Origin of the sequence: Psychrobacter sp. W2-37-MNA-CIBAN-0211 (genome assembly GCF_040309405.1) — a bacterium.
GTDB lineage: Bacteria > Pseudomonadota > Gammaproteobacteria > Pseudomonadales > Moraxellaceae > Psychrobacter > Psychrobacter glaciei.
The window spans coordinates 1-56,657 of the sequence record NZ_JBEOOU010000014.1; the positions used below are offsets into that span (position 1 = coordinate 1).

Below are 56,657 nucleotides of genomic sequence, written 5' to 3' on the forward strand. Positions count from 1 at the left end.
AAGCTTACGTCCATTCTTCTTGGTGTGTTTATCACTACAAAAAGGGCAGTTTTTTGATTCATGGCGTTGATTCCTTGCAAATATAGACAGTATATAGCGTTAGACTCTACGCCAGCATGAATAATGTCCATTACACCTTTTTTTATAAGTAAAAAAAGCGCCTATCTCATTAATTGAGATAGGCGCTTTTTATGGCACAGTCTGTGCTAATCAGACTATTTGCCGCTTACTTTTGCTATGACTTCTTCACGGCTAAGCATTTGCTTTTCTGCTTCACGGCGATTGACGTACTCGTATTTGTCTTCAGCAAGGTTGCGGTCAGAGACCACAATACGATGCGGAATACCAATCAATTCAAGATCAGCAAATTTGACGCCTGGACGCTCGTTACGATCGTCGAGCAACACATTGATACCTTGAGACTTTAGCTCTTCATACAGCGCAGTAGCGGTTTGCATGACGGTCTCTTCTTTCGACTTCATCGGTATAATAGCCACTTCGAACGGTGCAATCGAGTCAGAAACGGTCGGCGTTTTTGGCCACATGATACCGTTTTCATCGTTGTTCTGCTCGATAGCAGCGGCGATGATGCGACTAACACCAATACCATAGCAACCCATCATTAGGGTAACTGGCTTGCCATCTTCACCTGAAACTTTACAGTTCATCGCTTGTGAATACTTATCACCCAGTTGGAAGATATGACCCACTTCGATACCGCGTTTGATTTTCAGGCTACCTTTACCGTCAGGAGAAGGGTCGCCCTCTTGCACATTTCGAACATCGACGATACGGGTGAGACGGGTATCTCTTGCCCAATTCATACCAATAGTATGCTTATTGATTTCATTCGCACCAGTGACAAAGTCTGACAAGGCTGCTGCCGAGCGATCGACAAACACAGGCATATCTAAGTCAACACCGATATAACCTTTATGCAGACCAGCTGCTTTCAGTTCTTCATCAGAAGCTAACGTCAACGGCACGTTTGCTTCTTCGATTTTTTCTGCTTTGATGGTGTTTAATTGATGATCACCGCGCAGCACAATCGCAATCAGCTGTGGCTCATCGTCTTCGGTATGACCATGGACGATTAAGGTTTTGACCGTGGTGGATAATGGGATGTCTAAGTGTTCTGCAACCATTTTACAGCTGGTCATATCTTCGGTTAAGACGTCTTCACGTGCCATCTTAGGCGGCTGACGCTCAGCAGTGCTGACAGATTCTGCTAGTTCAACGTTGGCTGCATAGTCAGATGAGTCTGAGAATGCGATATCGTCTTCGCCACTGTCTGCCAAGACATGGAATTCATGCGAGGCAAAACCACCGATAGAGCCTGTGTCCGCTTGTACTGCACGGAAATCTAAGCCCAAACGGGTAAAGATACGCGTATAAGCGTCATACATATCATGATAAGTTTTAGCCAATGAGGCCTGATCAACATGAAATGAATAAGCATCTTTCATGGTGAACTCACGCGCACGCATCACGCCAAAACGTGGACGAATCTCATCACGAAATTTACCTTGAATCTGAAAAAAGGTAATCGGTAGCTGTTTATAACTACGTAGTTCGCCTTGGGCAAGATTGGTGATGACTTCTTCATGGGTTGGACCAAGCACAAAATCGCGATCATGGCGGTCTTTAAAGCGCAACAGCTCAGGACCGTAATCGTCAAAACGTCCGGTCGTTTGCCAGAGTTCTGCTGGCTGAGTCATTGGCATGAGCACTTCTTGTGCACCGACATTTTGCATCTCTTCACGAACAATACGTTCGACTTTTTGTAAGATGCGCAGCCCCATGGGCAACCAAATATATAGTCCAGAAGCGATTTTGCGAATAAGACCGGCGCGCACCATCAATTGGCTAGAGGCGATATCAGCATCACTAGGGGTTTCTTTTAGAGTGGCAAACAAAAATTGACTGGCTTTCATAAATAAAGCGTAACCTTATCAACGATAAAAAAAATAAGAAATAGTAGGATGTTGAGCGTGTGGCTGAGAGTTTCAGAACCGCCGCAAGCTTACCTTTATTACTTGGTAATAGGCTAGGACATCGCCTAGCTAAAGGATGATTTCACAAAAAATACTTCAGTAACTACTTCCTGCATACAGCAGGGGAAGTTTTTAATTTATGCATCAATATATCGGGCTATTCAAACACCAATTTTCAGGCTAGAAGCCCGAAAAATAAATATATGCTGACATTTTTGTTCATGCAATCTGACTATGTTAGGTAAAGTTTGCCTAAGACGCAATGACTTTTTGTTTTTTCAGGCCGAACGTGACGTAAACAGGTAAATATCACGACAGTAACCCGATGATTTACTGATTTTAAAGGCATTTGTGTGGAAATGTGTGGAAAGATATCGTGCTTTACATAGAGGTATTCATTAAAAATTATGTAGAGGATTGGTAGTTATTACTTGAAGTCGTTGCTCAAAAATAGCATTTATCATTTGGGACGTGATCTTTTGTGCAGTCCTAACTGTGTGTAGTTATAAAAATAAACGATGAAACTTTAAAGGTGCTTATATGAACCGTCCTGATAATCGCTCTCCTGTTGATAACCGTTCGACTAACACACAAGCGAAAAAACCCATTGCTTTGATGTCGTGGCTGGTGTTACTTATTGGGTTGGTCGCTATCGTTTTTGCTATTTATACTGCGCAAAATATAACTGAAGAAGCACCGATAGAGACCATCACTCGTGAGGGTGTGGTTACGAAGATTCAGCAGCTTAATCGTCTGCAGACGGTCGCCTTTAGCGTAGATACTGTGATCACAAGTGAGCGCCCAGGTAGCTGGATGAAATTGTGGCAAGATGAGCAAAAGGGCTTGTTTATTGCCCGTGGTCGTGTACAGGCAGGGATTGATCTGAGTGCATTGACGCCTGGGATGGTGCAAGTGATACAACCTACTACAGAGCAGATCAATGCTAGGCTAGAGGAAGCGCAGCAAGGTAATAGCACTACACCAGCCTCTATTATGCCGCAGATTAATATTACTTTGCCGCCTTCAGAGATTTTTTCAGTCTATTTGGATGATATCGAGATTTATGATTGGCAGACTGGGGCATTTGGCATGATGCAAGTTGATCCTAAGATATTTGACCAAGCACAAAGCATGGCGAAAAAAGAAGTGCTTGAACGTGCTTGCCGAGGTGATGTAATGAATTTGGCGTTACAAAATGCTCAAACGCAGTTGCAGCAATTATTTGCTTTGACAGGAGCAACTGTGACGGTTACTACTCAAGGTGCAGGCGCGTGTCAATTGCCAGTAAGTACGTCGTAGATTTTGAGACCTAAATACTTATTGGGGGCTCTAATCAGGGCGTATCTTCATTTTTAGCCCACTTAGTTGCCTCCATTCAGATTAAGAAAACGCCCTAATATTTTTAGTTTGAAATTATCGATAACCACGCTATCATAGTGGTATATAATGAATTTATTCTAAAAAAAGAATAAAGTATTGCTGAAATTGGTTTTTCAAAGCCTACGTCTAAATGATGACACGCCCTAGAAAAATTTATACCAGTCTTATAAATATTGATGATAAGAAAACTCATATAATATAAGAGGTGATGCATATGACAATTTTCAATAATCAACCTGCTACTAATGATAAGCACGATAAATCGAATAAAAACCTCAAGCTGACAGAAAGACTTCCGTTTGCGACATGGATATTGTTAATTATTAGCTTCACCTTATTAGCATTTGCTTTATATAGCATTCTAATAAAAACATTAGAGACGCCCAATAACACTCATAATGTTGATGTTCCCGAAAGCACTATGACGGAAGTTAAGTAGCGAAGCGGTTAATGGTTATGTTTCTTTTAGCCAATAGACCTTATTCTATGAATATTCGTCTCCCTAGGATGCCGTGCTTCATTATTTTTTAAATTCAGCAATCGCCAGTTGCCGTACAGCTTTGTGTTCGACCATTGGTGCGGGGTAATCTACCTTCCCAAACATATCGTCGGTGTTGATAGCTTTACGTATTTTGTCTTCGCTATGCAAGGTGCTGGCAGGCATATCCTTTAATTCAGGTAACCATTCCTTTATAAATTCCCCATCAGGATCATGCGTTTTTGCTTGGCTAAAGGGATTCATAATACGGAAGTAGGGCGCAGAGTCCGTACCGGTCGAAGCGCTCCATTGCCAGCCGCCATTATTAGAAGCAAAGTCGCCGTCTATCAATTGCTGCATGAAATAGCGCTCGCCCCACCGCCAATCAATCAATAAGTCTTTGGTCAAAAACATCGCTGTGACCATGCGCAAGCGATTGTGCATAAACCCCGTGGCATTTAAGCACCGCATCGCGGCATCGACTAAGGGCACACCAGTCCTGCCCGTACACCACGCATCAAAATCATCCTCATTGTATGACCAATTAATCTTAATATCGGTCTCGTGTTTATAAGCCTGATGCTGAATAAGCTTTGGTTTATCCGCTAATACATGACGATAAAAGTCTCGCCACGCCAGCTCACTGATCCAGCGGTTAATATCTTCATTGTCGCCATCATTACCATGCAGTTGCTCTTGTGCTTTAGCCGCTTGCAAATAGCAAAGTCTGGGACTGATGACCCCAATCGTCAGATACGCTGACAACTGACTGGTGGCGTGTAAGCTTGGTACATCACGGCTCACATCGTAGTTATGAATGTCATCCGCAACGAATTGATCTAAGCGGTGACAAGCCGCCACTTCTCCAGCAGGATAGGCAGTACGTGCGTTAGTAAGCTGTGCCTCGCTATCAATATGACTGAGCTGGGTATTATTTGCTAATGACTGTTGATAATCCTTAACTACTTTTTGGCTTAATGCTTCTATCGCGTTGGCAGTATTGGCGGTCTGTTTCGATATTTTTAAAGTAGCGTTATCACTATTGATTGCTGTAGCGTTATCACTATTGATTGCTAAAGCTTTATGCAATTGTATGTTGCTAACTTCCAAGGTATGCCGCCATTTTTTATAAAACGGTGTAAATACTTGATACATACTGTCGTCATTGGTAGTGATGCTTTTCGGTGGTAAAATGCATTGATCATGCCAGCGTATAAACTCGATGTCATTTTTTGCAAGCAGCTTATTCACTTGTTCATCGCGTTCAATCTCATTGCCCTCGTATTCATGATTGGCCATGACGCCGCTAATATTATTGGCTGCACATAAGGCGCTTAATGAATCCGCACAATCAGAGAAACTATCGCAAACTTGTACATGCAAGGTGATATTTAATTGTTTGTGCAAGTCATTTGCCAATATAGGCAAGGTACGGGCGATATGATCAAGTTGAACCAATGACATATCGTGCGTTTGCCATTGCTCAGGCGTGAGGAAAAATACAGCGCTTACTGATGCGTCATTATCATGGGCACGCTCACAAAGCGCTGCTAAAGCGGTGTTGTCATGTAGGCGTAGATCACGGCGAAACCACATCAAATAATGGGCGGGGCTATTGCTGGTATTATCATTGTTATTGTCAGTGTTGTTATCAATGGTATTGGTAGTTGCCGACGCAGTGTTAGACATTAAGTATCCTCATATTAATCAATCGCAATCATAAACAAAACTATGAATAAAAGTATGCTAGGATAAGTTTTTGGATGCAATTGATTTACTCATTGAGTAACAAATCCTCATCATTTTATGCTTAATCGCTATGACAGCCAATCACTGGCTGCTGTATTTTAAGGTCACACCATGCACGTGAAGTTTTGCGGGTTTACCGACGTAGCTGATATTCATACCGCCACCCAATTGGGTATAGATGCGGTCGGCTTGGTATTCTATCCGCCCAGTCCACGTGCTGTGACCATGGAACAAGCCAAGACCTTAATCACTGCCGTTCCTGCCTTTGTCAGCGTCGTCGCCTTGGTGGTTAATATGTCACACGAAGCGCTGGTTGAACTGGCTGATAATGTCGCATTTGATATCATTCAATTCCACGGTGATGAAAGCCCTGAGAAGTGCCAACAATTGGCAAATGCGGTCAATAAACGCTGGATAAAAGCCTTACGCATCAATGCAGAGCAAGATACGCTAGATAGTGTGAGCGCACGTATTGATGGCTTTGCAGCGGCAGGGGCAAGTAGTATTTTGCTCGATGCTTATCATCAGCATAAATATGGCGGTACGGGTGCGCGCTTTGATTGGAGCCTTATTCCTCACCATAGCTCGCTACCGATTGTCTTAGCGGGCGGTCTTGATGCCCAAAATGTCGCTGCGACGACAGCGCTGCCCATTTATGCCGTTGATGTCAGCGGTGGCATCGAGGCAGCTAAAGGTAAAAAAGATGCTGCCAAAATGCGCGCCTTTATGAAAGCGGTCAAACGCGATCGATGGCAAAGCGTGACGGTCACTGACGCCATCTAAGCGATTCACAAAGCACCTTTATCCTTATTTGCTCGTTATTCCGATTTTCTGCTTAAATCTTATTTTTTCGTTCTCCACTATTTATATTAAAAAATACCACTTATTACAGTAGGAATTATCATGAGTCATGTCGCTAACAAAGATTTATCAGCCACGGCACAAGCCGTCAATACCTTTACCAATCCAACTGATGTGCAAGACTTCAATCAGTATCCCGATGCCCGTGGGCACTTTGGTGTGCATGGCGGTCGTTTTGTCTCTGAAACATTGATGGCAGCACTAGAAGAGCTAGAAGCGTTATATAACAGAGTTAAAAAAGACCCTGCATTTTGGGAAGAGTATCACAACGATTTGGTCAATTACGTCGGTCGCCCAACACCGCTTTATCATGCTAAGCGTCTCAGTGACGAGATTGGCGGCGCGCAAATTTACTTTAAGCGTGAAGACCTTAACCATACTGGCGCGCATAAGGTAAATAATACCATTGGACAAGCCTTGCTTGCCAAAATGAGCGGCAAACAACGTATCATCGCTGAGACGGGCGCAGGGCAACATGGCGTAGCGACGGCGACGATTGCCGCACGTTTAGGGTTAGAATGTATCGTCTATATGGGTGCCGATGATGTCGAGCGCCAAAAGATGAACGTTTACCGTATGCGTTTGCTTGGTGCGACGGTGGTGCCAGTCACTTCTGGCTCACGTACCCTTAAAGATGCGATGAATGAAGCCATGCGTGATTGGGTCACCAATGTCGATAGCACTTATTACATTATTGGTACGGTCGCTGGCCCGCATCCTTATCCACTACTCGTGCGTGATTTCCAAGCGATTATCGGTAAAGAAGCGCGCATTCAGCATTTGCAAATGACTGGCAAATTACCAGATGCCCTAGTCGCCTGTGTCGGTGGTGGCTCAAATGCAATTGGTCTGTTCTTTGACTTCTTAAATGATACTGATGTCAAAATGTATGGCGTCGAAGCGACGGGTGATGGCATTGAAACCGGTCGTCATTCAGCGCCGCTTGCTGCTGGTCGTATCGGCGTATTGCACGGCAATCGTACTTACCTAATGGCAGATGATGACGGACAGATTCAAGAGACACACTCTATCTCTGCGGGTCTTGATTATCCGGGCGTTGGCCCTGAGCACAGCTTCCTAAAAGACATGAAGCGCGTTGAATATGTGGGCTGTACCGATAAAGAGTCGTTAGAAGGCTTTCATGAAGTGACCCGCAAAGAAGGTATCATCCCTGCGCTCGAATCTGCGCATGCCGTCGCTTATGCATTGAAGCTAGCTAAGACGATGACACCTGATCAAACGATTATTGTGAACATGTCGGGTCGTGGTGATAAAGACTTGCATTCAGTAATGAAGGCAGAAGGGATTGAGTTGTAATTACGACTGTCTTCATCAGTGACTGAACTATCCTTTAGTAAGTATAAGAAAAATTGCTTAATGCCCTTTATTATGGAATAAAAATTACTTAATAAAGGGCCAAATAAGCCAGTTTATAAACATTAAGAGAACACTATGACCCGAATTGAAAGTACTTTTAAAACGTTAAAAGCACAAAATAAAAAAGCCCTCATTCCTTATGTAATGGCAGGCGATCCTAATCCAGAGACGACAGTAGGCTTGCTTCATGACTTAGTAAAGCATGGTGCAGATATGATCGAATTGGGCTTACCCTTCTCTGATCCAATGGCTGACGGTCCAGTCGTTGCCTTGGCAGGCGAGCGTGCATTAGCCGCAGGTACCAGTACGCGTGATGCATTAAAAATGGTCGCTGAGTTTCGTCAAACAGATACACAGACGCCAATCATTTTGATGGGTTATCTCAATCCTGTTGAAATCATTGGTTATGATAACTTTGTTGCGCTGTGTGAGCAGTCTGGCGTCGACGGTATCTTGATGGTTGATTTGCCACCAGCAGAGGCGGGCAGCTTTACCCAGCACTTAACTGACAACTCGATAAATGAGATTTTCTTACTATCACCAACCACTTTGCCTGAGCGCCGTAAGCAAGTATTAACCCATTGTGGCGGTTATATCTATTATGTATCATTGAAAGGCGTGACAGGTTCAGCAACGCTAGATACAGCTGCTGTGGCGACCCAAGTGCAAGCCATTAAAGCCGAGACAGACCTTCCAGTATGTGTCGGGTTTGGTATCCGTGATGGGGCTTCTGCAAAAGCGATTGGTACTCATGCGGATGGGGTGATCGTTGGAAGTGCGTTGGTACAGAATTTTGCTGATATAGATGCGAGCGATGCTACGGCTGTTGCGGCGGCTCAGCAAAAAATCATGGCTAAGATGGACGAGTTACGCGGCGCGTTGGATAGCTTGAGTGCTTAGATTTATATAGTCATTGCCTTATATAGCGATCGCCTATAGAAATCATCGGTAGAGGAGAATGGGTCGCGGTTGCTGATGGCAGGCGACTCACTAGCATTCATCATCGACCTTATATAAGTTCCGCTGTATGAACCTGAGAAATAGTCAGTAGCGTAGCCACGTTGATTTATGGTTTATAAAGACTTAATATTTATGAGCGCTGAGTATTTATAAACACAAGATCAAATGACTTTGCTAAATTTAGTTTACGAGTGTAAACTAATATAATTATGATAGTGGTTTTTAAAATAGTATTTGTTGATACTCCTATCGCTGATCTTTATCCATAAGTACGATAGACTGCGATATGGATATGTAAACGTGTCCCATAACTGCTCATGTTATGCTGGTATTTGACACTTTGTTTAGACAACCATTAAACTCTCAAGGACAAGGGAATGAGCCAACTTGTCGATAAGCCTTTGATGATGGCAAATAATATGACTGATACAATAACAAAACCTGATATGACTAATCCTAATAATACTGAAAAAAACAACGTCGAGCCGAACGGTAACACCGCTGGGCAATCGTGGTTTAATCGCTCGGTACCAGGTATCAAGCAGCAATTGACGGCGCCTTTGACGGCAGTAGAGACTGAACCGTCAACTAAGTGCAGTAATTGCCATTCGATGATTACCAACACGGCGCTTATTTTTAACTGTTATGTATGCCCGCATTGCGATCATCATTTACCGATGAGTGCTCGCGAGCGTCTGCATTGGATATTGGATCAAGTAGATGGTGAGCTTGGGCAAGAGTTTACGGCAAAAGATCCGCTGAGATTCGTCGATAGTAAGCCATATCCAAAGCGTATGAGTGAAGCACAAGAAAAAACGGGTGAAAGTGAAGCACTGATTGTCATGTATGGTAAGCTGCGCAATCTTGACGTCGTCGCTTGTGCTTTTGATTTCCGCTTTATGGGCGGCTCTATGGGGTCAGTCGTCGGCGATCGATTTGTCCAAGCAGCTGAAAAAGCGCTTGAAGATAAAGTACCTCTAGTTTGCTTTGCAGCCTCAGGCGGGGCACGTATGCAAGAGGGGCTATTGTCTTTGATGCAGATGGCTCGTACCGCAGCGGCAATTGAACGCTTAAGAATTGCTGGCGTGCCGTATATCGTCGTGTTGACCAATCCTGTTTATGGCGGTGTGACTGCATCGCTCGCTATGCTCGGTGATATCCATCTGGCAGAACCAAAAGCCATGATTGGCTTTGCGGGCAAGCGCGTGATTGAGCAAACCGTCCGTGAGACATTAGAAGAACCATTCCAGCGTGCCGAATTCTTGTTAGAGCATGGGGTGGTCGATGAAGTGGTACATCGTCATCAGCTTATCGATACCATTTATCGCTTGCTGGCGAAGTTATGCCGCGTTCCTAATGTTAGTGCTTAGCACCAAATAAACAGTGGATTAAGTTTATAAGTTTTATAACTGCTTAGCAGCGTGTTAATATCTCTAAAATATGCAAAACTCCTTAATAGCATTTATCGTCATATAACGGTAAATGCTATTTTTGGTTTTAGTTAGCAGATACACGGTTTTTATTTTCATAAAATTATATATAGGTTTGCGCCATGTCTGATTCTCAAGCTTCTAATCCCGCTAGCCCCAATGATAAAGCCGACTTAACGGAATGGCTTGATTATATGCAGCAGATACACGTCTCAGCGATAGATATGGGCTTGTCGCGCGTGTTGCCAGTCGCTGAAGCACTGGGTGTGGTACAGTCAGCGAAAGACGATGCTTATGTATTTACCGTGGCAGGCACCAATGGTAAAGGCTCAACGACGGCAGTGATTGCACAAATGTGCCAAGCAGCAGGCTATAAGACAGCTCTCTATCAATCACCGCATCTCAGCGCCTTTAATGAGCGGGTACGTATCAATGGCGAAATGGTCAGCGACCAAACGTTGATAAATGCTTTTAACAAAGTAGAAGCGGCGCGGTTACAGTGTGCTTTGACCTTATCGTTTTTTGAGATGACGACATTGGCTGCTTTATTGATATTTGCCGAAGCCGACTGTGATGTATGGGTATTAGAAGTGGGACTCGGTGGGCGCTTAGATGTGGTCAATATCATTGATCCTGATATGGCAGTGATTACCAATATCGGCATCGATCATGTTGATTGGCTTGGTGACAATGTCGAAGATATTGGTCGCGAGAAAGCAGGAATCTTACGCAATGGTATTCCCCTGATTTACGGCGCTACCGACATGCCAACCAGCGTGCAACAGGCTATCGATAAGAATCAGGCGATTTGTTATCAAGTTGGCAAAGACTTCCATTATCGCGAGATCGACGCAATTACTTGGCAATATAGCAATGCCGCTGTTACTCTACAGTTGCCACGACCAGCACTATCGTTAACCAATACTGCCAATGCCTTATCAGCAGTGTTAGCCAGTTCATTAGCTGTCGATATTGCTGCTATTGAGCAGGCGCTACAGACCGTTAAATTGGCAGGTCGCTTTGATTATAGAGTGTTAGAGAATCGGCACTGGCTATTTGATGTGGCACATAACGAGCAAGGGGTTGAGTTTTTATTAGCGCAATTATTACCGCTCTGGCAGCAGCATGTGGCGAAGCAAAATAATGATGAACAAACTGATAGCACACCTGCAACCATTAAAATGCTATTTTCCATGCTGGCGGATAAAGATATCGACAAGGTCGTGCAGCGTTTGACCGAATCAGGCTTGCCGATTAGTGATTGGTTCATCGCTGAAATTGACTATCCACGTGCGGCGAGTACTCAGCAGTTGCAAGGTATCTTAAGCAACTATGTGGATAGTGCGCAGATACATGAGTTTAAACGTTTATCAGAAGCGACGCAGGCCGTTATAAATGGCAGTCAATCACAAGATCTCATTGTCGTTTGTGGCTCCTTCCATACTATTGGTGAGGCATTGGCGGCACTTGAAAAATGAGAAATTAAGTGAAAATATGACGGGTTTAATGTTAATCTTAACAGCAGCGTGAGAGCAGACAGCATAAAAAATATACTTTATAATCAAAGAGCTTTTGCAAACAAAGAGGCTTTTTATAAGGTATTTTATAGAGTGCTTTATAAAAAGTACTTTCATAAAGAATAGCTTTCATAAAAAAGTGCTGTTATAAATATGACATAATCTTTGAGAGATGATGGCAGTAACTGGTGGCAGTGGCTATTTATCAAGACGACTGGTAGGATATTAGCTGATAGGGTTTTAACAATAACCGCGCTGACCAATCAACCTTATTACCAACTAAGAGACGTAAACGGATGAACTTTTCGAGACAAGCCTTATTGGGCATTGGGATGATTATCGGCGGTAGCGTGATGCTATATGCCATGGTGCAACAAATTGGTGACGGTAATACATCCGAGCCAGCGACGGCAATGGTCGATAAGCCAAGTGCCGAGCAAGAGGCACCGCAGCCACTGACCACTGACATCGACACTGAAAAGCGTATCCTGGCGCAAAAGCAAAAAGAACGTGCTGCGCGGGTAGCTGAGCAAGAAAAACGGGCGCAGCAGTTTTTGACGGAGCAAGAGACTGCGGAGGCGCAAGCCTTGGCAAAATCGCGTGCGGAAAATCAGCAGTATATAGCCAATAGTGCACCCGCTGCCGCCGATGACGACAGTTCAGAAGCTGCAAAAGATGTGGAAAAAAGTGTCAAAAGCAAGGAAGTGCAAGATGCTCAGAAATTAGTTAAAGCAGCCGATGATGCGTTGAAAGAGGCTAAAGCAAAAAAGCAGGCAGATGCTGAAAAGCAACAAATGGAAGCGAAACAAGAAAAAGAAGATGCTGAAAAACTAGTAGAAAGTAGAAAAGAAGCAGAAGCAAAGAGGCAGGCAGCAGCTGAGAGGAAAAAAGAGACAGCGGAAATGGCCAAAAATGAGCCACCAAAATCGCCTTCTGACTATCAGGTAAAAAGAGGTGATGGGTTGATAAAACTGGCGCGGCAATACAACATGCCCGTAGAAGTATTGGCACAAGCGAATAATCTTTCGCCATCGACATCGCTACAACTGGGTCAAAGTATTACTATTCCATCGCGTAAGCAGGTAGATCGTTTGGCACGTGAAGCAGTAGCAGCTGAACAGGCTCGTGAAGAAAAACGCAAAAAAGAAGATGCGCTCGCAAAAAAATCGACTGATGCCAAGCGCGACGCTCAGCAAAAACTCAGTGAAGCCCGTAAAGAAGTCAAAGAAACCGATGCCAAAGGCAGCTTTGGGGTACAAGTTGCCTTGGCGAATGACCAAGCTAAAGCCGATGAGCTGGCCAAAAAATTCAAATCAGCAGGCTATCAAGTGAAGACCAGCGCTACCAGTCGCGGCGTCCGAGTCGTCGTCGGTCCTGAGCGTGGCAAAGTCGCGGCCTTGGCACTAAAGGACAAAATCAATAGCGATCCCAAAGTAAATACGACGAGCGCTTGGGTGCTTTACTGGCGTTAAGATAGAGGCTCGTCTACTATCATTAAATGATTACATCTGAATAGAAGAGACATTTTTCAAGATATTGGTTGGGTCTTTATTCACTTCCTATCAAAACACGACAGTTACTGTCGTGTTTTTTGCTTTATAGATTGCCGAGTGGCGCATCCTTAGTTAAGATGAGCGCCATTTTTATTATCTCTTTTTGTATAACCTGTCAGCCTATAAAGGTTGCCCTGCTGTGATCGGCCCGTCATGAATTCAGTGCGAATGATGACACTCAGCCAATCACTTTCATATTGTATAAGGTAAAACCATGTCATTTGGCGTTATATTTTTAATATTGGCTGTTGGGTTTTTAGGGCTGATTACCGTACCAAAGCTATTGAAAAAACCCCCAGTCGTTGAGCCTGATCCAAAGCCTGTACGTGGCGATGAGCTGGCTATTTGGCCATTTGCACCGATGCCCATCATGACCGATACCGAGGTAATATTTTTTAATAAGTTAAAAAATGCATTGCCGGAATATCATATATTTGTCCAAGTTCAGCTGTCACGCATCATCGAAGCCAATAGTGATGAGACCTCTGAGCGTAGCTTTTGGTTCAATCGTATCTGCCGTCAAAGCGTGGATTATGTGATCGTGGATGTCGATGCTCAGACTACATTAGTCGCTATAGAACTTGATGATTGGACGCATAGTAGCAAAGCACGTCAAAAAGCAGACGATAAAAAAGACAAAGCTCTAGCCAGTGCAGGCATTGCTATGGTTCGCTTTCACGCTGAGCGTATGCCCAGTGCCGATATGCTCAGATATGAGCTGATGCAAGTGATTGAGAGTTATTAATAAAGTATCTTTGGTAGACAATCAAAGGTTACTAGGGCACGCCCTAAGTTAGCGGCATTTATTTTTTGTGTAACATTGCTGTTATATCAGCTTACTTTATAGATAAGTTGTTTAAATAAGAGTATTATCATTTTATTTTAAAGCAAACTTAAGTTTTCTAAATTGATATGAGCGTTCTTTAACTATGTGAGCTTTCTTTGCTTAGTTGGATCACGTTCTTGCTGTCTTGACTCTTTAAAACATCTCTATAAAGGACTGTGTAATGAAACTTTTTAAATTGACTGCATTAGCACTAGCCAGCACGTTAGCATTAGCAGGCTGTGGCGATGACAGTGATAACAACACTTCTTCTGGTAATGGTAACAATACTCCAGAGGTTCCAATTAAACCGCCTGTTGATAATAGTTTGTCTGAGCTTGAGCAAGCAAAAGAGATGATTCGTACTGCCAAGCTGTTTGTCAGTGATAATAAAGCGGTTACAGATGCTTATGAAGATGTCAGTGATATCCTTACAGAAAAGCAAGATACACGACTTGGATATACCTTCGATATCCCAAGTGATCTGAAATACTATATGGAAGAGACTGATGTATCACAGCTCACAGCAGCTGACATTACTGCACTGGCCAATGATGAAGATTTTGAAACAGCACTGGGGAATATAGCCTTAACCCCAGAAAAAGGGTTTTTAGCGACGCTAAGTACTGACGGGAAGTTTACATTGACTGGTAGCACCAAAGTCAATATCGAAGAATACGATTACGTATATAATCCACAAACAGGTTTATATGACCCTGTTGTTGATAACAAAGACGTTTTCACCGTAGCGTTTGATGGTTTTGAAGATGCACTGATTTCTAATACCAGTACGACTAACTTCAATGGTAGCTTGGGTTTCAAGAGTATTAAAATTGGTACTGGTACGGACGCCGTTAGCCTCAGCTCAAATACTAAAGGGGCTACAGTCAGCGGTCAATTCAGTGATAAAGTCGTGGTCAATGATGAGTTTGATATCAATGACGCAAATAGAGAAGGTATTACTCTAGAAAAGGCTGTCATCAAATTAAGCAGTCTAAAGTTGACGGCTAACGATAGTGTAATCGAAGCAAAGGATTTTGAATTTGCTGCACTGGATGTCAGCAAAAAGCTGGCAGACAATAGCTTAGTGGTTAGAACCATTCCTTATAAGCTTGCTATAACTGGCAAGATGACAAAGCAAAAACCTGAGACTGATGTAACGATTACCTTGAATGCTACTGCCAACGATGCTGATATAAAGAACTTCTTGATAGTGACTGACACAGGTAATGTGGAAGAGACCGCCAATAAATACATAGGTATGGAAATAGTATTGGCGATTAAAGGCAAAGTAACCAAAGAGGGCGCAACGACGATCCCGCTTGATTTCCAAGCCAATCTTAAACGTACTGCTCGTAATGTTATTGAGCTACAAGGCCTGACTGCTAGCGTAGAGGGTAAGAAGCTATTTGTAACAGGTAAGTCAAGCTTAGACAATAACTATGATGTGGTTAGTACCCAGTTTACCGTTGAGCAAAATAAAGCGTCGATCAAGTTAAATGTCGATGCCAATGGTGATTTTATCAAAGATAAAATGGGTAAGCTCGGCGATATCATGGTTAATGGTAAAGACTACGGTGATTTAATGGATAATGATGGCAAAGTTACGGCCAAATTCACTGATGACAGTTTAATTATTCTATAATCAAACCATGTGTCACATCGACTCTCAAACGTTGTTAGTAGCGATTGAGGTATAGCAGCACAAAAAAAGAGACAGCTTACTGTCTCTTTTTTATGCTCTCTAATAAACGTGAGAAATTTATGCCATATAACGTTTCAAGTCTCTATGGTTTTTTACCTAAAAGCTTAGCATCGCATCTATCTAGCCGTACAAAGTTAATCACTATGCCAGCGATTGCCGCAATGATGATATCCACCGCTGCTATTGCTGATAGTGCAGATATACCAGCTACTAATACGAATCTTTATTTCGATCCCCAAGCAACAGGGTTGTTGGACAGTCATATTACTCAGTCAAACGCACAGATAGAGTGGAGTTTGATGGCAACGGTTCATAGTCCAACACAGCCTATCTCAGCATTTTTGGATGATTGGAATGCACCTTTAGATTCAGGAGATCATGCTTATGCCCAAGGTCGAACATCGCTTGAGCTTCGTCCTGCGGGCAGTGCGATTAGCTACGGTCTAGGCTGGCGTTATGATTATTTAATGACGTTTAGCAAAGAGACTGCCGAAGTTTATTGGCAGTATGAAAATAAACAGCCTTCAAGTACCAGTCAAACTTATCCGTTATTTTTAGAAGCCGAGCACAACGAGAGGATCGGCGCCAATGTTGGCTTGACGCAGCAGCTCATGCCCAACTGGCAATTGACGACTCGTGCCAATCTCTGGCAAGGACTGCATGCACTAGAAGGTAAGATAGTTGGCGATTTGAGCACCAGAGTGTTACCAAATAATGAGGTGACAGACATACGAGACAGTTTAGATAAAACCAATGCTTATATAGATTATTACTATGATGAACCAGCCTTAGGGGAGGAAAACCTAAACTGGAATCCCGCGAAACCTTCAGGATATGGTTATTCGCTCGATTTGCAGCTCACAGGTCAGTTGTCTGATAGCACGCAGTTGTCTCTGCGCGGCTACGATATCCTTGGACGCATGCATTGGAAAGACATGCCAAGCACTCGCTATGCGTTGGATTATGACGTCAACGGCAGACCTCTCTATACGATTGAAGGGCAGCTTAGCACTGACGATGTCACACAGACATTGCCATGGCGAGTTGAAGGTAGCCTTCAGCATCAGCTAGACAGTCAATGGCAGCTCGGTCTACATGGTCAAGTAAATGACATTCAAGACTTATATCAATTATCCGCAGGCTACCAAACGTCCAATGATGCTTTTCCCATTACAGTGACGGGCTTAATAGAGCCGCAGACGCAAGCACTGGGTCTCGCTGTAGACAGTCGCTATGCTGGCATAAAATTGCTGACTGACAGTCTCGACTCAGACAAAGCCAAACGCAGTGAGATTAGCTTGTATGGACGCTATGCTTGGTAGCTTGGTTTTATGGGTAAGTCAGATGGCTAAAGCGTCCATATACATGTCTATGTAATGCGGTGGACGTTACTAAAGTTTATCATCTGTCTCATCATGCTGCTTCGGGTAAATGACGATGGGTCTATTACCTTCAAAGTATAATCCTGTTTTTAAGATACCGTTTTCAGAATGGATAAGTGCCGACGGACGGCCATCATAGAACTCGCGCTTAGTAAACCATTCGATATAATGCGCAGCGCGCAAATCTCTGATATCAAGCATCGCGAGAGTGCTCGTGTCGTACTTATCGCACCATTCGTGCATGGGAAAGCTTGGTGCTAGCCAAGATGGATAGACGAAATTAATGATGTTCTTTGGTAAAAAGAACCGTCCTTTTATCACACCATAACGCTTGTCGATTTTGACTTGCCCATGACTTTCGGTATCTACCCATACGGTGCGAAACTGCTTGGTTTGCATATGGGTCATTTTGCGCTGCAAATTGTCATTGGAGTTGATGCCCACCCAGTTCACCGGTTCAAATGGCGCTGATCCCATAAAAAACTTAATCGCCAGCTCCCAGTGCTCGACCAGATTTTCTGCATGATTATACAAAATCAAATCAAGCTCACCTGTCGTCTGCTTGCCGCTAAATAACTGGACGTTACTGGCTAGCGTCTCGTACGGATGTAGTTTGCGCGCAAATCCATCTTCTAACCAAAATGACAGTAACCCTTCAAAGTGAAATCCTAAACGATTGGGACTGGGGCGCTTGAGTAAGTAACGGGTGAGTGCTTGATAAGCATTGGTAGTGTCCAGCTCTGATAAACGCTCCTGATACTTCTCAAACTGTCGCAGCCAAAAGTTGGCGCTATGTACGGCGATGGCATGGGTATTCTGATGTGGCGCAAAGTCTAGCCACTGCGTTAGAACATTAGGGCATGCCAACACATAAGCCAAATCACGCACATAAGGTCGTCGGTACGCTTCCCAAGGTGCGTCAACTAGAAGGTGGGTAGAGATAGACTGAGTGACAGGCTCTGACATAGGATAAACCATCGTAACGTTGTAGCATTTACCCTAACGGCTCGCTCTATAAAAGTCTATAGGACACGAGTATCGGCTAGGGTAGTGCTTAGTTTTTTGACTTTAAAACATGATATTAATGTGATGGATATGAATGCTGATATCAGGTGGTGATAGCAAGTAAGGTAATAGGATACTGAGTACTATTTTAAGTATTGGGAGTAGCAATTTTGATAAGTTGCTAGGCATATTATGCGGTGGCTGCTGCTCTAAATGAGGTGGGGTATGATCTTGCTGGGTCATAGTTTAGCTCCATATTTACCGTAACTTGATTGATACGGCTTATGGTTGCTAGTTTATGGTGTGGCGGTTTGCATAGGTTCTATAGTAGATAGCAAGTTATCTATAGTAGATTAATTTAGTGGCTTTATATCGTTAATACGTGACAGCCATTTGCCTACGGCTTGATATTCGAGCGTTAAACCATCGTTTTGTAATATAGTAGTAATGCTAGCATTCAAAGATGGGTTGTTTTGGCTATATGGTTCGGCATTATCCAGATTAGTAAGTTTAGCCATTGCATACATTACCCTATCTAAAGCTCTATATGCTTGATGCGGTACTTTTTCTAAATCATCGGCTGGATTGGCTGCGAGTGCAGCTTGTTCACTTTTGCTTTCAAGGTCTGATATTTCTTTTCTCTGTTGGACATAAATTTCCTTAGCCTTTTCTAAACGTGCTTCTAAAGCCTGATTTTTAGCTAGTAGAGATGAGTAATCATCATGAGTAATCGGTTTTAATTTATGAATATCAATATCGGAGAATAAAGTTTTAGGCATGTCGTCAGCATGATATTCGGCAATAAATTCTTTTAAGTCAGTTACTTTTATAGTTCGTCGTTCAGGATTAATATGACCTATACCACTACTCCCAGAGTCAGCTTCTTTTTTATCCTTGATATCATATTTATAGTAACCTTTACCGCCATCTCTGCCCATTTTTAACTTACCATCCTCAAAGGCCTGATGAAGTATTTCACATCTAGGTTCAACACATTGAACATATGGGTGCTTAACAATACTTCGGGATAATGCGTTTGCATCTCCTTTTGGAGTACATTGAGTCAATTCAGTAGCTAATTCACTTCTAGGAATACCACACCATAAAATTGCCGCTTCAGGCACAGTCAAATAATCAAAATTATTTTTAATATTGTCGCAATTATTAAACTGTGAGTAATACTCTTTACCCTTAAGACTATATTGCATAATTCAAATCCTTACATCTTTCCAAAATAAGCATAAATCGCTATTATTCGAAGCGTTAACCTTACAGAGCTGCTAATACTTTAATAAAAATCTGAGTTTACCTCATCTCTTACCTAAGATGTAGACACAAACCTTATAAATCTAACCCAAAAAAAAGCCAACCATTGAAAACAATGATTGGCTTTTCTCTATTACTGCTATGTTTGGTCGGAACGGCAGGATTTGAACCTGCGACCACTACACCCCCAGTGTAGTGCGCTACCAGACTGCGCTACGCCCCGAATGACTGACTATTTTACGCAAAATTAGGCATATTGCAAGGGCTATTTATTTTAGCCAAAATCTATAACCTTAATTTACGTATCACAGTCAGCATAACCAATCAGCAATTAACCTTAACCCAGTAGCTCTTTTAGAATTTGGTTGACTTGCTGCGGGTTGGCACTACCGCGACTGGCTTTCATGACTTGACCGACCAGACCGTTAAAGGCTTTTTCTTTACCGCCCCGATACTCGTCAACCATCGCTTGGTTTTTCGCAATGACATCTTCAACGATGGCTTTGATCGCGCCCGTATCGGTTTCTTGCTTGAGACCTTTTTCTTCGATGATTTTGTCAGCGGCATCATCAGCATCGCCGCCCGCGCGTTCATACAGAGCACTAAAGACTTTCTTAGCCAATTTGCCAGATAGGGTATCGTCTTTGATACGCGCTAGCATGCCAGCCAATTGCTTGGCGCTGATAGGGGAGTCGATGATATCTTTGTCATCTTTGTTCAGTGCGCCCAGTAGATCGCCCATGACCCAGTTGCCTGCCATTTTGGCATCTGATTGTCCTACTTCAGCGACCACGTCTTCGAAGTAATCGGCTAGCTGACGGCTACCAGTTAGGATGCGAGCATCATACTCTGACAGACCAATCGCTTCTTCAAAGCGAGCACGACGAGCCACTGGTAGCTCAGGCATCGCCGCTTTAATCGCATCAACCGTATGCTGCTCAATACGGACAGGCAGCAGGTCAGGATCAGGGAAGTAGCGATAGTCGTTGGCGTCTTCTTTGGTACGCATCGTACGAGTTTCGTCGCGCTCTGGATCATATAGCATCGTCGCTTGCACGACTTTACCACCGTCTTCAACGATATCGATTTGACGCTCGATTTCACGATTGATGGCGCGCTCGATAAAGCGGAACGAGTTTAAGTTCTTTAGCTCAGTACGCGTGCCCAATTCTGCACCTGGCTTACGCACAGAAACGTTACAGTCGCAGCGGAACGAGCCTTCTGCCATGACCGCATCTGAGATACCCAACCACGTGACCAGCTGATGAATAGCTTTGATATAAGCCAGTGCTTCGTGAGCAGAGCGCATATCAGGCTCGGATACGATTTCAATCAATGGTGTACCAGCACGGTTCAAATCCACACCAGTCATACCATCAACGGCATCATGGACAGATTTACCAGCATCTTCTTCCAAATGCGCGCGGGTGATACCCATACGTTTCGGATATTCGTTCTTTTCGCCTTCATTAACCACGACATCGATATACCCTTCACCAACGATAGGGTTAGCCATTTGAGTAATTTGATAGCCTTTAGGCAGATCAGGATAAAAGTAGTTTTTACGGTCAAACGTATTGAACAAACCCAACTCAGCATTGACGCCGATACCGAATTTTAGCGCACGATCGACCACGCCAGCATTTAGCACTGGCAAGACACCAGGCAGACCCAAATCTACAATACTGGCTTGTGTGTTTGGCTCGTGACCAAAATCAGTGGGCGCACTAGAGAATATCTTGCTTTCAGTATTTAGCTGGCAGTGAATCTCGATGCCGATGACCACTTCATAACCATCAACGAACAGCTCTTTACGAACAGCGTGCTCGCGGACGGCATTGTTATCAGTAGTTGCTGTGTTCATTATACCGTCTCCTTTGCGATGGCAGAGTGCTGTAGATGATGATCCGTATGCTGCTGGAATAGATGTGCTGTCGTGAGCAGTTGACTCTCTTGCCAATGCTTACCGATTAACTGTAAGCCAATAGGTAGGCCTTCTGAGTTTAAACCAACTGGTTGGCTGAGCGCAGGCAGACCGGCTAAGTTAACACCGATGGTATAAACATCGCCCAAATACATGGTGGCAGGATCGAGGTCTTCAGCAAGCTTGTAAGCAGCCGTTGGTGCCGTTGGGCTGGCGATGACATCACAGTTGGCAAAAGCGTCTTCGAAGTCTTTAACGATTAAGCGGCGTATTTTTTGTGCTTTAGTATAATAAGCATCGAAATAACCAGCAGATAATGCGTAAGTACCCGTCAAGATACGGCGCTGTACTTCAGGACCAAAACCTTCAGAACGTGAGCGCGTGTATAGATCGATGAGATCTTTTGGATTCTCACAGCGATAGCCAAAGCGCACACCATCGAAGCGCGACAGGTTAGATGATGCTTCTGCAGGAGCTAGCATGTAGTAAGTCGCCAACGTGATTTCAGGATCAGTGATGTTCACTTCTACGATGGTTGCGCCCAGCTCTTCGTATTTTGTCAAAGCAGCGCGTACGGCTGTTTCTACTTCAGCATCAAGCCCTTTACTAAAGTACTCTTTAGCGACACCGATACGTAGACCAGCAAAGGGTTTATCACCAGCAGCTGCTTCTGCATCGTTGAGGTCTTGTACGTAGTCTGGCATGTCATACTTGATAGACGTTGCATCGCGTGGATCATGCCCGATCATTGGCTGTAGCAAATAAGCGCAATCTTTGGCACTACGACCCATACTACCAGCTTGATCCAGACTTGATGCATAGGCAATCATACCAAAGCGTGACACTCGGCCATAAGTGGGCTTGATACCCGTTAAGCCACAGAATGAAGCAGGCTGACGAATAGAGCCGCCCGTATCACTACCGGTTGCGACTGGCACAAAACCTGCGGCAACCGCGGCAGCACTACCACCTGATGAACCACCAGGGACGCGCTCTAGATTCCAAGGGTTTTGCACCGTACCATAGTATGAGCTGCTATTGTCCGAGCCCATCGCAAACTCATCCATGTTGAGCTTGCCCAAGCTAATCATGCCTGCTTTGTCGATGTTTGACACGATAGTAGCATTATAAGGTGAGACAAAGTTATGTAGCATCTTTGAGCCGCAAGTGGTCAATACGCCTTGGGTACAAAAGATATCTTTGTGCGCCATCGGTACACCAAGTAATGGGCGCTGATCGCCTTGCGCCCGCATCTCGTCCGCTGCTTGCGCTTGTGCGCGTGCTGTCTCAGACGTATGAGTGATAAAGCTATTAATCTTGCTGTCTAGTGCATCGATACGTTTAATATAGTGTTCTGTCAGCTCAAGGCTACTAAATTGTTTGTCTTGCAAGCCCGTAATAAGCTGCTGGGTACTTAATAAATGAAGTTCAGACATAAGGTGTCGTCCGTCAAAATGTTAATAGCATAAAATAAAATGAGATAAAGGCAGAAATAGAGCCGACCAACTATTCAATCACTTGTGGTACCAGATACAAGCCGTCTTCAACTGCTGGCGCGACCGATTGGTTACGTTCACGGTTGATATCGTGTTTAGCGACGTCGGCACGCAAGTCTTGGCAAGCCTCATGGATATTCGATAGTGGTTTAACATCAGTCGTGTCCACATTACCAAGCGTATGCATCAGTTTTAATACTTTGCTGATTTCGTTGGCATAGCTGTTGGCGGTCGTTTCATCGACACCCAAGCGCGCAAGGCTGGCAACTTCTAGGATTTCTTCACGGCTGACGTTGCTGTCAGACGTTGCTGGTTGCTGTGACATAGTTTCTCCAGTGAAGGACAGTTTTTGTTAGAGTTAGTAGGTTTAAAAATAGCGCTTTAAACAAGCACTTAAAAAGCCGCTGTTAAAACCAGCTATTAAAATTAAATCGCTGTTAAAAGCAACCACTATAATTGGCTACTAAAATAAAAGTGAGATAGCATAGGCTTATTATAAAGCATCTGACCCAAGTTTACAGAGCATGACGCTTGATTGCTGCACAATCTCAACCAAGCCAGCATGATTCACAAAGATTTGCAAAATTGACCGCATGATTCTCAATTGCTTACCCATTACGTTCTGAAATACGTTACAGTATGCACCTGTGATGCTAGGCAAAACTATCATTTGCCTATAGAGCCTTGTTAGTTATTGAATTAAATGATGTTTCATTAGATTGAATGGTATTCACTGCCATTTCAAACTTTGTAACAACTTTTAGCGTTTAAGACCAAAATCCTGCCTTACTGATGCAAATACCTGTGTTTTTTTTGAGCTAAATCGGTATAATTTAGCTCAGTTTTGTCATTTCATCATTATTGCTTAGGTTTGACTTGTTGCGATGCACCAATTTCGCCACAGTTGATGTCTAACGACGACCTGCTCAACACTGACGAGTAACCCTCTCAGTCACTCTCATTCGCCTCATTCGTAAGACGCTGGATATATTAGTCATGAACCTGTTTGGATTTTTATCAAATAATATCGCTATCGACCTTGGTACTGCGAACACTTTAATTTTTATTCCTAATAAAGGCGTGGTGCTCGATGAGCCTACGGTGGTCGCGCTACGAAGCAATCGTACCCATAACCCTACCGTTGCTGCGGTTGGCATCGATGCCAAGCAGATGCTTGGTCGTACGCCTGCCAATATCACGGCGATTCGTCCCCTAAAAGACGGCGTGATTGCTGACTTTGAAGTGACCCAAAAAATGCTTAAGCACTTTATCGGCAAGGTAAAGGCGAAGCGTTTTATGGCACAGCCCAACGTGGTCGTTTGTGTGCCATGCAAATCAACTCTCGTTGAACGCAAAGCTATCCGTGAAGCCGTATCATCAGCGGGCGCAAGCAAAGTGCTATTGCTAGAAGAGCCGATGGCCGCTGCTATTGGTGCTGGCATGCCAGTGCATGAAGCGAGTGGCTCAATGGTGGTCGATATCGGTGGTGGTACAACTGAGATTGCGGTTATTGCTCTATCAGGTTGCGTGTATGCCGAGTCGATTCGTATCGGTGGCGACATATTTGATGAAGCCATCATCACTCATGTACGCCGTACCCACGGTTGTGTGATTGGTGAAACCACTGCTGAGCGTATCAAAAAAGAAGTAGGCTCGGCCCTGAATGAAGACAGTCAATTAGAAGTCGAAGTTCGTGGTCGTAGCATGGCAGAAGGCGTACCAAAGACCTTTACGGTCAATTCAGAAGAAGTGCAAAAAGCGTTAAGCGACCCACTAAGCGGTATTGTCAGTGCGGTAAAAGCAGCACTTGAGCAAACCCCACCTGAGCTGTCATCAGATATTGCCGAGCGTGGTATTGTCTTGACCGGTGGCGGTGCATTGTTGCGTGATTTAGACAAGCTGATTTCAAGAGAGACGGGTTTGCCAGTGACAGTCGCTGACGATCCATTGACTTGTGTCAGTCGTGGTGGCGGTATCGCCCTCGACTTTATCAATAATAAAAGCTTAAATATGATTTTTGTTTAAGTGACCATTTGTTTAAGTGAGCATTTGTTTAAGTAGCTTTTTATTTAAATGAACATCAGTTGCTGTTAACCGTGATTTTTTACAAGCATGCTTCAGTGACGGTTAACACGATTGTCAAACATTCGATTTAACGATAACAGTAAATAACGATAAAGGTAGCCAGTTGCGCTGCCTTTAATCATATTACTAATTGCCAGCTACAAGCATCGCCACTAAATGCTGATAACGATGAGATCATTAAACATTGTTATAACTAGCGCTAGGTATTGCTCACATTAGAAAACCTTAATTAGATGACTTATGACGCCAAGTATTTTTGCACGCCAGCCATTAGCACTTCGTAAGGCTGCTATTGTATTGATAGTAGCGTTGATAATGATGTGGTTCGATAGCAAAAATCCGGAATGGTTCAGTCCTGTACGCAATACCAGCCATGCCGCTATGCAGCCTATCTATGAATTGTCACTATTGCCAAGCTATGCTAAGCATTGGGCAAGTGGCAGCTTACAATCAAAAGAAGCGCTACGCCGCGAAAACATGCAATTGAAGTCGCAGTTGATTCACGCGCAGGCCAAGCTCCAGCAGCAAGATTATATCTTGGCACAAAATGCGCGCTTGCAAGGCATCTTGTCGACCACCAAACCTGAACAGTTTGAGCTAAATTTGGCACAGGTTATCGGTACAGACACCAATTTACTTCGCCAAATCGTCGTGCTCAACAAAGGCGCGCAAGATGGGGTGCAAGTCGGTCAAACGGTCATCGACGAAGACGGTATATTGGGTCAGATCATCAATGTTTATCCCAATACCAGCCGCTTACTACTCATTACTGATGAGCAGCAGTCGGTAGCAGTAACGGTTAAACGTACGGGTCAGCGGGCGATTGTGACGGGTCAGGGAATACCCACTTCTTTAAGCCTCAATTATGTCTTCAAAACCTCAGATGTGCGCGTGGGTGACGAGCTGGTTTCTTCGGGTTTAGGTGGTCGCATTCCAGCAGGCTATCGAGTCGGTCGGATCGCTCATGTCAAAGACACGCAAGCAGATAACTTCAGAAGTATTGAAGTCACGCCAGCGGCAAATTTTATCGATAATGCCTACGTATTAGTGCTTCAAGACAAGCTGATAGATAAAAGTAATGTGGGCTTCTATAGTAATGGTGGTTGATATTCAATTTATACATCGCTAACTACTTTGCTGGGCTCGCCCCATAATATCTTCAACCATACCTTTTTAGTGATGTTTTTTCAGCTAAATAGACGTTCAAATGGCCGCCGCCAAACACTCGCTAAGGTAGGTATTCATGACGTATTCCGACTCTAAGCACCCAATGGGGATCTTGCTCATTGCGATTGTTACCAGCTTTGTCGTTGCTTCATCGCTCAATGTCTATCCATTAAGTCCTAGTATGGCTACCTTGCGTCCCATGGTTATGATCATGGTGCTGATTTTTTGGCTGCTGTTTCAGCCACGTTACGTTGGTATCTTTACCGCGTTTACCATTGGTTTAGCGGCAGACCTTTTGATGGACACCCACTTAGGTCAGCAAGCCTTTGCTGCTGTGATGGTGGCACTTGTTATCAAGATCAGTAGCATTTATGTCAGAAAGTTAAACACTATCAATGCTTGGCTTATCGCCTCATTAGGCTTGCTGCTGTTTCAACTGAGTTTGTGGATGCTACAGATGTTTATCCAAAACATTTTTGTCGCGCAGTCTGCCTTTTCTTTATTGATGAGTATAGTCAGCTGGCCTCTAGTGCTCTTAGTGTTACGAAAATTTGCGCGTTAATCAATTCAGTTACTACCTCAATAATTTCTTTTGAGAGCCTTTCTGTTATTAGTAGTGTTAATGTGATTGGCAGTAGAATTTATGCTCAACATGAAAGCTGCCAATCCTGAAAGTCTCTGTGCCTTTGATAATTGATATGATCATAATAAGAGAATAGCGATGGATATTATTTTAGCCTCTGGTTCACCGCGTCGTCGGGAGTTGCTCGCTAGAGCGCAGCTGGATTTTACGGTCATGAGTGTCGATATCGATGAAACGCCACAAGATAATGAGCTACCAAAAAACTATATTGAGCGTATGGTCGCTGCCAAAGCGGCTGCCGCAGTACAACAGCTAAACGACACCGTTGAAACAAACAAAGACAACCTCGCTGAGCAGCTTATTATTTTGACCTCTGATACCATTGGTGTACTACCAGATGGTCAGACGGTACTGGTAAAACCAGCCGATCGCGAGCACGCTTATCGCATGTGGCAGCAAATGTCAGATAATACCCATGAAGTATGGACGGCAGTACAAGCTACCCATGTATCCTTAGTTTCTACGCACACTCATACAGAAAGCCATGAGCCAGTATTCCAAGTCGTCAAGCAACAACAAATCACCGAACGTACGGCAGTCACCTTTATACCTCTGACGACGGAGATGATGAGCTGTTATTGGGAGAGTGGCGAACCTGCTGATAAAGCAGGTGGCTACGGTATTCAAGGTTTGGGTGCTGCATGGGTTAGCCGTATCAATGGTAGCTATACCAATGTCGTCGGCTTGCCGCTTTCGCAAACGCTGGCATTGCTTAAAGATATTCTAAATACTGGCACTCATTAAAAAGCCACAATGGTAGAGCAGCCCTTGTCAATGTGCTAAAAGCCCGCCGTTCATTGTCTGCACATAACGACACGCTAGGGTAATGGGCAAGAGCAAGTTGCATTTGTTACACTGTAAATCTAATAGACGATGACTGTCTAACAAGAAAGCTGAAAGATAAGAGAAAACATTATGTCCGAAGAGCTGCTGATTAACATTAGTCCAATGGAGTCGCGTGTCGCCGTGCTAGACAACGGTATCCTAGGCGAAATCTATATTGAGCGACATCACAAACTGGGTTTGGTTGGTAATATCTATCTAGGTACTGTTGTGCGTGTCCTTCCGGGTATGCAAGCGGCCTTTGTTGATATCGGTCAGTCACGGACAGCGTTTTTACATGTCAATGATATGCAGCGCGAGCCTCGCCCAATAGTAGAAAGAAAAAATAAAGTACCTGAGGAGAGTAAGAAGGAGGCAGATACGAATACAGACAACACTGTGGTGGAAAACGGTGTTGATAGTCTAGACGTCAGCCCGCCAGTGGTCAGTGCGCAAAGTACCGATGTCGTTCCTGTTTCTAAAACCCTTATCCAGCACCGCTTGCACGAAAGCCAACGCATTCTTGTCCAAGTGACAAAAGACCAATTGGGCAGCAAAGGCGCTCGCCTGACCACCAATGTCTCTCTGCCGTCGCGCTATCTGGTATATTTGCCATCGAGTGATCATATCGGCATATCACAGCGTATCGATGGCGAAGAAGAGCGTAACCGTCTCAAGACTGAGCTAAATAGTTTGATGCAAACCGTCAACCTAAAAGGCGGATTGATTGCCCGTACGGCTGCCGAGCGCGTGCCTGTCGATAAGCTAGAAGAAGACATTTATTATTTGTTGCAGCTTTGGCGGACTATCTGCGCGCGTCGTCAGGAAATCAATCATCATCAAAGCTCAGAGCTTATTTACCAAGAGCTGGCTCTGCCACTACGCTCGATTCGTGACCTAGTACATACCGATACCGCAAAAGTTGTCATTGATAATGCACAAGTCTACGAGCAAGTCAGGCAGTTCGCTAAAGAGTTCGTGCCTTTCGTCTATGATCGAATTGTGCATTATACCGCGGAGCAATCCTTATTTGACGTTCATCGGGTTGAAGACGATTTACGTGATGCTTTAAAACGTCGCGTTGACTTAAAGTCAGGTGGCTACTTAATTATTGACCAGACCGAAGCGATGACCACGATTGATGTCAACACAGGCTCTTTTGTTGGTGGACGTTCATTAGAAGATACAGTTTACAAAACCAACTTAGAAGCCACTCATGCCATCGCTCGACAGCTGCGTTTGCGTAATCTTGGCGGTATTATTATCCTAGACTTCATTGATATGCTGGAGCAGCAGCATAAAGATGACGTGCTGGAGAGTTTACAGTCGCAACTGGCACAAGACTATGCCAAGACGAAGATTACCCAAGTCAGTGAACTTGGTTTGGTAGAGATGACCCGTAAACGTACTCGTGAATCGCTAGGGCAGCAGTTGTGTGAGCCGTGTTCAACTTGTCAAGGCCGCGGCTTTGTCAAAACCGCTGAAACCGTCTGCTTTGAGATATTTCGTGAAATCATGCGCTGTGCTCGTACCTATAATTCTCATAAGAAGTTTACGGTGGTTGCCCATGCCGCAGTCATTGATTTATTACTCACCTCAGAGTCGGATACGGTAGCAGATTTAGAGTATCTGTTGGGTAGAGTGATTACTTTTGATGTCGAAAATCTCTATACCCAAGAGCAGTACGATATCGTTTTAGACTAACGGTTTGCCCATCACTAAAATATTTAACGCAAATTATTGACTACAAGTGACATTGTTTATAAAGCCTAATATCTTGAAATGCCATAGATATTGCTCTTGCAATGACTGAAATACTATGTATAATATATACCACTGAATTATATATGCGCAGCCAATCAAACAGCTGGCGCTATGACAGCTAGAGCATCGTTTCTAGCACTATTTCATTATGCCTTTGCTGACATCCATTATAGGAGGGTCGGCGGGGCTTTAAACTATTTTGCTTTTGGCACGCTACAAGTTCGGATAAAGAACTCATTCTGGTTAAGAACAGAAGGCAGCTTTAAGTAAATATTTAACCAAACGGCTTTTGGTCATATCTTTGCAAAGCAAGAATGACGAAAGCACATATTAGGAGCTTGCTGGCATGGCTAACCAGAGAATCCGTATCCGTCTTAAGTCTTTTGATCATCGTCTGATTGATCAATCTGCACAAGAGATTGTTGATACTGCAAAGCGCACCGGTGCGCAAGTTTGTGGTCCTGTACCGTTGCCGACTCGCATTGAGCGCTTCAACGTTCTAACTTCACCACACGTAAACAAAGACGCTCGTGATCAGTACGAAATCCGTACTCATAAGCGTATGGTTGACATTGTTCAACCTACCGATAAAACTGTGGATGCGCTAATGAAGCTTGACTTAGCGGCGGGTGTTGACGTTCAAATTGCTTTGGGTTAATGCACATAAACACCCAACCCATTAATATAAGATATAAAGAGGTCTAAAATGGCGATCGGTTTAGTCGGTAAAAAATGCGGCATGACCCGTGTCTTCACTGAAGCAGGCGCATCTATCCCTGTAACAGTGGTTGAGATCAGTGCTAACCGCATTACTCAAGTAAAAAATACTGATGTAGATGGCTATCAAGCCATCCAAATCACCACAGGCACCCGTCGTGACAGCCGCGTAACAGCAGCTCAAAAAGGTCACTTCGCTAAAGCCGGCGTTGCCGCTGGTCGTGGTGTTTGGGAATTTCGTGCCAATGACAGCGATCTTGAAGGTCGTGAGATTGGTGGTGAGATCCTAGCTGACTTGTTTGAACAAGGTCAGATGGTTGATGTCACAGGAAACAGTAAAGGTAAAGGCTTTCAAGGCGGCGTGAAGCGTCACAACTTCAGCATGCAAGATGCCACTCATGGTAACTCAGTATCTCACCGTGCCATTGGTTCAACTGGTCAAAACCAGTCACCAGGTAAAGTCTTCAAAGGCAAAAAAATGCCAGGTCAGATGGGTAACAAACGCGTTACCGTTCAAGGCCTAGAAGTGATATCGGTTGATGTTGAAAATGGGTTACTTGTCATCAAGGGTGCTATCCCAGGTGCCACCGGTGGCGATGTCATCGTACGTCCGTCAGTCAAAGCCTAAGCAAGGGGATTAACGTGGATTTAAAAACAGTTACAGGGGCGGCAGTTGAGCTTTCTGATACGGCTTTCGGTCGTGAATTCAACGAAGCACTAGTGCATCAAGTCGTCACCGCATATCTTGCTGGTGCTCGCCAAGGTACACGCGCTCAAAAGACCCGTGCCGAAGTTTCTGGCGGTGGCATTAAGCCATGGCGCCAAAAAGGTACTGGTCGTGCTCGTGCAGGCTCTATTCGTAGTCCTATCTGGCGTGGGGGCGGACGCACATTTGCGGCCAAGCCACAAGATTGGTCACAGAAAGTCAACCGTAAAATGTATCGCGGTGCTATGCAGTGTATCCTAGCCGAATTGATTCGCCAAGAGCGTTTGATCTTGGTTGAAGAGTTGAGCGTTTCTGGACCTAAGACTAAAGAGCTTATCGCAAAGTTAGGTGAGTTAAATGCATCACGTGCATTAATCGTTACCAAAGAAGTTGACGAAAACTTATACTTAGCTGCTCGAAACATCCCACATGTCAATGTACTTGATACAAGTGAAGTGGATCCAGTGAGCTTGATCGCTTTTGATAAAGTGATCATGACAGTCGAAGCTGCGAAACAATTTGAGGAAGCACTAGCATGAATAACGCAAGACTTTATCAGATCCTAAGAGGACCTGTATTCTCAGAGAAATCTCAAATGCTTGGCGACTCACTTGGTGTGCAGGTATTTAAAATTGACTCTAACGCTACTAAGTTAGAAGTTAAAAAAGCAGTTGAGATGATGTTTGAAGGTGTTGAAGTTTTAAAAGTAAACACATTGAACGTTAAAGGTAAGACAAAGCGTTTTGGTAAAAGTATCGGCCGTCGTAATGACTATAAAAAAGCCTATGTTACCTTAAAAGCTGGTCAAGATGTACAAATGGCTGATGCTGGTGAAGAGGTCGCAAATACGACTGCTTCTACTAGTGAAACAGCGAATAACGAATAAGGATTACACTCATGCCTATCGTAAGAGCAAAGCCAACATCACCAGGCCGTCGTTTTGTTGAAAAAGTAGTGCATCCACACCTTTATAAAGGTCGTCCGTTTGCAGCGCTTCTAGAATCAAAAAGCAAGACCGGTGGTCGTAACAATAATGGCCGTATTACTACTCGTCACATCGGCGGTGGTCATAAGCAACATTATCGTATTATTGATTTTAAACGTACTAAAGACAATATCCCAGCTACAGTAGAGCGTATTGAATACGATCCTAACCGTACTGCGCATATTGCTTTACTTAAGTACGCTGATGGCGAACGTCGTTATATTATCGCTGCTAAGAAACAAGTAGTTGGCGATACTGTAATGTCAGGTGAATTATCACCAATTCGTCCAGGTAACTGTTTACCACTGAAAAACATCCCATTGGGTACTGTGATTCACAATATCGAGCTTAAAATCGGTAAAGGTGCACAGATGGCTCGTTCTGCGGGTGCCAGTGTTCAGTTGCTAGGTCGTGACGGTATTTATGCTATTCTACGTATGCGCTCTGGCGAAACACGCCGTGTACACGTGAATTGCCGTGCTGTTATTGGTGAAGTTTCTAACACTGAAAACAACTTGAAATCACTTGGTAAAGCTGGTGCTTCACGTTGGCGTGGTGTTCGTCCTTCTGTTCGTGGTGTCGCTATGAACCCGGTTGATCACCCACACGGTGGTGGTGAAGGTCGTAATAAAGGTCGCCATCCAACTAGCCCTTGGGGTCAGAAGTCTAAAGGACTTAAAACGCGTCACAATAAGCGTACTGACAACATGATCATCCGCCGCCGCGCCAAGAAGAAATAAAGGAAGAATTTCATGCCTCGTTCATTGAAAAAAGGTCCATTCATAGACGCGCACTTATTTGCTAAAGTTGAAAATGCATTAGACACCAACTCACGCAAACCAATTAAGACTTGGTCGCGCCGCTCGATGATTCTGCCACAAATGGTTGGCCTAACTTTATCTGTTCACAACGGCCGTACTCACGTACCGGTTATTGTAAGTGAGCAGATGGTTGGTCATAAACTAGGTGAATTTGCCCCGACTCGTACGTATCGTGGTCACGGCATTGACAAAAAAGCTAAGAGATAAGGTGCTTACCATGGAAGTAACTGCAAAATTACGCGGTGCCGCCATATCGGCACAAAAAGTTAGACTCGTTGCTGATGAAGTTCGTGGCAAATCTATCGAGCGTGCTTTGGATATCCTAACGTATAGTAATAAAAAAGGCGCTGTGTTTGTTAAGAAATGTCTTAACTCAGCCATCGCCAATGCCGAAAACAACAACGGTTTAGATATTGATACGCTTAAAGTATCAACCATCTACGTTGATGAAGGCATTACGCTAAAACGTATCCTACCACGTGCCAAAGGTCGCGCTGATCGTATCAGTAAGCGTACCTGTCACATCACTATAAAGGTAGGAGAATAAGTTATGGGTCAAAAAGTACATCCAATCGGAATTCGTCTTGGTGTTGTAAAAAAGCATAATGCAAATTGGTATGCTAACCCTAAACAATACTCAGAATACCTCATTAACGACATTCAAGTTCGTGAGTATCTACGCAAAAAGCTAGATAACGCTATGATCAGCAACATCATGATCGAGCGTCCTACTGGCGCCGCTAAGATTACCATCGCCACTGCGCGTCCTGGTATTGTTATCGGTAAGAAAGGCGAAGATATCGAAAGACTTCAAAAAGAATTGACCAAAATTATGGGCGTACCTGCTCAGGTCAACATTGAAGAAATCACGTCACCTGATCTTGATGCACGTTTGGTAGCAGACGGTATCGGAAGCCAGCTTGAGCGTCGTGTTATGTTCCGTCGTGCGATGAAACGCGCGGTACAGAACAGCATGCGTTCTGGTGCTAAAGGTATTAAAGTTGAGCTGTCTGGTCGTCTTGGCGGTGCTGAGATTGCTCGTAGTGAGTGGTATCGTGAAGGCCGTGTGCCATTACATACACTTCGCGCTGATATTGACTATGCGTCAGTACGTGCAGAGACAACTTACGGCACCATCGGTGTAAAAGTTTGGATCTTCCGCGGAGAGATCCTTGACGGTATGAACAGTGTTTACAATCCCGTCAAAGAAGAGCAGACTCGTGCGCCAAAACGCCGTGGTCGCGGAAACGGAAACCGTCGAAACTCAGACAGAGGTTAAACTATGTTACAGCCAAAACGTACCAAGTTTCGTAAAATGCATAAAGGTCGTAACACTGGGCTAGCTCATCGTGGAAGCACCGTTGCATTCGGACAAATTGGTCTAAAATCATTGACGCGCGGTCGTATGACAGCCCGTCAAATCGAAGCAGCACGTCGTACCATCACTCGTAAAATTAAGCGTGGCGGTAAGATTTGGATTCGTGTATTCCCAGACAAGCCTATTACCAATAAGCCATTAGAAGTACGTATGGGTAAAGGTAAAGGTCCTGTTGAATATTGGGTATGCGAAATCAAACCTGGTAAAGTGCTATATGAAATTGAAGGGGTACCAGAAGAGCTTGCACGTGAAGCTTTCACGCTTGCTGCAGCAAAACTGCCCTTTAAAACTACCATTGTTAAGCGGACGATAATGTAATGAAGATCAGTGAATTACGTGATAAATCATTAGAAGAACTGACCCAGTTACTTGATGAAAAGCAACTTGATGCTTTCCGTATTCGTATGGCTAAAGCAACTGGTCAGTTGGGTAATACCCATGAAGTCAGAGGCAATCGTCGCACGATTGCTCAGATTCAGACTTTGATTAACGAGAAACAACGAGGCGACTCATGAGCGATAACAATCAAACAGCTAATGCTAGCGTATTGACAGGAAGAGTTGTCAGCGACAAGATGGACAAGTCCATCACAGTTTTGATTGAACGTCTTGTACGTCATCCTTTGTATGGCAAGCAGCTTCGTCGTTCTACAAAAATCAAAGCTCATGATGAGAATAACGTTTGCCAACAAGGCGACCTTGTCCGCATCAAAGAAACGCGTCCAATCTCAAAAACCAAGTCTTGGACTTTGGTTGATGTGGTTGAAAAAGTAGAAAAAATCTAAGTAAATTGCATTAAAAGCCAGAAGCTGTTAAAATAGCCGCCTTTTTAAGGATGCTGATTGCGCCGAGCGTATATCACTCACATTAAGAGTAGCAGCGGTTATTTATATTAAAATGCCGACTACTCATACTGTGCTAGCGGCAGCAACTGGTTTTTATTGCTCATACGTGTGGAGTAACGCTATGATTCAGGTTGAGTCAATGCTGGAAGTTGCAGACAATAGCGGTGCAAGGCGAGTTCAGTGCATTAAAGTACTGGGTGGCTCTCATCGTCGTTATGCATCAGTTGGCGACATTATTAAAGTAACGGTTAAAGAAGCCATTCCTCGCGGTCGTGTTAAAAAAGGCGACGTGATGAATGCGGTAGTTGTACGTACCAAAAAAGGCGTTCGTCGTCCTGATGGTTCTGTTCTGCGTTTTGATGACAATGCTGCGGTATTGTTAAACCAAAACAAAGCACCGATTGCAACTCGTATTTTTGGACCGGTAACTCGTGAACTACGTGGTGATCAGTTTATGAAAATTGTATCCCTAGCACCAGAAGTATTGTGAGGTAATCCATGTCAAAATTACGTAAAGGCGATACAGTTATCGTGATTGCTGGTAAAGATAAAGGCAAACAAGGTACTGTACAAGCTGTAAAAAACGATCGTATTAAAGTTGAAGGCATTAATATTGTTACTAAACATCAGAAGCCAAATCAGGCAACTGGCGTTGAAGGTGGCATTCTTAAGCAAGAAGCTTTTCTGCATATCTCAAATGTCGCAATATTAAATGCGCAAACCCAAAAAGCTGATCGTATTACTTATCAGTTCGGCGAAGACGGCAACAAACAACGCGTCTATCGTTCGAACGGTGAAGTAGTGGCGACTGCGTAAGACACTAAGGGTGTAATGGTAATGGCAAGATTAAAATCTTTATATAACGATGAACTAAAGCAGCAAATCAAAGAAGACCTTGGTTTAGCGAATGTGATGCAAGTGCCTAAAATCACTAAAATCACACTTAACATGGGTGTAGGCGGCGCGTCTCAAGACAAGAAATTGCTTGAAGGTGCTGTAGCTGATATGACCGCGATTGCTGGTCAAAAACCTGTGGTCACTAAAGCGCGTAAATCAGTTGCTGGCTTTAAGATTCGTGAAGAATGGCCAATTGGCTGTAAAGTAACGCTACGCGGTGAGCAAATGTACGAATTTTTAGATCGTCTCATTGCCATTGCAATTCCTCGTATTCGTGATTTCCGCGGTTTTTCACCTAAAGCCTTCGACGGACGTGGTAACTACTCATTGGGTATCAAAGAACAAATCGTATTCCCAGAAGTAGACTTTGACAAAATTGATCGTATCCGCGGTATGGATGTGACAATCACCACGTCAGCTGGTAATGATGAAGAAGGTCGTGCGTTACTCAAAGCATTCGGCTTCCCATTTAAATAAGGTAAAGACGTTATGGCAAAGAAGAGCATGATTAACCGCGAATTAAAGCGCGAAAAAATGGTTGCTAAATATGCTGAAAAGCGTATCAAGCTAAAAGAAACTATCAGTGATATGACTGCAAGTGACGAGACTCGTATGGAAGCGATGCTAGAGCTACAAGCTCTTCCACGTAATTCATCACCAGTACGTCTGCGCAATCGTTGTGCTATCACCGGTCGTCCTCACGGTTACTTCCGCAAGTTTGGCTTATCACGCAATATGCTGCGTGAGCGTGTCATGCAAGGCGATGTGCCTGGTGTTCGTAAAGCAAGCTGGTAAGGAGTAACTATATGAGTATGCAAGATACCGTTGGGGATATGCTAACCCGTATTCGTAACGCACAAATGGCTAACAAAGTATCGGTAGCAATGCCGAGCTCTAAATTACGTAAATCAATTGCTGATTTACTGGTTAGCGAAGGTTATGTAGCGAACGCTGTTGTTACTGAACAAGACAACAATAAAGCCACATTGACTATTGAACTGAAATACTTCGAAGGCAAAGCTGTCATCGAAACTATCCAACGTTTTAGCCGTCCTGGTTTACGCCAGCATCGCGGTAAAGACGCTATCCCTACTGTTAAGCAAGGTATGGGTGTTGCTATCGTATCGACTAGCCAAGGTATCATGAGCGATCGTGCTGCACGCGCTGCTGGTATCGGTGGTGAAATCGTTGCATTCGTTGCCTAATTAGCATTTATGCTATTGGTGATGAGACGACAAAGTCTACTTGAACCCCTTTAAGCTGTTGTAAGTCCATAATGATTTGTAATGAGCTTAAAGAAAGCTAAGCATTTGAAGTTGATAAAATTGAATGGTGCTTAATGGGAACAACTATGCTAAACTAGCAGGCTTTTTAGCCTGTTAGTTTTTTCGCTAATATAAAGAAGTTAATTTTTTAAGGAATATTCCTATGTCTCGTGTGGCTAAAGCCCCAGTGACGCTGCCAAACGGCGTAAGCGTTACTTTGAACGATCGGCAGGTCGAAGTGAAAGGCAAGAACGGCAATTTGTCTTTACGCCTGCATGAATTGGTCGAGCTGAAACAGGAAGATGATGCGATCATTTTCTCACCTACAGTCGATTCAAAAGAAGCCATGATGCACACTGGCACCATGCGCGCCCTGCTTAACAATTATGTTACTGGCGTGAATGAAGGCTTTGAAAGACGCCTTCAATTAATTGGTGTTGGTTATCGTGCGCAAGCTACTGGTAATAAAGTAACGCTAAACGTTGGTTACTCTCATCCAGTAGAATATACGCTACCTGAAGGTGTGTCAGCTGAAACCCCAACGCAAACTGAAATTGTTTTGAAATCAAACAATAAGCAGCAGCTTGGTCAAGCAGCGGCTAATATCCGTGGTTTCCGCCCACCAGAGCCTTATAAAGGCAAAGGTATTCGTTATAGCGACGAACATGTGGTTCGCAAAGAAGCTAAGAAAAAATAAGGTGAGTTGAAATGTTTGATAAAAAAGCAGCTCGTCTGCGTCGAGCTAAGAAAACCCGCGCGCATATCCGTCATTTAGGCGTACATCGCTTAACGGTTAATCGCACGCCAAAGCACATCTATGCCCAGATTATCTCTCCGAACGGTGGTGAAGTGATTGCTCAGGCATCTACCTTAGACGGCAGCTTGCGCTCAGGCGCGACTGGCAACGCTGATGCAGCGACGTCTGTAGGCCAAATGATCGCAGAACGCGCAAAAGCAGCTGGGGTTACTAAAGTTGCCTTTGACCGTAGTGGTTTTAAATATCATGGTCGAGTTAAAGCTTTAGCTGAAGCAGCTCGCGAAAACGGATTGGAGTTTTAATCATGGCTAGAAATGATAAAAATGAGCAAACAGACGGTTTAGTAGAACGCTTAGTTACCGTTGACCGCGTCGCAAAAGTAGTTAAAGGTGGTCGTATTTTCTCTTTCACCGCATTAACTGTTGTTGGTGATGGCAATGGTCGTGTTGGTTTTGGTCGTGGTAAAGCACGTGAAGTGCCAGCTGCTATTCAAAAAGCGCTAGAAGCTGCCAAACGCAACATGATTACTGTTGAGCTAAACGATGCAACTTTGTATCATCCGATCAAAGCACGTCATGGTGCTAGTAAAGTCTACATGCAGCCTGCATCTGAAGGTACTGGCGTAATCGCTGGTGGCGCAATGCGTGCTGTGTTAGAAGTTGCTGGTGTCAAAGATGTTTTGACTAAATGTTATGGTTCTACCAATACTGCTAACGTGGTTCGCGCTACGTTTAACGGTTTACGTGATATGTCAACTCCAGAGAAGATGGCAGCAAAACGTGGTAAATCTGTAGACGAAATCTTGGGTTAACTTAGACTAGGTGAGTTACGATGAAAAAAATGAAAGTCACTCAATTTAAATCGGGTGCCCATCGCCTAAAGAGCCACAAAGCGAGCTTGAAAGGATTGGGTTTACGCCGTATTAATCATACTGTTGAAGTAGAAGATACTCCTTCAACCCGTGGTATGGTCAATCGCGTCAACTACATGGTAAAAGTGGAGGAAGCGTAATGGGTCTTAGATTAAATGAATTATCACCAGGTGTTGGCGCAAAGAAAACTGCCCAACGTCGTGGTCGTGGTATCGGTTCAGGTCTTGGTAAGACTGGTGGTCGTGGTGTAAAAGGTCAGAAATCTCGTTCAGGTTCTAGCATACGCTCAGGATTTGAAGGTGGTCAAATGCCTTTATATCGCCGTCTACCAAAATTTGGTTTTACCAGTAGAATGGCAATGACGACTGCTGAAGTCCGTCTGTCTGAATTGAATAAAATTGAAGGCGATGTGGTCAGCATTGAAACACTTAAAGCTGCTAACCTTATCCGTCATGATATGAAGCGTGCTCGTGTAATGTTGTCAGGCGAAGTGACTAAAGCTTATACCTTTAAAGGTATTAAAGTGACTAAAGGCGCTAAGCAAGCAATCGAAGCTGCTGGTGGTAGCATCGAGGAGTAGTAACGTGTCAAAACAATCAATGTCATCGGCTGGTATACCGCTTAATCCATTTGCCTTCATACGCAAGTATGACGAATTATGGACACGTTTATTATTCTTAATCGGCGCATTGATTGTTTATCGTTTAGGGTCACATATTCCAGTTCCGGGTATCAACCCAGTTAACTTGGCTGATCTGTTTTCGCGCAACGAAAACACCATTCTGAGCATGTTTAATATGTTCTCAGGTGGTGCGCTAGAGCGTATGTCTATTATGGCGCTTGGTATTATGCCATATATTTCAGCATCGATTATTGTACAGATGATGTCTGCAGTACTGCCATCGCTTGAAGCCCTCAAAAAAGAAGGTGAAGCGGGACGACGCAAGCTAAACAAGTACACCCGTCAAGGGACACTTGCTTTAGCTCTAGTACAGTCATTAGGAATGTGTGCTGGCTTAATCAGCCAAAATCTTACTTTATCCTCTGGTTTGACTTTTTATATTCCAGCCGTTACTTCATTAGTAGCGGGCGCAATGTTCTTAATGTGGCTTGGTGAGCAGATTACAGAGCGCGGCGTTGGTAATGGTATCTCAATGCTTATTTTTGCGAGCATTGTGGCTGGTACGCCAGGTATGATTTCGCAGTCTATCGAACAGGTCAATCAAGGTCAGATGAACCTGATTGTACTGTTCATTTTTGTACTATTAGGCATCACGGTTACTGCAGGTATTGTTTATATTGAACGTGCTCAGCGCCGTGTCCCTGTCAACTATGCACAAAAACAGCAACAAGGTCGCAAGATATACGCTCAACAGCAATCACATTTGCCGTTGAAGCTGAACATGGCAGGGGTTATCCCAGCTATTTTTGCCAGTTCTTTGTTACTGTTCCCTGCAAGTTTAGGGCAGTGGGTTGGTCAATCAACTGATCCTACTTTTGTACAAAAAATATTGCAAAATATGGCATTGGTGTTGTCCCCAGGGCAGCCGCTGTATTTAGTACTATTTGGCGCGATGATTATTTTCTTCTGTTATTTTTATACGGCATTGGTATTTAGCCCGCGTGAAGTAGCAGAAAACCTTAAGCGTAGTGGTGCGTATATCCCTGGTATTCGCCCTGGACAACAAACTCAGCGTTACCTCGATCATGTATTAAACCGACTGACCTTTATTGGCGCGATGTATATGACGGTTATTTGTTTAATGCCGATGGTCGTCCAGTCATCGTTTGGTGTGCCGTTTCAACTCGGTGGTACATCTTTACTGATTATGGTGGTTGTGGTAATGGACTTCATCTCGCAGATTCAAGCGCATTTGATGACCCATCAATATCATGATCAGACGTTAATTCAATCGCCCACTCAACCTTAAATGAGCGGTACGATATTTCAAGGAGTATGCTATGAAAGTTCAAGCATCAGTTAAGAAGATTTGTGGTAGCTGTAAAGTTGTGCGTCGTAAAGGCCGTGTACATATCATCTGTACAGCAGAACCGCGCCACAAGCAACGTCAAGGTTAATATTTAGTATCATAAAATTTTAAACTTTTGTTACTATCTAAATTAATACTTGAAAAATAACGGCGGATGGGATATCATCCGCCACTTGCCGTGTTTATGCAGAATATTTTGTAATGCTGTCAATGGTTAGGCTTTTAACTAAGCCAAAACAGCGACAGTGACCATAATATATTTAGTATTAACAGCAACAATTCTGAAGAATAATGCCTTATTGATAAATAACGCTTATTTTTCTTTAATGGAGAGAAATCAATGGCTCGTATTGCCGGCGTAAACATTCCGGATAATAAGCATGCTGTTATTTCACTAACTTACATCTTTGGTGTAGGTCGTACCACTGCTCAGAAAATATTAGAAGCAGTTGGCATTGCCCCTACTACTAAAGTTAGTCAGTTAGATGATACACAGTTAGATGCTATCCGTGCACAAATTGCAAATTACATGACTGAAGGTGATCTTCGTCGTGAAGTTTCAATGAATATCAAGCGTTTAGTTGATCTTGGTTGTTACCGTGGCATACGCCATCGTCGTAACCTACCAGTTAGAGGTCAGAACACCAAGAACAACGCTCGTACTCGTAAGGGTCCGACACGCCCTCTCAAAAGATAATTAACTTAGGAAGCTAAAAGATGGCAAAAGACACTCGCAGTCGCAAAAAGGTGGCTCGTCGTTCAGTATCGGAGGGCATAGCCCATATCCATGCGTCTTTTAATAACACCATTGTTACGATTACCGATCGTCAGGGTAATGCATTGGCTTGGGCCACTTCAGGTGGACAAGGCTTCCGTGGTTCACGTAAATCTACACCATTTGCAGCTCAGGTTGCAGCTGAAGTCGCTGGTAAAGCGGCTCAAGAATATGGTGTTAAGAATATCGACGTTTTGGTCAAAGGACCAGGACCGGGTCGTGAGTCTGCGGTAAGAGCACTAGGTGCATTGGGTTATAAAGTTAACAGCATCTCTGATGTAACCCCAATCCCACACAATGGTTGCCGTGCGCCGAAAAAGCGCCGCGTCTAATATTAAAGACGAAGCTTTTTATCCCAAAAGCTTATAGGAGACATAACAATGGCCCGCTATATTGGACCAAAACTCAAATTATCACGTCGTGAAGGTACAGACTTAGGCCTTAAGTCTGGTGTTAAACCATACGATGTTAAAACGAAAAAAGCTGGTCGTCCACCAGGTCAACATGGCGTTAGCCGTAATAAGACCTCAGAATATGCTCTACAGCTGCGTGAAAAGCAGAAAGTTAAGCGTATTTATGGTGTACTAGAGCGTCAATTCGCTAACTACTATAAAGAAGCTGCTCGTAAGCGCGGTGCTACCGGTGAAAACCTACTAGCCATGCTTGAGAGCCGTCTAGATAACGTTGTATATCGCATGGGCTTTGGCTCAACTCGCGCAGAAGCACGTCAGCTAGTCAGTCATCGTACTGTTATGGTAAAAAAAGCTGGCCGTGATGAGTTTGTTCGTGTGAATATTCCATCAATTCAGCTTCAAGATGGTGATGTCATCGCTATCCAAGAGAAGTCTCGCGAACAACTACGTATTAAAAACGCTATCGAATTAGCGACACAACGTGGTATTCCAGAATGGCTAGATGTTGATCACAGCAAACTACAAGGCACGTTTAAACAAGCGCCTGATCGTATTGATCTACCTGCTGAAATCAACGAAAGCTTGATCGTTGAGCTATACTCTAAGTAAATGACGTACTGCTCGATGTCATGAAAATGGCATTGAGCAATTAACGTTAATTAAACCAGTTTAATAAATCGAGGTGACATCATGATGCTAAATGCAACTGAGTTTCTAACGCCGAATGCCATTAACGTGGATACGGTTAACGAAACGATTGCGAAAGTCACGCTCGAACCGTTAGAACGCGGCTTTGGGCATACCCTAGGTAATGCCTTACGTCGTATCTTGTTATCTTCATTACCTGGTGCTGCAGTCATTGAAGCTGAGATTGATGGCGTTGACCATGAATACTCTACGCTTGAAGGGCTACAAGAAGATGTACTTGACTTGCTTTTGAACTTAAAAGGCTTGGCAATTACGCTTCATGACCAAAATGAAGTATTTTTGACCTTGGATAAACAAGGTCCAGGCACTATTACTGCTGCAGATATCGCGCTACCACACAATGTTGACATCATCAATCCAGAATTGGTATTGGGTACATTGAGTGATCGTGGTCATCTTAAGATGCGTTTGCGCGTAGTAATGGGTCGTGGATATGAGCCAGCAAACCAGCGCCGTGAAGATGGTGATACTAAGGCAATTGGACGCTTAAAGCTTGATGCAAGTTTTAGTCCTGTGCTTCGTGTTGCCTATCAGGTTGAGAACGCTCGTGTAGAGCAGCGTACTGATCTTGATCGTCTTATCATTGAGCTTGAAACTAATGGCACTATAGATCCAGAAGAAGCAATTCGTAAAGCAGCCACTATTTTACAACAACAGATTTCTATCTTTGTTGACCTAGAAGCTGAAGAAGCGCCTGAGCCTGTGAAAGAGAAAGAAGAGGTTGATCCGGTGCTATTACGCCCTGTGGACGATCTTGAACTAACGGTTCGCTCAGCCAACTGCTTGAAAGCTGAAAACATTTACTATATCGGTGATTTGGTACAACGTTCAGAGACTGAACTTCTAAAAACCCCAAATCTTGGTAAGAAATCATTAACGGAAATCAAAGACGTTTTAGCGTCTAAAGATTTAGAGCTCGGTATGCGCCTAGATAACTGGCCACCAGCTGATTTACGTGTTGATGATCGCTTTTCTTATCGTAGCCGTTAAACTTTAAGGATTTTTGACTATGCGCCATCGTAAGAGTGGAGTCAAGCTGGGTCGTACCGGCAGTCATCGTAAGGCAATGTTTCAGAACATGACTAACTCATTATTTGAGCATGAACTGATCAAAACAACTTTACCAAAAGCTAAAGAACTACGTCGCGTTGCCGAGCCATTGATCACTATGGCTAAAGAAGACAGCGTTGCTAACCGTCGTTTAGCATTCAGTCGTATGCGTAGCAAAGCTATGGTAGGCAAACTATTTGGCACGTTAGGTCCTCGTTACCAGACGCGTCCAGGTGGTTATTTGCGTATCGTAAAATGCGGTCATCGTGATGGTGACAATGCGCCAATGGCATATGTAGAATTGGTTGATCGTGACTAATTTTATACTGAATATATGATTCATAAAAAAGCTCCAATCGATTGGAGCTTTTTTTTATGCGTTTAAATAAGTAGTTACAACAACAAAGAACTAACGTCAGCAGCACCTTGTCTGATGATTTCAGGCTGGCTACTGGTCATATCAACGATAGTGGTTAGCTTAGTGGTCTTTATACCTGCGTTGATGAGACCGTCTATTTGGTTGCTTAACAGATCTTCTATTTCAAATGGATCATCAAGTATATCATCGCGATTTGGTAATATTAATGAGCTGGTTAGGATAGGTTCATCCATGGCTGCCAAGAGTGCTTGGGCAATAGGATTACTTGGCACACGAATACCAATGGTTTTTTTCTTCGCATGTGCCAGTTTCTTTGGTACGTCTTTTGTGGCATTAAGAATAAAGGTAATAGGAGCTGGCGTATGAGCCTTAAGCTGCTTAAACTGCACATTATCCACTGCTGCATAATTAGCAATTTCACTTAAATCTCGGCACAATAGCGTAAATTGATGCTTATCATCAAGCTCACGGATTTGTTTTAATTTTTCGAGGGCGTCTTTTGCGCCTAAACGACAACCAAAAGCATAGCTAGTATCAGTAGGATAAATGATTAACTGATCCTTACGTAATAGATCAGCGGCTTGCTCAATAAGACGTGGCTGCGGATTTTCGGGATGAATATAGAGCACTTGCATAATAGTTCCTTGTTTTATAATTATAGGTTATATGCTTTTGAGATGGTGGATGAGTTGTTATCAAATAAATAATGCTAGAAAGAAATAAGAGTAGTAATGAGTTAATCCTTTGCTAGCTTAGCTTTGTCTTAGCTGTGCCACAAAAGCTACTTATCTATCAGTATAGCTTAAAGCAAATATAAGTTTATTGGCAAGGCGTTACGGTTGGTAGGAAATCGTTAACAGTTTACAAGCATCGCTGTCATGAACCTTATAGAGATTTATAGTGGCTAGCTGTTAGTTAATTTATCGTTACAAACACTTAATAATACCCGTAGCAAAGTTTTGGCATCACGTGGCAGCGTTACTGGCTTGGCAATATAGGCTTCAACTTGTAAATAAACGTCATGAGCAAAAGTGCTACCACTGGTATCGAAGTCGGCAAACAGATTGTCCTGTGAGACTCGAAAGTGATATCCACAGGCAAGAGTGAATAAACACTCAAGCGCCTGCGGTTTAATCTCTACGCGCTCAAATGCTTGCTGCTGAGAGGCTGAACGCCCATCTGGTGCATACCAGTAGCCAAAGTCGGGTAGGCCTCTACGTTCTTTACCAGCGACACACCAATGGCTTAGCTCATGCAGCGCACTAGCAAAAAATCCGTTGGCAAACTCGATTCGCGCTGGCTGATTGTTCTGAGTAGGGAAATATTCTGGTTCACCATCACCAAATACTAATATCACTTGATGCTTGGCAAACACGGTATTAAATAAACAGATAAGCCAATTGGTTGCTGCTTTTTCAGTATCTGCTATAGAAGCGCTTTTCTTAGACAGTTTTTGCCATTGATCTGCTAAATCTTTTAGGTTTGTATTTACTTTAGAATTGAGTGCACAAGTCTTTAGATTGCTCATAGGGCATTCTATAGCTGTATCTTCTAAGTCAGTGAGATGTTGAAGCAAAAGAGCCTTATCAATAGAAGACCACAATGCAGAAAAATCAGGGTTGGCGGTAGGCGATATCATAGATAGAAGATTGACCGAATAAAAAATAAGAGACTGTTGGTACTCTATACATGAAATGAGTAAATAAAAATGTGAGGCAACCCAAAGGTCAAAAAATCTTAACATACTAGCGCTAGCGCTACTCAGCGCTTTCCGCTAGTATGGCAGGCAATATTATACACCGTTTTTGATGAATGAGGCCGCGTATGTCAAGCACTCCAGTAAGCAAGCCTTCAGCGGCTCAAGCTGATAATATGCAGAATCCTATATCGAGTAATATGCCCGAACACCTTTCCTTAAATAAATGGGAAGACACTGGCTTTGAGTGGGCAGGAGAGATAGAACCTACCTCTTTTGAGCGTCTTTCCGCTATACTGACGACCGAGCATGAACAAGAAAAAATCCAGCTCACTGCCAATCTTTATCGTCGTAATAATGTCTTACATCTATCATTTAAATTGGCGGGTGATGTATGGCTAACTTGCCAGCGCTGCTTGCAACCCGTAGCCACTGACTTAACTGATGATTATGATATTGCACTACTCGATGACGAGAGCCAAGTGCGCCTAGTCAATGAAGAGCAGGACTATTTATTGCTTGATGAAGTCATTACTGAGCAGTCGCCAGAGCGCTTATTGCCTTTGAAAAAATTGGTTGAAGATGAAATATTGCTTAAAACACCGATGGCACCGAAGCACGATGACTGTGAAATGACGGTTGAGCAATTTGGTGAGATACCTGAAGAAGAAGAAAATGAAAATCCTTTTGCCGCTTTAGCATCGTTGAAAGGCAAGTTATAAAAGAAAAAATGCTGTATTCAATTGATTTAGAATGCCTTTTATCGGCTTTGTGCAGAAGAGTCGTATGCAGGGCTTTATTAATCGATGAAACATGCGTATAATGTCCCGTTTATTGCATTCTAGCAACAGGTTACTTGCAGATAAAAACTGACTAGGCAAATTGACTATAGATTTTAGACGTAGTTAGCATTTTAATGCACGTGGCAATCTATTTAACTAATGATGCGTAAGACTTAGGTTGTTGTGATTATATAGCCTCTGTCAGTATCGACTAAAGCTGAATTTTAAGCTTATCCCTTTTAAGTATAGGAGCTATATCATGGCTGTTCAAAAAAGTCGTAAAAGCCGTTCTCGTCGTGACATGCGCCGTTCACACCATCGTATGGAAGTGGCTGAGCTAAGCGTAGATGCTACCACTGGTGAAAAACATCGTCGTCATCACATGACTAAAGATGGTTTTTATCGTGGTCGTCAGTTGTTCAAGGTCAGTCAAGACGCTTAATTGACTATTTAATCAGTGATGCAACAATACGATGGTGCTGATGGCACTTTACGGCTTTTTGTACCGCTATTATTAGGCAATAAGTTTTGAGCTAAAGAAAGCCAAGTTATTTCGCTACCATATATTATGTGGTGGGATAACTTGGCTTTTTGCTATGAATTTTTTATGACGTAGCTCCCTATCATTGGTTTTTATCACGTAATTTTTTATCAAATGCGGTGCCTAAAAAACTGTCAAAAGCTAAATATTATCTTACCTTAACGCCTCATTTTTTCATCAGCTATGATAATAGTATCTGTCAGTGTATAGTTTACTTATAATCAGCTGTCTGAGTGATCAGTTAAAAATATAACTCTAGACCGCCCCTAATTTTACAATACTCCCGATTATCTTTAGGGATGTTTTCAATTACATAAGGAATATTGGTTATGGCCTCTGTACCCGATATGATAAAAAAACAGCCAACCCGCATTGCGGTGCTTTTCCCTGGTCAAGGCTCACAAATTGTTGGTATGACCAGCGAGCTCGCTGAAGCTTATCCAGAGATTCGTGATACTTTTGCTGAAGCAAGCGAAGCACTGGGTGAAGACTTATGGGCAATTTGTCAGGATGAAGAAAAGCTCAATCAAACGCAATATACTCAGCCAGCCTTATTGACGGCTAGTATTGCCATTTGGCGTATTCTACAACCAAAATTCAAAAAAGCGCCGTGCTATCTAGCGGGTCATTCTCTAGGTGAGTACAGCGCCCTTTGTGCCGCTGGAGTGATATCTCTTGCTGATGCGGTGAGATTGGTACATACGCGCGGTCAGTTGATGCAGGAGGCGGTAGTAGGTATCGATACAGCGATGGCAGCAGTGCTAGGGCTTGAAGATCATCGTGTGGAAAACTTGTGCGAGCAGGCAACCGAGCATGTTGATGGCGCGATTGTCGGAGCGGCAAATTTCAATAGTCCAGGACAAGTTGTGGTCTCAGGAAATGCGGCAGGCGTCACAGCTGTCATCGATAAAGTAAAAAATACTGGCAAAAAAGCCATCCCACTAAAGGTGAGCGTGCCATCACATTGTGCGCTTATGGCGCCAGCAAGTAGTGCTTTAGCGGAAGCCTTAGCAGCTATTAAGTTTGATCAAGCAACCATTCCGGTTATTCAAAACCGTCATGCGCGTGTTGAGAGTAGTGCGGCAGGTATTAAGCAAGCATTAACCGAGCAGCTAAGTGAGCCAGTACTATGGTCAAAGACCATGCAAGAGCTGGCTGATAAGCAAATTAATATTTTAATCGAGTGTGGCAGTGGCAATGTATTGAGCAATTTGGCCAAGCGTCAAGCGCAACCAATTGCCAGCTATCCTACTGACAAGCCCACCCGTCTTGATAAATTAATGGAGGTATTATCATGAGCCGTACGATTACCCTAGTGACTGGTGCCAGTCGCGGTATTGGCAAGGCAGTCGCCAAACGTTTTGCAAAGGAAGGACATTTCGTGATTGGGACAGCCACCACAGAAAAAGGTGCTGAACTTGTTGATGGTTATCTACATGATAGTGGTGGTATTGGCCGTGTATTAGATGTACGCGATACGGCACAAATCGATAAGCTATTTGAAGAAATTGAAAGCGTCTATGGCGCGGTGCAAGTGCTGGTCAATAATGCTGGTATTACCCAAGACGGTCTATTGATGCGCATGAAAGATGAAGATTGGGAGAACGTGGTTGATACCAATTTGACATCGGTTTATCGTATGAGCAAACGTGCAGTACGCGGTATGATGAAGGCGCGTCGTGGTCGTATCATTAATATTACCTCTGTCGTTGCTCAAATGGGCAATGCTGGTCAGTCTAATTACGCAGCGACTAAAGCGGGCGTAGAAGGTTTCAGCCGTACACTCGCACGTGAAATCGGCTCACGCCAAGTCACGATCAACTGTGTGGCACCCGGTTTAATTGAGACGGATATGACGGATGAGCTTGACGAGCGCCTACTAAATTCGATGCTAGATGCCGTGCCTATTAGTCGTCTTGGGCAGCCAGAAGACATCGCAGCAGCAGTGCATTTCTTAGCCAGTGATGAAGCCAGCTACATCACAGGTGCTGTTATTCCTGTCAACGGCGGCATGTATATGTAGGTGACGCACAAGTGTTACATACTTATAATAAAAAACTGTGTGAACGAGTGTAAACTATAATAAAGGGTGCTATAATGACGAATACTTTTACGTCAAAGCCCTGTATGATAGCAGGGCTTTACTAGACATTAGACAGAACGTATAACGTGTCATAGAGTACTCAGACGGCAATGCTGATCTGGCAAATTCCATTTTATATACTAGGCGATAACGTTTAACTATCGCGCTATCGCAGTTTATTAAAAATAATAGATGATAAAGGAGTAATCTACATGAGTAATGATACCGAGCTAAGAGTAAAGGCGGCAGTAGCTGAGCAATTAGGTATGAACGTTGAAGACATCAACAACGATGCTTCATTTATGGAAGATTTAGGCGCTGATTCATTGGATCTAGTCGAATTGGTTATGTCATTCGAGAGCGATTTTGGCATCACTATTCCTGATGAAGATTCAGCTGAATTGACGACGGTTCAAAAAGCAATCGACTACGTACAAGCCCAGCTATAACCCGCTATTTGCTTAGCAAGTCTTACAATGCCGTTTATCTATACAGCATAGATAAGCGGTTTTTTTATGTTTGTTATTTATTCTAAGAGTCTATCCCAGTCATTTATGCTCATCTAGTGATTCATTTCATTAACATAAGCTACGCCAAATCAACATTACTCAACATACTATTACTATTCATCATATGTGTCTTTGCCTATACTAATAATGGTAAACAAGAAATAATAGTAATTACTAGATATAATTACCATTAAAAGAATAACGATTAATAATAAATAATAGTATTTCAAGGAGCAGTTATATGGGTATGTTTAGTTTCGCAAAAGACATCGGTGATAAGATTTTTAACCGTGACGACGAAAAGCATGATGCTAAATCAGAAACCAAAGCAGATGCTAGTACGCCTGTCGCCAGCGGTGAGCCTTCAGCACAATCGGTTGCCAACATTTTGCTACGTCGCATCCAGCAGCAGAACCTCAATATCAGTAACCTAAAAATCAAATATAACGGTTCAACGGATACTGCTGAAATCAGCGGTAACGCCAAAACACAGGCCGACCGTGAAAAAGCCATTATCGCTATTGGTAATGTCCAAAATGTCGCTAAAGTCATTGATAACATTGATATCGAAGAAGATGCGCCTGAATCTACGATGTATACTGTAAAGTCTGGTGACAGCCTATCTAAGATAGCTAAAGATGTTTATGGTTCATCTGGTGATTATACAAAAATCTTTGAAGCCAATAAGCCTATGCTGTCTGATCCAGACAAAATTTATCCTGGTCAAGTATTGCGCATTCCCAAGCCGTAATTTTTAATCCATAATTTCTAATCCATAACTCCTAAGCTTAATCAGCATTAGTATGTCCAATAGAATAAAAAATGCCTCTTTAGTAAGAGGCGTTTTTGTGTCTAAAAGGCATAGGTTTACCGATTATTGATATTTAATTTCTCAGTTTGTTCCGTAAGCGCCCAATTAATATGTTCGTCCAGCATGTCGTTATGCAAGCCTAACTTAGACCGTAGGTGAGTGACGATTTCTGTACTGGGATTAGCATTGCCAAGTCCGATGGCGATATTGCGCAAAAAGTTCACATAGCCTGTGCGCCTGAGCGGACTGCCTTCAGTTTTTTTCATAAACTCTGCTTCTTGCCATTGCCACAGCTCAAGCAAACTGCTGTTGTCAAGCTGATGCCGTGGTGTGAAATCTTCTACGGTTGTAAGGTTGGCGTAGCGATTCCACGGACAAATGAGCTGACAGTCGTCACAACCGAAGACGCGGTTGCCAATCGCCCGTCGATATTTGGTATCAATGATGCCATCATGCTCAATCGTTAAATAAGAAATACAGGCAGAAGCATTGAGCTCATAGGGTGCGACAATCGCTTGGGTTGGGCAGATATCAATACAGGCACTGCAACTGCCGCAATGTTCTTTTACTGGTTCATCATCCGGCAACTCAAGACTCATAAACAACTCACCCAGCACAAAGAATGAGCCCGCTTGTTTGTTTAGCAGCAGCGTATGCTTTCCCGTCCAGCCAAGTCCTGCTGCATCTGCAATAGGACGCTCAAAGATAGGGGCAGAGTCACTAAAAGGCCTGAAAATAAATTCTGCCTCAGCCCCAATATCCAGATGCTGCCATTCGGCAAGCATCGCTTCTATCTTTAAGGCCAATTGCTTTAAGCGGCTGCGCATTGTCTTATGATAATCGCGGCCTCTGGCATAACGCGCAATGATACCCTGATTGGGATGATCATCATCAGTGACCGCACGCGGGGTAGGTGTCTGAGTGAGGTAATCCATACGCACGCTGATGATGGTTTTTGCTCCTTCTACCAGTTGGGCAGGATGCGCACGTAGGTGGTGATTGTTATGCATAAACTGCAATTGGCCTTCATAGCCTTTATCCAGCCACCGTTGCAATTGTTCAATTTGTTGAGTAAATAAAGGATGATGCACGGATAGGAAACCACAGTCGGCAAACCCTAAAGACTGTGCTTGAGCCTTGATCCATTGCTTTACCTCTGCGGTGGTAGCAAATGTTGGGCTATTACTCACAGTAATCTTTTTTTCGGGCGCAGGGTTAGGCTCAGGAGACGTTTTCTGCTGACTTAAAGGGACAGGCAAGTTTGCTTTAGAAGGATTATTCATGTGTGATAGCAGGAAATAGAGTGAATACCGATATGATAAGCCAGTGAGCTAAGAGCGCAAGTATAAAAGCAAATAAACTCACATTTCATATTGATACATAAGTCAAAGTGAGCTTTTGCTAAGCTTAGACAAGCGAATAACCAGCAAGTTTTGATATGATAAAAAACCAATAAAAATAATCGAGGAACGGTATGCAAACTCAATCCAATGTATTTCCATCAGACACAACGAGACCGATAGCCCTATATAGCAGCGAGCAAGTCTACGCTATGGAGCAAGCATGGTTTGCAGAAGGTTATGATAGCTTTGGATTAATGAAGCAAGCTGCTTGGCAAATGGCGCAGCATATAGAACAGCTCTATGAGAAAAAATATCTGAAAGCTGGTGCCTCAGCTGATCATAAAGTCTATCGACGTAATGCTTGTCAGCAACGAGCGAGTATCTGGGTAGGAAAGGGGAACAATGGCGGTGACGGTTGGCTTATAGCTTACTATTTGCAGCAGGCAGGCTGGGAGGTAAAAGTAATCGCAGTTGGCTATGCTGCCGAGGATCTAGATACAGATTATCAAGTAGAAATTGCTAACAAAGTAGACAAACACGACGTCGTATCCGATGCTAAGCAAGCGCAACAAATAGCGCTATTTGCTAAGGTAAATTATCAACGCTTTGAGGATAGTAGTGCCAATCGAAGTGAGATAAAAGGAGCGGACTGGCAAGCTGATATTTATATCGATGCATTATTTGGTATCGGACTGGACCGTGCACCTGAAGGTGTTTACGAGCAGGCTATTAGCACCTTTAACAAGGTAGCGCAATCCAATGATGCTTTGGCAATTTCCGTTGATATCCCGAGTGGCTTAGTGGCTTCTACTGGTCAAGTATTTGAGCGCATTGCCATACAAGCTGACGTGACGCTGTGTTTGATCGCCCGTAAATTCGGCTTACATACTAAAGATGGCATGGACTATAGCGGAAGCGTGATTGATATGCCGTTAATACCGACTCAGTCAAACAACTCAGCCGCCACTCTAGTGACTGTAGCGCACGCTTTAAATGCTCGTCGACAGAACAGCTACAAAGGCAGCTATGGTCACGTCTTGGTCATTGGTGGTAATCGAATTGATGGCTCGCAAGGTATGGGCGGGGCAGCCATACTATCTGCCAGTAGTGTCATGGCGACAGGTGCGGGCAAAATTACTGTGGCTTGTCACGATGCCTTTCATGGCGCTTTACTAACGTCATTACCCGATGCGATGACGATTGATTTGCACGATAAAGAAGGGGTGAAAACATTAATTAAGGACGCTAGCGTCGTTACCATTGGCATGGGATTGGGGCGTGACAAAAAGGCGCAAGCATTATTCATTGGTTATGTTCAGGCTGCTATAACAGAGAAGAAGCCACTGGTCATTGATGCAGATGGTCTTTATCATCTGGCATCATTGCAGATGGAGAGTCGTGAGCATCCCCATAAACACGAACTCATCGCTCAGCTGCGACAACACAGCATGGATCATCAGGTTTGTTTGACGCCGCATAGTGGTGAAGCGGCTAGGTTGCTTGATAAGAAAATTAGTGTAGTAGAAGATGACCGATTAGCAGCTATAAAACAGTGTGCTGAAACTTATGGCGGTGATTGGGTGTTAAAAGGCGCTGGTTCATTGGTACTGGAGCAAAGGGTATTAGAACAGAAGGGTTCGCAAGCGCATACTTATGTTTGCGGCGTAGGTAATGCTGGTATGGCCACCGCTGGCATGGGCGATGTATTATCTGGGGTGATTGCTGGGCTGTTGGCACAACAAGATCTAGAAGACGAAGCGCGCTGCTTACACCAAGCGGTTCTGCTGCATGCGCTAGCAGGAGACGCCTTGGTGAATGATACTGACCATTACCAACATAATAGCTCGCTACTGATTGGACAGCGCGGGCTACAAGCGCAAGATATGCCAGCAGCCATTCGTCATGTGATGCAACTGATTGCCAATCAAAATTAAGTAGAGCAGTAGCCGTATTACATCAAGATTAGGTCGTAGAGCCATTACAATACTGAGTGATGGCCTGCTGCACGCGCTCACGCTTAAGCTCGATTTCGCGACCATCTAAGTATTCACGTTTGCCATCACTATCCATCTCATAGATGCGCCCGCCAACGTTTAGATTGGTTAGGTTATTACGCAGTGATTGGCAGCGCTGTGCATTAGCCTGCGCTTCTTGATCCTTAATACGTGCTTCTAGCTGGGCAACGCGCTGTTCTTCTGCACTTTGAGTAGGTGTATTTTGGTTAGCCTCTGTTTTACCCGCTAGCTGACCTGCGTTGTTCTGTCTACCATCGCTACGAAATTCGATCACTTCAATATTTCTACCCTCTTGCGGCGCATGCTGGCTGTACTTCACTTCACCATGCGTACCAATTGATTTATACACTTGGATAGCATGACTGGCATTCATTGACAGCATTATCATACACGCAGTACTGATGCTGATGAGCAGCTTGGCAGGGGTATGTATAGTAGACGTGTATGCCATAGTAGCGGTCCTCTTAAGGGGGTAAAAAATAAAGGTAGATATTTATTTAAAGGCAGTATTTACATTGATAAATAACAATATGAATACAGTAGCGTTTGATTTTAGCAAATAATGCTTATGAATGTACATTATTTAATAACTAATAGTTAGGGGTGGGTTTTAGAAGTTTTTCTTGACAATAGGACTCAAACCATTGAATATAATAGCAGTTGATTGGTCAGTGAGCGGCTTTTATGATATTGCCGTGGCACTTGAGAATGAGAACTACGGGTTACTTATCGGTAGCTTACGTCGTTTTATTTTCTTTGTGATAATGATATGGCAAAAATGATGATCATAGCGATTATTATTAATGACTGTATATGTTGTCTCCGGACTTATCTGTCTACAATGACTAAGATAAACTTATTATTTGAAATACGCTAAGTGTGGATTTTTGCGGTTGTATTGCTTGCATTAAATGCAAAACAATATTTGGTTATGATGTTTTTTATTAGTCTATTATAAGATCAGATGATCTTATGACGTAGTATTGGCTATTAGAATTATTTTATGACTTTAGCTATAGCAGCGCCTCTTTTATAAACACTATCGCTCATAAGTAATAAGCCTCTTTTATAGATGCATTCGCATCTTGTCATGGTATATCGATAAACTCCTGTCACAAAACTGACCCCAAATACATTGCTGTGTTTGAGTATTATCTTGCGTTGTACGACGCGATTACTTAAATATAGTGGGCACACATTCTTGATATGGACAAGGATTGGCAATCATTTTTATAAGATTTAAAATAACGCCCAAACGTGGTTGTTTTCTTTTATAAAATAACGCAAATTCTCGCCGCAAAAAAAGGTGATGACAGTGACGCAAACCACGCAAAGTCCGAATATGACGGGACATACCCAAACAGGTAATGCCGCCAAAAATTTTGAAGAAAAGCAACAACGTCTTGCTGAAGGTAGCAAGCAGCCTGTGATGCTATCTGGTGCTGAGATGCTGGTGCAATCGCTGACGGATGAGGGTGTCAAATATATCTTTGGCTATCCAGGCGGCGCAGTGCTGCACATTTATGACGCGTTGTTTCAGCAAGAAAACATCGAACATATTTTAGTGCGTCATGAGCAAGCAGCCGGCCATATGGCTGATGCTTATTCGCGAGTAACTGGTAACACAGGTGTCGTGCTGGCCACGTCAGGTCCTGGTGCTACCAATACAGTAACTGCGATTGCCACCGCATTCATGGACTCAGTTCCGATGGTGGTGATTTCAGGTCAGGTGCCAAGCAGCCTAATCGGTGAAGATGCGTTCCAAGAAACCGATATGATCGGGGTCTCTCGTCCTATCGTGAAGCATAGCTTTCAAGTACGCCATGCTAGCGAAATTCCAATGATTGTCAAAAAAGCCTTTTTTATTGCGCAGTCTGGTCGTCCAGGTCCTGTCGTCATTGACGTACCAAAAGATATGACCGCGCCTAGCGAAAAATATGCCTATGAATACCCAGAAGAGGTGTTTATACGCTCGTATCAGCCTTCAGTGAAAGGGCATGGCGGCCAAATTAAAAAAGCGGTTGAAACCTTATTATCAGCGCAGCGTCCTGTTATCTATGCTGGCGGTGGCGTGATTTGGAGTAAAGCCCATAAAGAGCTGACCGAACTTGCACATCGTCTAAACTTGCCAGTGACCAATACGCTAATGGGTTTGGGAACATTCCCTGGCTCTGATCGTCAGTTCTTGGGCATGCTCGGTATGCACGGCACTTATGAGGCCAACATGAGCATGCATCATGCAGATGTTATTTTGGCGATTGGTGCGCGTTTTGATGACCGTGTCACCAATAACGTCAAAAAATTCTGCCCGAATGCGACTATTATTCATATCGATATCGATCCAGCTTCTATCTCCAAGACTATTCTTGCCCACATTCCTATCGTTGGTGACGTAAAATCGGTTCTTACGGATATGTTAGAGATCATCGGTGAAGATAAAGAATTGGAGCAGCATGCCTTACTAGATTGGTGGTCACAGATTAATGAATGGCGTAAGCGTCATGGTCTGCGTTATGACACCAGTACCGAAAACGGCATCAAGCCACAAAGTGTCGTACAAGCACTAGACAGAGTGACCAACAGCAACGCCATTATCACCAGTGACGTCGGTCAGCATCAGATGTTTGCCGCGCTTTACTATACTTATCTAGAGCCGGGTCAGTGGCTCAATTCGGGTGGTTTAGGTACGATGGGCGTTGGCTTACCGTATGCAATGGCAGCCAAGCTTGCTAATCCAGATCGTGATGTGGTCTGTATTACTGGCGAAGGCTCTATTCAGATGAATATTCAAGAGCTATCGACATGCCTGCAATATAATCTACCGGTCAAAATCTTGAACCTAAATAACGCTCAGTTAGGTATGGTAAAACAGTGGCAAGACATGCTGTATGAAGGTCGTCATGCGTCATCTTATATGAATTCATTACCAGACTTTGTCA

Annotated in this window: 64 protein-coding genes and 1 tRNA gene (1 of these 65 running past the window's edge); 52 read left to right on the forward strand and 13 right to left on the reverse strand. The window is 43.6% G+C overall.

The features are described 5' to 3' along the window. Positions 1 to 215: 215 nt before the first annotated feature. Positions 216 to 1,934 carry a proline--tRNA ligase gene (locus AAEY72_RS11650; protein ID WP_352310637.1) on the reverse strand — a complete coding sequence of 573 codons (1,719 nt, stop codon included), beginning with the start codon at positions 1,932 to 1,934 and terminating at the stop codon, positions 216 to 218. A gap of 600 nt (positions 1,935 to 2,534) precedes the next feature. Between AAEY72_RS11650 and AAEY72_RS11655 the strand changes: the two genes are divergently transcribed. Next, positions 2,535 to 3,293, forward strand: a complete 759-nt coding sequence (locus AAEY72_RS11655) for a DUF4230 domain-containing protein (protein WP_352310638.1) — start codon at positions 2,535 to 2,537, stop codon at positions 3,291 to 3,293. A 601-nt stretch (positions 3,294 to 3,894) separates the two neighbouring features. Here the strand turns inward: AAEY72_RS11655 and AAEY72_RS11660 are convergent. Further along, positions 3,895 to 5,541: a cryptochrome/photolyase family protein gene (locus AAEY72_RS11660; RefSeq protein WP_352310639.1), complete on the reverse strand. Its 1,647-nt coding sequence runs from the start codon at positions 5,539 to 5,541 to the stop codon at positions 3,895 to 3,897. Between the two features lie 171 nt (positions 5,542 to 5,712). On the opposite strand from AAEY72_RS11660, the gene AAEY72_RS11665 reads away from it, so the two are divergent. The 9 genes from AAEY72_RS11665 (at position 5,713) to AAEY72_RS11705 (ending at position 17,149) form a co-directional block, all read left to right on the forward strand. Beyond that, positions 5,713 to 6,384, forward strand: a complete 672-nt coding sequence (locus tag AAEY72_RS11665; protein WP_352310640.1) for a phosphoribosylanthranilate isomerase — start codon at positions 5,713 to 5,715, stop codon at positions 6,382 to 6,384. A gap of 192 nt (positions 6,385 to 6,576) precedes the next feature. Continuing rightward, positions 6,577 to 7,779 (forward strand): tryptophan synthase subunit beta, encoded by a 1,203-nt coding sequence (gene trpB / locus AAEY72_RS11670; protein WP_189586380.1) that lies wholly within the window; start codon positions 6,577 to 6,579, stop codon positions 7,777 to 7,779. A 135-nt stretch (positions 7,780 to 7,914) separates the two neighbouring features. Continuing rightward, on the forward strand, positions 7,915 to 8,739 hold the full coding sequence (gene trpA, locus AAEY72_RS11675) for a tryptophan synthase subunit alpha (RefSeq protein WP_352310641.1): 825 nt from the start codon (positions 7,915 to 7,917) through the stop codon (positions 8,737 to 8,739). Positions 8,740 to 9,206: 467 nt separating this feature from the next. Beyond that, on the forward strand, positions 9,207 to 10,169 hold the full coding sequence (accD, locus tag AAEY72_RS11680; protein WP_352310679.1) for an acetyl-CoA carboxylase, carboxyltransferase subunit beta: 963 nt from the start codon (positions 9,207 to 9,209) through the stop codon (positions 10,167 to 10,169). A 182-nt stretch (positions 10,170 to 10,351) separates the two neighbouring features. Next, positions 10,352 to 11,707: a bifunctional tetrahydrofolate synthase/dihydrofolate synthase gene (folC, locus tag AAEY72_RS11685; RefSeq protein ID WP_352310642.1), complete on the forward strand. Its 1,356-nt coding sequence runs from the start codon at positions 10,352 to 10,354 to the stop codon at positions 11,705 to 11,707. Between the two features lie 335 nt (positions 11,708 to 12,042). Further along, positions 12,043 to 13,218, forward strand: coding sequence for an SPOR domain-containing protein (locus AAEY72_RS11690; protein WP_352310643.1), 1,176 nt, complete (start codon positions 12,043 to 12,045; stop codon positions 13,216 to 13,218). A 295-nt stretch (positions 13,219 to 13,513) separates the two neighbouring features. After that, positions 13,514 to 14,044 carry a DUF2726 domain-containing protein gene (locus AAEY72_RS11695; protein WP_194621033.1) on the forward strand — a complete coding sequence of 177 codons (531 nt, stop codon included), beginning with the start codon at positions 13,514 to 13,516 and terminating at the stop codon, positions 14,042 to 14,044. A gap of 262 nt (positions 14,045 to 14,306) precedes the next feature. Further along, a complete protein-coding gene (locus tag AAEY72_RS11700; protein ID WP_352310644.1) occupies positions 14,307 to 15,767 on the forward strand; it encodes a hypothetical protein in 1,461 nt (486 codons plus the stop codon). 203 nt (positions 15,768 to 15,970) lie between these two features. After that, complete coding sequence (locus AAEY72_RS11705; protein ID WP_352310645.1) at positions 15,971 to 17,149, forward strand: hypothetical protein; 1,179 nt, start codon at positions 15,971 to 15,973, stop codon at positions 17,147 to 17,149. Between the two features lie 69 nt (positions 17,150 to 17,218). Here AAEY72_RS11705 and AAEY72_RS11710 read toward each other — a convergent pair whose 3' ends face one another. From AAEY72_RS11710 to gatC, 7 genes are all read right to left on the reverse strand, one after another. Then, on the reverse strand, positions 17,219 to 18,175 hold the full coding sequence (locus tag AAEY72_RS11710; protein WP_352310646.1) for a DUF1853 family protein: 957 nt from the start codon (positions 18,173 to 18,175) through the stop codon (positions 17,219 to 17,221). A gap of 102 nt (positions 18,176 to 18,277) precedes the next feature. Further along, positions 18,278 to 18,457 (reverse strand): hypothetical protein, encoded by a 180-nt coding sequence (locus tag AAEY72_RS11715; RefSeq protein WP_352310647.1) that lies wholly within the window; start codon positions 18,455 to 18,457, stop codon positions 18,278 to 18,280. A 110-nt stretch (positions 18,458 to 18,567) separates the two neighbouring features. After that, the gene (locus tag AAEY72_RS11720) at positions 18,568 to 19,422 is read right to left on the reverse strand and encodes a hypothetical protein (RefSeq protein WP_352310648.1); all 855 of its coding nucleotides are present in this window, start codon (positions 19,420 to 19,422) and stop codon (positions 18,568 to 18,570) included. A 204-nt stretch (positions 19,423 to 19,626) separates the two neighbouring features. Then, positions 19,627 to 19,703: transfer RNA gene (locus AAEY72_RS11725), tRNA-Pro, on the reverse strand. A 114-nt stretch (positions 19,704 to 19,817) separates the two neighbouring features. Continuing rightward, positions 19,818 to 21,344: an Asp-tRNA(Asn)/Glu-tRNA(Gln) amidotransferase subunit GatB gene (gatB, locus tag AAEY72_RS11730; RefSeq protein WP_352310649.1), complete on the reverse strand. Its 1,527-nt coding sequence runs from the start codon at positions 21,342 to 21,344 to the stop codon at positions 19,818 to 19,820. Continuing rightward, complete coding sequence (gene gatA / locus AAEY72_RS11735; RefSeq protein WP_352310650.1) at positions 21,344 to 22,840, reverse strand: Asp-tRNA(Asn)/Glu-tRNA(Gln) amidotransferase subunit GatA; 1,497 nt, start codon at positions 22,838 to 22,840, stop codon at positions 21,344 to 21,346. Before gatA ends, gatB begins: the two co-directional genes overlap by 1 nt. Positions 22,841 to 22,910: 70 nt before the next feature. Beyond that, positions 22,911 to 23,225, reverse strand: a complete 315-nt coding sequence (gene gatC, locus AAEY72_RS11740) for an Asp-tRNA(Asn)/Glu-tRNA(Gln) amidotransferase subunit GatC (RefSeq protein ID WP_189586267.1) — start codon at positions 23,223 to 23,225, stop codon at positions 22,911 to 22,913. Positions 23,226 to 23,887: 662 nt separating this feature from the next. On the opposite strand from gatC, the gene AAEY72_RS11745 reads away from it, so the two are divergent. From AAEY72_RS11745 to rplQ, 33 genes are all read left to right on the forward strand, one after another. Then, positions 23,888 to 24,925 (forward strand): rod shape-determining protein, encoded by a 1,038-nt coding sequence (locus AAEY72_RS11745; protein ID WP_026037076.1) that lies wholly within the window; start codon positions 23,888 to 23,890, stop codon positions 24,923 to 24,925. 300 nt (positions 24,926 to 25,225) lie between these two features. Further along, positions 25,226 to 26,092, forward strand: coding sequence for a rod shape-determining protein MreC (mreC, locus tag AAEY72_RS11750; RefSeq protein ID WP_352310651.1), 867 nt, complete (start codon positions 25,226 to 25,228; stop codon positions 26,090 to 26,092). A gap of 136 nt (positions 26,093 to 26,228) precedes the next feature. After that, positions 26,229 to 26,714, forward strand: a complete 486-nt coding sequence (gene mreD / locus AAEY72_RS11755; protein WP_352310652.1) for a rod shape-determining protein MreD — start codon at positions 26,229 to 26,231, stop codon at positions 26,712 to 26,714. 159 nt (positions 26,715 to 26,873) lie between these two features. Beyond that, complete coding sequence (locus tag AAEY72_RS11760) at positions 26,874 to 27,539, forward strand: Maf family protein (protein ID WP_352310653.1); 666 nt, start codon at positions 26,874 to 26,876, stop codon at positions 27,537 to 27,539. A gap of 171 nt (positions 27,540 to 27,710) precedes the next feature. Beyond that, entirely contained in the window at positions 27,711 to 29,321 is a 1,611-nt protein-coding gene (locus AAEY72_RS11765; protein WP_352310654.1) for an Rne/Rng family ribonuclease, read from the forward strand. Between the two features lie 406 nt (positions 29,322 to 29,727). Then, on the forward strand, positions 29,728 to 30,039 hold the full coding sequence (gene rpsJ, locus AAEY72_RS11770; protein ID WP_010196670.1) for a 30S ribosomal protein S10: 312 nt from the start codon (positions 29,728 to 29,730) through the stop codon (positions 30,037 to 30,039). A gap of 48 nt (positions 30,040 to 30,087) precedes the next feature. Beyond that, positions 30,088 to 30,726 (forward strand): 50S ribosomal protein L3, encoded by a 639-nt coding sequence (gene rplC / locus AAEY72_RS11775; RefSeq protein ID WP_010196672.1) that lies wholly within the window; start codon positions 30,088 to 30,090, stop codon positions 30,724 to 30,726. A gap of 14 nt (positions 30,727 to 30,740) precedes the next feature. After that, entirely contained in the window at positions 30,741 to 31,343 is a 603-nt protein-coding gene (rplD, locus tag AAEY72_RS11780) for a 50S ribosomal protein L4 (protein ID WP_010196673.1), read from the forward strand. Then, positions 31,340 to 31,690 carry a 50S ribosomal protein L23 gene (rplW, locus tag AAEY72_RS11785; RefSeq protein ID WP_010196677.1) on the forward strand — a complete coding sequence of 117 codons (351 nt, stop codon included), beginning with the start codon at positions 31,340 to 31,342 and terminating at the stop codon, positions 31,688 to 31,690. The genes rplD and rplW overlap by 4 nt, the downstream gene beginning before the upstream one ends. A gap of 11 nt (positions 31,691 to 31,701) precedes the next feature. Continuing rightward, positions 31,702 to 32,529 carry a 50S ribosomal protein L2 gene (gene rplB, locus AAEY72_RS11790; RefSeq protein WP_010196679.1) on the forward strand — a complete coding sequence of 276 codons (828 nt, stop codon included), beginning with the start codon at positions 31,702 to 31,704 and terminating at the stop codon, positions 32,527 to 32,529. A gap of 12 nt (positions 32,530 to 32,541) precedes the next feature. After that, positions 32,542 to 32,817: a 30S ribosomal protein S19 gene (rpsS, locus tag AAEY72_RS11795; RefSeq protein WP_010196682.1), complete on the forward strand. Its 276-nt coding sequence runs from the start codon at positions 32,542 to 32,544 to the stop codon at positions 32,815 to 32,817. Positions 32,818 to 32,827: 10 nt separating this feature from the next. Continuing rightward, positions 32,828 to 33,157, forward strand: a complete 330-nt coding sequence (gene rplV / locus AAEY72_RS11800; protein ID WP_010196689.1) for a 50S ribosomal protein L22 — start codon at positions 32,828 to 32,830, stop codon at positions 33,155 to 33,157. 3 nt (positions 33,158 to 33,160) lie between these two features. Then, on the forward strand, positions 33,161 to 33,889 hold the full coding sequence (gene rpsC, locus AAEY72_RS11805; protein ID WP_010196691.1) for a 30S ribosomal protein S3: 729 nt from the start codon (positions 33,161 to 33,163) through the stop codon (positions 33,887 to 33,889). Positions 33,890 to 33,892: 3 nt separating this feature from the next. Further along, the gene (gene rplP, locus AAEY72_RS11810; RefSeq protein WP_010196693.1) at positions 33,893 to 34,306 is read left to right on the forward strand and encodes a 50S ribosomal protein L16; all 414 of its coding nucleotides are present in this window, start codon (positions 33,893 to 33,895) and stop codon (positions 34,304 to 34,306) included. After that, the gene (gene rpmC, locus AAEY72_RS11815; RefSeq protein ID WP_010196696.1) at positions 34,306 to 34,503 is read left to right on the forward strand and encodes a 50S ribosomal protein L29; all 198 of its coding nucleotides are present in this window, start codon (positions 34,306 to 34,308) and stop codon (positions 34,501 to 34,503) included. The genes rplP and rpmC overlap by 1 nt, the downstream gene beginning before the upstream one ends. Next, positions 34,500 to 34,772 carry a 30S ribosomal protein S17 gene (gene rpsQ, locus AAEY72_RS11820; protein WP_010196699.1) on the forward strand — a complete coding sequence of 91 codons (273 nt, stop codon included), beginning with the start codon at positions 34,500 to 34,502 and terminating at the stop codon, positions 34,770 to 34,772. Before rpmC ends, rpsQ begins: the two co-directional genes overlap by 4 nt. A gap of 181 nt (positions 34,773 to 34,953) precedes the next feature. Next, positions 34,954 to 35,322 carry a 50S ribosomal protein L14 gene (gene rplN, locus AAEY72_RS11825; RefSeq protein WP_010196702.1) on the forward strand — a complete coding sequence of 123 codons (369 nt, stop codon included), beginning with the start codon at positions 34,954 to 34,956 and terminating at the stop codon, positions 35,320 to 35,322. A gap of 8 nt (positions 35,323 to 35,330) precedes the next feature. After that, positions 35,331 to 35,648: a 50S ribosomal protein L24 gene (gene rplX / locus AAEY72_RS11830; RefSeq protein WP_010196703.1), complete on the forward strand. Its 318-nt coding sequence runs from the start codon at positions 35,331 to 35,333 to the stop codon at positions 35,646 to 35,648. Between the two features lie 21 nt (positions 35,649 to 35,669). Further along, on the forward strand, positions 35,670 to 36,206 hold the full coding sequence (rplE, locus tag AAEY72_RS11835) for a 50S ribosomal protein L5 (RefSeq protein WP_010196704.1): 537 nt from the start codon (positions 35,670 to 35,672) through the stop codon (positions 36,204 to 36,206). 12 nt (positions 36,207 to 36,218) lie between these two features. Beyond that, the gene (gene rpsN / locus AAEY72_RS11840) at positions 36,219 to 36,524 is read left to right on the forward strand and encodes a 30S ribosomal protein S14 (protein WP_010196705.1); all 306 of its coding nucleotides are present in this window, start codon (positions 36,219 to 36,221) and stop codon (positions 36,522 to 36,524) included. A gap of 11 nt (positions 36,525 to 36,535) precedes the next feature. Next, complete coding sequence (gene rpsH, locus AAEY72_RS11845; RefSeq protein WP_010196706.1) at positions 36,536 to 36,934, forward strand: 30S ribosomal protein S8; 399 nt, start codon at positions 36,536 to 36,538, stop codon at positions 36,932 to 36,934. 223 nt (positions 36,935 to 37,157) lie between these two features. Then, the gene (rplF, locus tag AAEY72_RS11850) at positions 37,158 to 37,691 is read left to right on the forward strand and encodes a 50S ribosomal protein L6 (protein ID WP_010196707.1); all 534 of its coding nucleotides are present in this window, start codon (positions 37,158 to 37,160) and stop codon (positions 37,689 to 37,691) included. An 11-nt stretch (positions 37,692 to 37,702) separates the two neighbouring features. Continuing rightward, positions 37,703 to 38,053 carry a 50S ribosomal protein L18 gene (gene rplR, locus AAEY72_RS11855; RefSeq protein ID WP_010196708.1) on the forward strand — a complete coding sequence of 117 codons (351 nt, stop codon included), beginning with the start codon at positions 37,703 to 37,705 and terminating at the stop codon, positions 38,051 to 38,053. 2 nt (positions 38,054 to 38,055) lie between these two features. After that, positions 38,056 to 38,562, forward strand: coding sequence for a 30S ribosomal protein S5 (gene rpsE, locus AAEY72_RS11860; RefSeq protein WP_352310655.1), 507 nt, complete (start codon positions 38,056 to 38,058; stop codon positions 38,560 to 38,562). Positions 38,563 to 38,582: 20 nt separating this feature from the next. Next, entirely contained in the window at positions 38,583 to 38,762 is a 180-nt protein-coding gene (gene rpmD, locus AAEY72_RS11865) for a 50S ribosomal protein L30 (RefSeq protein WP_010196714.1), read from the forward strand. Continuing rightward, positions 38,762 to 39,202 (forward strand): 50S ribosomal protein L15, encoded by a 441-nt coding sequence (rplO, locus tag AAEY72_RS11870; RefSeq protein WP_010196716.1) that lies wholly within the window; start codon positions 38,762 to 38,764, stop codon positions 39,200 to 39,202. Before rpmD ends, rplO begins: the two co-directional genes overlap by 1 nt. Before the next feature lie 19 nt (positions 39,203 to 39,221). Then, a complete protein-coding gene (secY, locus tag AAEY72_RS11875; protein ID WP_352310680.1) occupies positions 39,222 to 40,553 on the forward strand; it encodes a preprotein translocase subunit SecY in 1,332 nt (443 codons plus the stop codon). A gap of 31 nt (positions 40,554 to 40,584) precedes the next feature. Then, on the forward strand, positions 40,585 to 40,701 hold the full coding sequence (gene rpmJ / locus AAEY72_RS11880; protein ID WP_010196721.1) for a 50S ribosomal protein L36: 117 nt from the start codon (positions 40,585 to 40,587) through the stop codon (positions 40,699 to 40,701). Between the two features lie 252 nt (positions 40,702 to 40,953). Further along, positions 40,954 to 41,310 carry a 30S ribosomal protein S13 gene (gene rpsM / locus AAEY72_RS11885; RefSeq protein ID WP_010196723.1) on the forward strand — a complete coding sequence of 119 codons (357 nt, stop codon included), beginning with the start codon at positions 40,954 to 40,956 and terminating at the stop codon, positions 41,308 to 41,310. A 20-nt stretch (positions 41,311 to 41,330) separates the two neighbouring features. Beyond that, entirely contained in the window at positions 41,331 to 41,720 is a 390-nt protein-coding gene (gene rpsK / locus AAEY72_RS11890) for a 30S ribosomal protein S11 (RefSeq protein ID WP_010196728.1), read from the forward strand. Positions 41,721 to 41,768: 48 nt separating this feature from the next. Next, on the forward strand, positions 41,769 to 42,410 hold the full coding sequence (gene rpsD, locus AAEY72_RS11895) for a 30S ribosomal protein S4 (RefSeq protein ID WP_010196731.1): 642 nt from the start codon (positions 41,769 to 41,771) through the stop codon (positions 42,408 to 42,410). Positions 42,411 to 42,491: 81 nt separating this feature from the next. After that, entirely contained in the window at positions 42,492 to 43,499 is a 1,008-nt protein-coding gene (locus AAEY72_RS11900; protein ID WP_021813386.1) for a DNA-directed RNA polymerase subunit alpha, read from the forward strand. A gap of 19 nt (positions 43,500 to 43,518) precedes the next feature. Then, on the forward strand, positions 43,519 to 43,878 hold the full coding sequence (gene rplQ / locus AAEY72_RS11905) for a 50S ribosomal protein L17 (protein ID WP_010196736.1): 360 nt from the start codon (positions 43,519 to 43,521) through the stop codon (positions 43,876 to 43,878). 74 nt (positions 43,879 to 43,952) lie between these two features. On the opposite strand, the gene AAEY72_RS11910 is transcribed toward rplQ, so the two are convergent. Further along, positions 43,953 to 44,573, reverse strand: a complete 621-nt coding sequence (locus tag AAEY72_RS11910; RefSeq protein ID WP_010196739.1) for an L-threonylcarbamoyladenylate synthase — start codon at positions 44,571 to 44,573, stop codon at positions 43,953 to 43,955. Positions 44,574 to 44,842: 269 nt separating this feature from the next. Next, positions 44,843 to 45,577 carry an elongation factor P hydroxylase gene (locus AAEY72_RS11915; RefSeq protein WP_352310656.1) on the reverse strand — a complete coding sequence of 245 codons (735 nt, stop codon included), beginning with the start codon at positions 45,575 to 45,577 and terminating at the stop codon, positions 44,843 to 44,845. A 185-nt stretch (positions 45,578 to 45,762) separates the two neighbouring features. On the opposite strand from AAEY72_RS11915, the gene AAEY72_RS11920 reads away from it, so the two are divergent. From AAEY72_RS11920 to lysM, 6 genes are all read left to right on the forward strand, one after another. Further along, positions 45,763 to 46,356 (forward strand): YceD family protein, encoded by a 594-nt coding sequence (locus AAEY72_RS11920; RefSeq protein ID WP_194621023.1) that lies wholly within the window; start codon positions 45,763 to 45,765, stop codon positions 46,354 to 46,356. A 319-nt stretch (positions 46,357 to 46,675) separates the two neighbouring features. Then, positions 46,676 to 46,858, forward strand: a complete 183-nt coding sequence (gene rpmF / locus AAEY72_RS11925; RefSeq protein ID WP_010196743.1) for a 50S ribosomal protein L32 — start codon at positions 46,676 to 46,678, stop codon at positions 46,856 to 46,858. A gap of 428 nt (positions 46,859 to 47,286) precedes the next feature. Continuing rightward, the gene (fabD, locus tag AAEY72_RS11930) at positions 47,287 to 48,255 is read left to right on the forward strand and encodes an ACP S-malonyltransferase (RefSeq protein WP_201592911.1); all 969 of its coding nucleotides are present in this window, start codon (positions 47,287 to 47,289) and stop codon (positions 48,253 to 48,255) included. Continuing rightward, a complete protein-coding gene (gene fabG, locus AAEY72_RS11935) occupies positions 48,246 to 48,980 on the forward strand; it encodes a 3-oxoacyl-ACP reductase FabG (protein WP_240216692.1) in 735 nt (244 codons plus the stop codon). Before fabD ends, fabG begins: the two co-directional genes overlap by 10 nt. A 272-nt stretch (positions 48,981 to 49,252) precedes the next feature. Further along, entirely contained in the window at positions 49,253 to 49,489 is a 237-nt protein-coding gene (gene acpP, locus AAEY72_RS11940; RefSeq protein WP_025652201.1) for an acyl carrier protein, read from the forward strand. A 301-nt stretch (positions 49,490 to 49,790) separates the two neighbouring features. Continuing rightward, complete coding sequence (gene lysM, locus AAEY72_RS11945) at positions 49,791 to 50,300, forward strand: peptidoglycan-binding protein LysM (RefSeq protein ID WP_010196747.1); 510 nt, start codon at positions 49,791 to 49,793, stop codon at positions 50,298 to 50,300. 116 nt (positions 50,301 to 50,416) lie between these two features. Here the strand turns inward: lysM and queG are convergent, their stop codons facing one another. After that, positions 50,417 to 51,643 (reverse strand): tRNA epoxyqueuosine(34) reductase QueG, encoded by a 1,227-nt coding sequence (gene queG / locus AAEY72_RS11950; protein WP_352310657.1) that lies wholly within the window; start codon positions 51,641 to 51,643, stop codon positions 50,417 to 50,419. A 191-nt stretch (positions 51,644 to 51,834) separates the two neighbouring features. Between queG and AAEY72_RS11955 the strand changes: the two genes are divergently transcribed. Further along, complete coding sequence (locus AAEY72_RS11955; RefSeq protein ID WP_352310658.1) at positions 51,835 to 53,637, forward strand: NAD(P)H-hydrate dehydratase; 1,803 nt, start codon at positions 51,835 to 51,837, stop codon at positions 53,635 to 53,637. 28 nt (positions 53,638 to 53,665) lie between these two features. On the opposite strand, the gene AAEY72_RS11960 is transcribed toward AAEY72_RS11955, so the two are convergent. Continuing rightward, positions 53,666 to 54,169, reverse strand: a complete 504-nt coding sequence (locus AAEY72_RS11960; RefSeq protein ID WP_010196759.1) for a DUF4124 domain-containing protein — start codon at positions 54,167 to 54,169, stop codon at positions 53,666 to 53,668. A gap of 193 nt (positions 54,170 to 54,362) precedes the next feature. Here AAEY72_RS11960 and AAEY72_RS11965 point away from each other — a divergent pair, with 193 nt between their 5' ends. Both AAEY72_RS11965 and AAEY72_RS11970 read left to right on the forward strand, forming a co-directional pair. Further along, on the forward strand, positions 54,363 to 54,500 hold the full coding sequence (locus AAEY72_RS11965; protein ID WP_157824073.1) for a hypothetical protein: 138 nt from the start codon (positions 54,363 to 54,365) through the stop codon (positions 54,498 to 54,500). A 527-nt stretch (positions 54,501 to 55,027) separates the two neighbouring features. After that, positions 55,028 to 56,657 carry the 5' portion of an acetolactate synthase 3 large subunit gene (locus tag AAEY72_RS11970; RefSeq protein WP_352310659.1) on the forward strand. It continues 203 nt past the right edge of the window, so the window shows 1,630 of its 1,833 coding nt (coding positions 1-1,630); its start codon is at positions 55,028 to 55,030; the stop codon falls past the right edge of the window.

Coding starts and splice junctions, on each gene's coding strand:
- AAEY72_RS11650 (WP_352310637.1), bottom strand. CDS start 1,934: ATGAAAGCCAGTCAATTTTTGTTTGCCACTCTAAAAGAAACCCCTAGT.
- AAEY72_RS11655 (WP_352310638.1), top strand. CDS start 2,535: ATGAACCGTCCTGATAATCGCTCTCCTGTTGATAACCGTTCGACTAAC.
- AAEY72_RS11660 (WP_352310639.1), bottom strand. CDS start 5,541: ATGTCTAACACTGCGTCGGCAACTACCAATACCATTGATAACAACACT.
- AAEY72_RS11665 (WP_352310640.1), top strand. CDS start 5,713: ATGCACGTGAAGTTTTGCGGGTTTACCGACGTAGCTGATATTCATACC.
- trpA (WP_352310641.1), top strand. CDS start 7,915: ATGACCCGAATTGAAAGTACTTTTAAAACGTTAAAAGCACAAAATAAA.
- accD (WP_352310679.1), top strand. CDS start 9,207: ATGGCAAATAATATGACTGATACAATAACAAAACCTGATATGACTAAT.
- folC (WP_352310642.1), top strand. CDS start 10,352: ATGTCTGATTCTCAAGCTTCTAATCCCGCTAGCCCCAATGATAAAGCC.
- AAEY72_RS11690 (WP_352310643.1), top strand. CDS start 12,043: ATGAACTTTTCGAGACAAGCCTTATTGGGCATTGGGATGATTATCGGC.
- AAEY72_RS11695 (WP_194621033.1), top strand. CDS start 13,514: ATGTCATTTGGCGTTATATTTTTAATATTGGCTGTTGGGTTTTTAGGG.
- AAEY72_RS11700 (WP_352310644.1), top strand. CDS start 14,307: ATGAAACTTTTTAAATTGACTGCATTAGCACTAGCCAGCACGTTAGCA.
- AAEY72_RS11705 (WP_352310645.1), top strand. CDS start 15,971: ATGCCAGCGATTGCCGCAATGATGATATCCACCGCTGCTATTGCTGAT.
- AAEY72_RS11710 (WP_352310646.1), bottom strand. CDS start 18,175: ATGTCAGAGCCTGTCACTCAGTCTATCTCTACCCACCTTCTAGTTGAC.
- AAEY72_RS11715 (WP_352310647.1), bottom strand. CDS start 18,457: ATGACCCAGCAAGATCATACCCCACCTCATTTAGAGCAGCAGCCACCG.
- AAEY72_RS11720 (WP_352310648.1), bottom strand. CDS start 19,422: ATGCAATATAGTCTTAAGGGTAAAGAGTATTACTCACAGTTTAATAAT.
- gatB (WP_352310649.1), bottom strand. CDS start 21,344: ATGAACACAGCAACTACTGATAACAATGCCGTCCGCGAGCACGCTGTT.
- gatA (WP_352310650.1), bottom strand. CDS start 22,840: ATGTCTGAACTTCATTTATTAAGTACCCAGCAGCTTATTACGGGCTTG.
- gatC (WP_189586267.1), bottom strand. CDS start 23,225: ATGTCACAGCAACCAGCAACGTCTGACAGCAACGTCAGCCGTGAAGAA.
- mreC (WP_352310651.1), top strand. CDS start 25,226: ATGACGCCAAGTATTTTTGCACGCCAGCCATTAGCACTTCGTAAGGCT.
- mreD (WP_352310652.1), top strand. CDS start 26,229: ATGACGTATTCCGACTCTAAGCACCCAATGGGGATCTTGCTCATTGCG.
- AAEY72_RS11760 (WP_352310653.1), top strand. CDS start 26,874: ATGGATATTATTTTAGCCTCTGGTTCACCGCGTCGTCGGGAGTTGCTC.
- AAEY72_RS11765 (WP_352310654.1), top strand. CDS start 27,711: ATGTCCGAAGAGCTGCTGATTAACATTAGTCCAATGGAGTCGCGTGTC.
- rpsJ (WP_010196670.1), top strand. CDS start 29,728: ATGGCTAACCAGAGAATCCGTATCCGTCTTAAGTCTTTTGATCATCGT.
- rplC (WP_010196672.1), top strand. CDS start 30,088: ATGGCGATCGGTTTAGTCGGTAAAAAATGCGGCATGACCCGTGTCTTC.
- rplW (WP_010196677.1), top strand. CDS start 31,340: ATGAATAACGCAAGACTTTATCAGATCCTAAGAGGACCTGTATTCTCA.
- rplB (WP_010196679.1), top strand. CDS start 31,702: ATGCCTATCGTAAGAGCAAAGCCAACATCACCAGGCCGTCGTTTTGTT.
- rpsS (WP_010196682.1), top strand. CDS start 32,542: ATGCCTCGTTCATTGAAAAAAGGTCCATTCATAGACGCGCACTTATTT.
- rplV (WP_010196689.1), top strand. CDS start 32,828: ATGGAAGTAACTGCAAAATTACGCGGTGCCGCCATATCGGCACAAAAA.
- rpsC (WP_010196691.1), top strand. CDS start 33,161: ATGGGTCAAAAAGTACATCCAATCGGAATTCGTCTTGGTGTTGTAAAA.
- rplP (WP_010196693.1), top strand. CDS start 33,893: ATGTTACAGCCAAAACGTACCAAGTTTCGTAAAATGCATAAAGGTCGT.
- rpmC (WP_010196696.1), top strand. CDS start 34,306: ATGAAGATCAGTGAATTACGTGATAAATCATTAGAAGAACTGACCCAG.
- rpsQ (WP_010196699.1), top strand. CDS start 34,500: ATGAGCGATAACAATCAAACAGCTAATGCTAGCGTATTGACAGGAAGA.
- rplN (WP_010196702.1), top strand. CDS start 34,954: ATGATTCAGGTTGAGTCAATGCTGGAAGTTGCAGACAATAGCGGTGCA.
- rplX (WP_010196703.1), top strand. CDS start 35,331: ATGTCAAAATTACGTAAAGGCGATACAGTTATCGTGATTGCTGGTAAA.
- rplE (WP_010196704.1), top strand. CDS start 35,670: ATGGCAAGATTAAAATCTTTATATAACGATGAACTAAAGCAGCAAATC.
- rpsN (WP_010196705.1), top strand. CDS start 36,219: ATGGCAAAGAAGAGCATGATTAACCGCGAATTAAAGCGCGAAAAAATG.
- rpsH (WP_010196706.1), top strand. CDS start 36,536: ATGAGTATGCAAGATACCGTTGGGGATATGCTAACCCGTATTCGTAAC.
- rplF (WP_010196707.1), top strand. CDS start 37,158: ATGTCTCGTGTGGCTAAAGCCCCAGTGACGCTGCCAAACGGCGTAAGC.
- rplR (WP_010196708.1), top strand. CDS start 37,703: ATGTTTGATAAAAAAGCAGCTCGTCTGCGTCGAGCTAAGAAAACCCGC.
- rpsE (WP_352310655.1), top strand. CDS start 38,056: ATGGCTAGAAATGATAAAAATGAGCAAACAGACGGTTTAGTAGAACGC.
- rpmD (WP_010196714.1), top strand. CDS start 38,583: ATGAAAAAAATGAAAGTCACTCAATTTAAATCGGGTGCCCATCGCCTA.
- rplO (WP_010196716.1), top strand. CDS start 38,762: ATGGGTCTTAGATTAAATGAATTATCACCAGGTGTTGGCGCAAAGAAA.
- secY (WP_352310680.1), top strand. CDS start 39,222: ATGTCATCGGCTGGTATACCGCTTAATCCATTTGCCTTCATACGCAAG.
- rpmJ (WP_010196721.1), top strand. CDS start 40,585: ATGAAAGTTCAAGCATCAGTTAAGAAGATTTGTGGTAGCTGTAAAGTT.
- rpsM (WP_010196723.1), top strand. CDS start 40,954: ATGGCTCGTATTGCCGGCGTAAACATTCCGGATAATAAGCATGCTGTT.
- rpsK (WP_010196728.1), top strand. CDS start 41,331: ATGGCAAAAGACACTCGCAGTCGCAAAAAGGTGGCTCGTCGTTCAGTA.
- rpsD (WP_010196731.1), top strand. CDS start 41,769: ATGGCCCGCTATATTGGACCAAAACTCAAATTATCACGTCGTGAAGGT.
- AAEY72_RS11900 (WP_021813386.1), top strand. CDS start 42,492: ATGATGCTAAATGCAACTGAGTTTCTAACGCCGAATGCCATTAACGTG.
- rplQ (WP_010196736.1), top strand. CDS start 43,519: ATGCGCCATCGTAAGAGTGGAGTCAAGCTGGGTCGTACCGGCAGTCAT.
- AAEY72_RS11910 (WP_010196739.1), bottom strand. CDS start 44,573: ATGCAAGTGCTCTATATTCATCCCGAAAATCCGCAGCCACGTCTTATT.
- AAEY72_RS11915 (WP_352310656.1), bottom strand. CDS start 45,577: ATGATATCGCCTACCGCCAACCCTGATTTTTCTGCATTGTGGTCTTCT.
- AAEY72_RS11920 (WP_194621023.1), top strand. CDS start 45,763: ATGTCAAGCACTCCAGTAAGCAAGCCTTCAGCGGCTCAAGCTGATAAT.
- rpmF (WP_010196743.1), top strand. CDS start 46,676: ATGGCTGTTCAAAAAAGTCGTAAAAGCCGTTCTCGTCGTGACATGCGC.
- fabD (WP_201592911.1), top strand. CDS start 47,287: ATGGCCTCTGTACCCGATATGATAAAAAAACAGCCAACCCGCATTGCG.
- acpP (WP_025652201.1), top strand. CDS start 49,253: ATGAGTAATGATACCGAGCTAAGAGTAAAGGCGGCAGTAGCTGAGCAA.
- lysM (WP_010196747.1), top strand. CDS start 49,791: ATGGGTATGTTTAGTTTCGCAAAAGACATCGGTGATAAGATTTTTAAC.
- queG (WP_352310657.1), bottom strand. CDS start 51,643: ATGAATAATCCTTCTAAAGCAAACTTGCCTGTCCCTTTAAGTCAGCAG.
- AAEY72_RS11955 (WP_352310658.1), top strand. CDS start 51,835: ATGCAAACTCAATCCAATGTATTTCCATCAGACACAACGAGACCGATA.
- AAEY72_RS11960 (WP_010196759.1), bottom strand. CDS start 54,169: ATGGCATACACGTCTACTATACATACCCCTGCCAAGCTGCTCATCAGC.